Origin of the sequence: Nocardia jinanensis (assembly GCF_014645735.1) — a bacterium.
Taxonomy (GTDB): domain Bacteria; phylum Actinomycetota; class Actinomycetes; order Mycobacteriales; family Mycobacteriaceae; genus Nocardia; species Nocardia jinanensis.
Map to the genome: position 1 here is coordinate 114,743 of NZ_BMMH01000012.1, position 43,090 is coordinate 157,832.

At 67.0% G+C, this 43,090-nt stretch carries 44 protein-coding genes and 1 pseudogene (1 of these 45 only partly in view); 22 read left to right on the top strand and 23 right to left on the bottom strand.

The window, feature by feature from the left end; translation table 11 throughout:
* Positions 1-428, bottom strand: the 5' end (the start) of a protein-coding gene (locus tag IEY68_RS25095) for an AAA family ATPase (protein ID WP_058854088.1). 2,872 nt of this gene lie to the left of the window's left edge; the window shows 428 of its 3,300 coding nt (coding positions 1-428); its start codon is at positions 426-428; the stop codon falls past the left edge of the window.
* Complete coding sequence (locus IEY68_RS25100) at positions 425-1,624, bottom strand: exonuclease SbcCD subunit D (protein ID WP_058854089.1); 1,200 nt, start codon at positions 1,622-1,624, stop codon at positions 425-427. The genes IEY68_RS25095 and IEY68_RS25100 overlap by 4 nt, the downstream gene beginning before the upstream one ends.
* A 273-nt stretch (positions 1,625-1,897) precedes the next feature.
* Here IEY68_RS25100 and IEY68_RS25105 point away from each other — a divergent pair, with 273 nt between their 5' ends.
* A complete protein-coding gene (locus tag IEY68_RS25105; protein WP_189094495.1) occupies positions 1,898-2,869 on the top strand; it encodes a DUF6542 domain-containing protein in 972 nt (323 codons plus the stop codon).
* Positions 2,870-2,879: 10 nt separating this feature from the next.
* On the opposite strand, the gene IEY68_RS25110 is transcribed toward IEY68_RS25105, so the two are convergent.
* Positions 2,880-3,887: a 4-hydroxy-3-methylbut-2-enyl diphosphate reductase gene (locus tag IEY68_RS25110; RefSeq protein WP_058854657.1), complete on the bottom strand. Its 1,008-nt coding sequence runs from the start codon at positions 3,885-3,887 to the stop codon at positions 2,880-2,882.
* Positions 3,888-4,466: 579 nt separating this feature from the next.
* Between IEY68_RS25110 and IEY68_RS25120 the strand changes: the two genes are divergently transcribed.
* The 3 genes from IEY68_RS25120 (at position 4,467) to IEY68_RS25130 (ending at position 6,779) form a co-directional block, all read left to right on the top strand.
* Positions 4,467-5,198: a lipid droplet-associated protein gene (locus tag IEY68_RS25120; RefSeq protein WP_058854659.1), complete on the top strand. Its 732-nt coding sequence runs from the start codon at positions 4,467-4,469 to the stop codon at positions 5,196-5,198.
* Between the two features lie 95 nt (positions 5,199-5,293).
* Positions 5,294-6,544, top strand: a complete 1,251-nt coding sequence (gene xseA, locus IEY68_RS25125) for an exodeoxyribonuclease VII large subunit (RefSeq protein ID WP_229718980.1) — start codon at positions 5,294-5,296, stop codon at positions 6,542-6,544.
* Position 6,545: 1 nt separating this feature from the next.
* Complete coding sequence (locus IEY68_RS25130) at positions 6,546-6,779, top strand: exodeoxyribonuclease VII small subunit (protein ID WP_058854661.1); 234 nt, start codon at positions 6,546-6,548, stop codon at positions 6,777-6,779.
* A 15-nt stretch (positions 6,780-6,794) separates the two neighbouring features.
* Here IEY68_RS25130 and IEY68_RS25135 read toward each other — a convergent pair whose 3' ends face one another.
* On the bottom strand, positions 6,795-7,364 hold the full coding sequence (locus tag IEY68_RS25135; protein WP_058854735.1) for a DUF4245 domain-containing protein: 570 nt from the start codon (positions 7,362-7,364) through the stop codon (positions 6,795-6,797).
* Between the two features lie 131 nt (positions 7,365-7,495).
* Here IEY68_RS25135 and glpX point away from each other — a divergent pair, with 131 nt between their 5' ends.
* The 3 genes from glpX to IEY68_RS25150 all read left to right on the top strand — a co-directional run bounded on the left by glpX (position 7,496) and on the right by IEY68_RS25150 (position 10,564).
* Complete coding sequence (glpX, locus tag IEY68_RS25140; RefSeq protein ID WP_058854662.1) at positions 7,496-8,539, top strand: class II fructose-bisphosphatase; 1,044 nt, start codon at positions 7,496-7,498, stop codon at positions 8,537-8,539.
* A gap of 337 nt (positions 8,540-8,876) precedes the next feature.
* Positions 8,877-9,500 carry an LGFP repeat-containing protein gene (locus tag IEY68_RS25145; RefSeq protein WP_058854736.1) on the top strand — a complete coding sequence of 208 codons (624 nt, stop codon included), beginning with the start codon at positions 8,877-8,879 and terminating at the stop codon, positions 9,498-9,500.
* A 206-nt stretch (positions 9,501-9,706) separates the two neighbouring features.
* Positions 9,707-10,564: an acyl-ACP desaturase gene (locus IEY68_RS25150; protein ID WP_156426153.1), complete on the top strand. Its 858-nt coding sequence runs from the start codon at positions 9,707-9,709 to the stop codon at positions 10,562-10,564.
* Between the two features lie 117 nt (positions 10,565-10,681).
* Here the strand turns inward: IEY68_RS25150 and IEY68_RS25155 are convergent, their stop codons facing one another.
* The 5 genes from IEY68_RS25155 to IEY68_RS25175 form a co-directional block, all read right to left on the bottom strand.
* Positions 10,682-12,082, bottom strand: a complete 1,401-nt coding sequence (locus tag IEY68_RS25155; protein ID WP_062999287.1) for a class II fumarate hydratase — start codon at positions 12,080-12,082, stop codon at positions 10,682-10,684.
* 194 nt (positions 12,083-12,276) lie between these two features.
* Positions 12,277-12,996: an ESX secretion-associated protein EspG gene (locus IEY68_RS25160; protein WP_058854664.1), complete on the bottom strand. Its 720-nt coding sequence runs from the start codon at positions 12,994-12,996 to the stop codon at positions 12,277-12,279.
* Positions 12,993-14,108, bottom strand: coding sequence for a hypothetical protein (locus tag IEY68_RS25165; protein WP_058854665.1), 1,116 nt, complete (start codon positions 14,106-14,108; stop codon positions 12,993-12,995). The genes IEY68_RS25160 and IEY68_RS25165 overlap by 4 nt, the downstream gene beginning before the upstream one ends.
* A gap of 239 nt (positions 14,109-14,347) precedes the next feature.
* Positions 14,348-14,983 (bottom strand): DUF3558 domain-containing protein, encoded by a 636-nt coding sequence (locus IEY68_RS25170; protein ID WP_082681315.1) that lies wholly within the window; start codon positions 14,981-14,983, stop codon positions 14,348-14,350.
* Positions 14,980-15,348: a hypothetical protein gene (locus tag IEY68_RS25175; protein WP_058854668.1), complete on the bottom strand. Its 369-nt coding sequence runs from the start codon at positions 15,346-15,348 to the stop codon at positions 14,980-14,982. The genes IEY68_RS25170 and IEY68_RS25175 overlap by 4 nt, the downstream gene beginning before the upstream one ends.
* A gap of 345 nt (positions 15,349-15,693) precedes the next feature.
* Here IEY68_RS25175 and adh point away from each other — a divergent pair, with 345 nt between their 5' ends.
* From adh to IEY68_RS25190, 3 genes are all read left to right on the top strand, one after another.
* On the top strand, positions 15,694-17,211 hold the full coding sequence (gene adh / locus IEY68_RS25180) for an aldehyde dehydrogenase (RefSeq protein WP_058854669.1): 1,518 nt from the start codon (positions 15,694-15,696) through the stop codon (positions 17,209-17,211).
* Complete coding sequence (locus tag IEY68_RS25185; protein ID WP_058854670.1) at positions 17,211-17,612, top strand: DUF779 domain-containing protein; 402 nt, start codon at positions 17,211-17,213, stop codon at positions 17,610-17,612. Before adh ends, IEY68_RS25185 begins: the two co-directional genes overlap by 1 nt.
* 162 nt (positions 17,613-17,774) lie before the next feature.
* Positions 17,775-18,260 carry a VOC family protein gene (locus tag IEY68_RS25190; protein ID WP_058854737.1) on the top strand — a complete coding sequence of 162 codons (486 nt, stop codon included), beginning with the start codon at positions 17,775-17,777 and terminating at the stop codon, positions 18,258-18,260.
* 23 nt (positions 18,261-18,283) lie between these two features.
* Here IEY68_RS25190 and IEY68_RS25195 read toward each other — a convergent pair whose 3' ends face one another.
* Positions 18,284-18,928, bottom strand: coding sequence for a TetR/AcrR family transcriptional regulator (locus IEY68_RS25195; protein ID WP_058854671.1), 645 nt, complete (start codon positions 18,926-18,928; stop codon positions 18,284-18,286).
* Between the two features lie 88 nt (positions 18,929-19,016).
* Here IEY68_RS25195 and IEY68_RS25200 point away from each other — a divergent pair, with 88 nt between their 5' ends.
* Complete coding sequence (locus IEY68_RS25200) at positions 19,017-20,102, top strand: epoxide hydrolase family protein (protein ID WP_058854672.1); 1,086 nt, start codon at positions 19,017-19,019, stop codon at positions 20,100-20,102.
* A gap of 83 nt (positions 20,103-20,185) precedes the next feature.
* Here the strand turns inward: IEY68_RS25200 and IEY68_RS25205 are convergent, their stop codons facing one another.
* Complete coding sequence (locus IEY68_RS25205) at positions 20,186-20,458, bottom strand: hypothetical protein (protein WP_062999289.1); 273 nt, start codon at positions 20,456-20,458, stop codon at positions 20,186-20,188.
* 111 nt (positions 20,459-20,569) lie between these two features.
* Between IEY68_RS25205 and IEY68_RS25210 the strand changes: the two genes are divergently transcribed.
* Together IEY68_RS25210 and phoH2 are read left to right on the top strand one after the other, a co-directional pair.
* Positions 20,570-20,953 (top strand): DUF488 domain-containing protein, encoded by a 384-nt coding sequence (locus tag IEY68_RS25210; protein WP_062999292.1) that lies wholly within the window; start codon positions 20,570-20,572, stop codon positions 20,951-20,953.
* 396 nt (positions 20,954-21,349) lie between these two features.
* Positions 21,350-22,699, top strand: coding sequence for an RNA 5'-3' helicase PhoH2 (gene phoH2, locus IEY68_RS25215; protein ID WP_058854674.1), 1,350 nt, complete (start codon positions 21,350-21,352; stop codon positions 22,697-22,699).
* Between the two features lie 78 nt (positions 22,700-22,777).
* Here the strand turns inward: phoH2 and IEY68_RS25220 are convergent, their stop codons facing one another.
* From IEY68_RS25220 to IEY68_RS25230, 3 genes are all read right to left on the bottom strand, one after another.
* Positions 22,778-23,191 carry a limonene-1,2-epoxide hydrolase family protein gene (locus IEY68_RS25220; RefSeq protein WP_058854675.1) on the bottom strand — a complete coding sequence of 138 codons (414 nt, stop codon included), beginning with the start codon at positions 23,189-23,191 and terminating at the stop codon, positions 22,778-22,780.
* Between the two features lie 660 nt (positions 23,192-23,851).
* On the bottom strand, positions 23,852-25,144 hold the full coding sequence (gene glyA / locus IEY68_RS25225) for a serine hydroxymethyltransferase (RefSeq protein ID WP_062999294.1): 1,293 nt from the start codon (positions 25,142-25,144) through the stop codon (positions 23,852-23,854).
* 276 nt (positions 25,145-25,420) lie between these two features.
* Positions 25,421-26,620, bottom strand: coding sequence for a hypothetical protein (locus IEY68_RS25230; protein ID WP_058854676.1), 1,200 nt, complete (start codon positions 26,618-26,620; stop codon positions 25,421-25,423).
* A gap of 332 nt (positions 26,621-26,952) precedes the next feature.
* Here IEY68_RS25230 and coaA point away from each other — a divergent pair, with 332 nt between their 5' ends.
* Positions 26,953-27,885 (top strand): type I pantothenate kinase, encoded by a 933-nt coding sequence (gene coaA, locus IEY68_RS25235; RefSeq protein ID WP_058854677.1) that lies wholly within the window; start codon positions 26,953-26,955, stop codon positions 27,883-27,885.
* A 741-nt stretch (positions 27,886-28,626) separates the two neighbouring features.
* Here the strand turns inward: coaA and IEY68_RS25240 are convergent.
* Entirely contained in the window at positions 28,627-29,415 is a 789-nt protein-coding gene (locus tag IEY68_RS25240) for an isoprenyl transferase (protein ID WP_156426154.1), read from the bottom strand.
* A 385-nt stretch (positions 29,416-29,800) separates the two neighbouring features.
* Here IEY68_RS25240 and trhA point away from each other — a divergent pair, with 385 nt between their 5' ends.
* Together trhA and IEY68_RS25250 are read left to right on the top strand one after the other, a co-directional pair.
* Positions 29,801-30,448, top strand: a complete 648-nt coding sequence (trhA, locus tag IEY68_RS25245) for a PAQR family membrane homeostasis protein TrhA (RefSeq protein WP_324609267.1) — start codon at positions 29,801-29,803, stop codon at positions 30,446-30,448.
* 125 nt (positions 30,449-30,573) lie between these two features.
* Positions 30,574-32,100: an adenylate/guanylate cyclase domain-containing protein gene (locus IEY68_RS25250; protein ID WP_229718967.1), complete on the top strand. Its 1,527-nt coding sequence runs from the start codon at positions 30,574-30,576 to the stop codon at positions 32,098-32,100.
* Positions 32,101-32,221: 121 nt separating this feature from the next.
* Here the strand turns inward: IEY68_RS25250 and IEY68_RS25255 are convergent, their stop codons facing one another.
* Positions 32,222-34,276, bottom strand: a complete 2,055-nt coding sequence (locus IEY68_RS25255) for a thioredoxin domain-containing protein (RefSeq protein ID WP_058854679.1) — start codon at positions 34,274-34,276, stop codon at positions 32,222-32,224.
* 598 nt (positions 34,277-34,874) lie between these two features.
* Between IEY68_RS25255 and IEY68_RS36420 the strand changes: the two genes are divergently transcribed.
* Positions 34,875-35,273 (top strand): methyltransferase, encoded by a 399-nt coding sequence (locus IEY68_RS36420; protein WP_267886572.1) that lies wholly within the window; start codon positions 34,875-34,877, stop codon positions 35,271-35,273.
* 216 nt (positions 35,274-35,489) lie between these two features.
* Here the strand turns inward: IEY68_RS36420 and IEY68_RS25265 are convergent, their stop codons facing one another.
* From IEY68_RS25265 to rnhA, 4 genes and pseudogenes are all read right to left on the bottom strand, one after another.
* Positions 35,490-35,975 carry an SRPBCC family protein gene (locus tag IEY68_RS25265; protein ID WP_058854681.1) on the bottom strand — a complete coding sequence of 162 codons (486 nt, stop codon included), beginning with the start codon at positions 35,973-35,975 and terminating at the stop codon, positions 35,490-35,492.
* Between the two features lie 24 nt (positions 35,976-35,999).
* Positions 36,000-36,212, bottom strand: a complete 213-nt coding sequence (locus IEY68_RS25270; protein ID WP_063916366.1) for a hypothetical protein — start codon at positions 36,210-36,212, stop codon at positions 36,000-36,002.
* A gap of 1 nt (position 36,213) precedes the next feature.
* Positions 36,214-36,621, bottom strand: coding sequence for an ArsR/SmtB family transcription factor (locus tag IEY68_RS25275; protein ID WP_058854682.1), 408 nt, complete (start codon positions 36,619-36,621; stop codon positions 36,214-36,216).
* Between the two features lie 419 nt (positions 36,622-37,040).
* A pseudogene (gene rnhA, locus IEY68_RS36425) lies at positions 37,041-37,478 on the bottom strand (ribonuclease HI); the annotation flags it as partial.
* 302 nt (positions 37,479-37,780) lie between these two features.
* On the opposite strand from rnhA, the gene arfB reads away from it, so the two are divergent.
* Positions 37,781-38,209, top strand: a complete 429-nt coding sequence (gene arfB / locus IEY68_RS25285) for an alternative ribosome rescue aminoacyl-tRNA hydrolase ArfB (protein ID WP_058854740.1) — start codon at positions 37,781-37,783, stop codon at positions 38,207-38,209.
* 12 nt (positions 38,210-38,221) lie between these two features.
* Here the strand turns inward: arfB and IEY68_RS25290 are convergent, their stop codons facing one another.
* A complete protein-coding gene (locus IEY68_RS25290; RefSeq protein ID WP_058854683.1) occupies positions 38,222-38,965 on the bottom strand; it encodes an SDR family NAD(P)-dependent oxidoreductase in 744 nt (247 codons plus the stop codon).
* A 98-nt stretch (positions 38,966-39,063) separates the two neighbouring features.
* Between IEY68_RS25290 and IEY68_RS25295 the strand changes: the two genes are divergently transcribed.
* Together IEY68_RS25295 and IEY68_RS25300 are read left to right on the top strand one after the other, a co-directional pair.
* Positions 39,064-39,675 (top strand): TetR/AcrR family transcriptional regulator, encoded by a 612-nt coding sequence (locus IEY68_RS25295; RefSeq protein WP_058854684.1) that lies wholly within the window; start codon positions 39,064-39,066, stop codon positions 39,673-39,675.
* Between the two features lie 365 nt (positions 39,676-40,040).
* Complete coding sequence (locus IEY68_RS25300) at positions 40,041-40,439, top strand: NUDIX hydrolase (protein WP_058854741.1); 399 nt, start codon at positions 40,041-40,043, stop codon at positions 40,437-40,439.
* 34 nt (positions 40,440-40,473) lie between these two features.
* Here IEY68_RS25300 and IEY68_RS25305 read toward each other — a convergent pair whose 3' ends face one another.
* Positions 40,474-40,776 carry a hypothetical protein gene (locus IEY68_RS25305; RefSeq protein WP_058854685.1) on the bottom strand — a complete coding sequence of 101 codons (303 nt, stop codon included), beginning with the start codon at positions 40,774-40,776 and terminating at the stop codon, positions 40,474-40,476.
* Positions 40,776-41,642 (bottom strand): mycothiol conjugate amidase Mca, encoded by an 867-nt coding sequence (mca, locus tag IEY68_RS25310; protein WP_058854686.1) that lies wholly within the window; start codon positions 41,640-41,642, stop codon positions 40,776-40,778. Before mca ends, IEY68_RS25305 begins: the two co-directional genes overlap by 1 nt.
* A gap of 121 nt (positions 41,643-41,763) precedes the next feature.
* Here mca and IEY68_RS25315 point away from each other — a divergent pair, with 121 nt between their 5' ends.
* A complete protein-coding gene (locus IEY68_RS25315; protein WP_082681319.1) occupies positions 41,764-42,267 on the top strand; it encodes a DUF4307 domain-containing protein in 504 nt (167 codons plus the stop codon).
* A gap of 337 nt (positions 42,268-42,604) precedes the next feature.
* A partial coding sequence (gene greA / locus IEY68_RS25320; protein ID WP_189094496.1) for a transcription elongation factor GreA occupies positions 42,605-43,090 on the top strand: 486 nt, incomplete at its 3' end.

Below are 43,090 nucleotides of genomic sequence, written 5' to 3' on the forward strand. Positions count from 1 at the left end.
CTCATCCCCAGTAGCCGCACGATCTCGTCGCCGATCTCGTTGATCCGCGACAGGTTGGTGCCCTGCCCGTCCAACCATGCCAAAGTGGCCTTGGCGTGCTCCACCCGCGTCCCGCTGCCGCGCAGTTTCGGCCGTTCGAATTCCGGCTGCCGGGTGAGCCGGATCCGCCGCCCGCCCAAAGTCGCCTCGAGCACCACCTCGGGGCGGATATGCGCGGCCGCGTGATCGGAGTGCAGCCGCTTGTCACCCCGCGCTCCCGGTACCCGCCCGTAGAGCGCGTAGGCGATGGCGTCGAGCACCGTGGTCTTACCGGCACCGGTCTGCCCGTGCAGCAGGAAGAGTCCGTCCGCGCCGAGTTCGTCGAAATCGACGGCGGCCGTCTCGGCGAACGGGCCGAAGGCCGTCATCTCCAGCCGGTGCAACCTCATGCGATGAGTTCCGTATCGGCCCCCGCCGGGGGCGCTGCGAGATCCTCGCGGACGACCTCGGTTTCCCGCACGGACGCGGCCATGGCCCGGGACAGCCAGCCCATCTCGGAGGTGTTCGGTTCACCGCGAACATCGGTGAGAAAGGTGCGGGCGATATCGGTATCGTCGCGGCCGCGCACGCGCTCCCGGTAGCGCAGCGCCGGGTCGCCCTGCGGTCGATCCCATTCCACATGCACCGCGTACGGGAAGCGTTCGCGCAGCTTACGCATGGCGTCCACCGGCCGGGCGTAGTCGGTGAGCGATACCGAGACGTAGTGCTGTTCGGCCGTCGCCCATACGGGGTCGGCCAGCAGTTCCGCCAGTGTCCCGGTGAGCTGGCTCAGCCCGCGCACCAGCGGTAGTTCCCGGCCCCGGACCCGGGCGGGACCGGTGGCGTCCAGATCCACCAGCCAGGCCTGTTTACGGTGTGTGCTCTCCCCGAACGAATACGGTAGCGGCGATCCCGAATACCGCACCGCCTCGGCCAGGGTCTGCGGCGAGTGCAGATGCCCCAGCGCGACGTAGTCGAACCCGGGCTCGGTGAACATCCCCAGCGATACCGTCTCCACCCCACCCACCGAGATGGATCGCTCCGAGCCGGTGGCCGCGCCACCCACCACGAAGGCGTGGGCCAGCAACACCGTCCGGGTGCCGGGCCGCTGCTCGCTATCGGCCCGGATGCGGTCCAGGACCGCCGCGAGCACCTCGGCGTGCGAACGCGCCTGCGGAACGCCGAGCTCGGCCCGGCATATCTCCGGCTCCAGATACGGGATGCCGTAGAAGGCCACCTCGCCGTGTTCGTCGGCGAGCAGTACCGGCCGCCGCGAATCGGCCACCGTGGTCCGCAGATACAGCCCACCGGCCGCCGCGAAACTGGCGCCGGCGCCGAGCCTGGTCGGCGAATCGTGGTTACCGGAGGTCGCCACGATGCGCGCCCCCGCCGCGCGGATGGCCTCGAACCCCCTGTTGCACACCGCGATCGCATCGGCACTGGGGATGGATCGATCGTAGACATCGCCGGGGAGCACCACGGTGTCCACGGCTTCGGCGGCGACGAGCTCGGCGATCGCTTCGAGTACCCGCGACTGGTCGGCCAGCAGGTCCACGCCGTGAAAGGTGCGACCGATATGCCAGTCCGACGTATGCAGGATTCGCATGACCGCGAATTTAGGGCAACTCACCGACAGCTTCAACGCCGGTGTCGATACCCGGGACGCCACACCGGCAACACGCCGAGAGTCTCCCTGTCCCTGGCGGTACCGGACCTGCGACCGGCGTGCGATATGTCTCGAATGCGCCATCGTGTTGCGCGCCACCCATATCCCTTGACGGTATGAACAACGCGGCCGACCACCGTTTCCGCACAATCGTGCGGCCGGACCCGCCGTGCCGTAACACGGTCGACCCTTCCGGACGATAGTGTTCAATACGTGGCTGCTTCCCAACGAGTGAATTCCCGGGTGCCCGCGCCGCAACGTTCGTTATTGCCGACGGTGCCGGGTGTCCCGGCCTATGCCGCGGTTCTCATCGCTGCGGCCTGCACCTTCCTGGGTTTCCTCATCGATGCCCTCGGCGACGTCACGGACCTCACCGGCACCTTCAGCGCGTTCTACATCCTCGGATGTCTGGCGGCGGTGGCGGCGGTGCGGTTCCGCGGCCTGTTCACCACGATGGTGTTACCGCCGCTATTGCTGTTCGTCGCCGTACCGATCGCCTATCGCCAGCTCACCGGGACCAGCACCGCCTCCCTCAAGGACATCCTGCTGAACCTGGCGATCCCACTGGTGCACCGCTTCCCGCCGATGATGCTGGCCACCGCGCTGGTGCTGATCGTGGCCGGTATCCGGATCGCGCAGTTCCGTTCGGAACACGCGGCCCGCGAAACCGCCGCCGCCCGGCGGGGGACGAGCTGGGGCCGCAGCGATCGGCGCGCGACCCGCGGCGAATCGAAGGAACGGGCAGAGACCCGGTCGCACCGCGAGACCACGAAACGGCCGAGCCGCGGACAGTCGAAGCGTCCCGTGGGCGGTGAGGGCAAACCGGCCCGCGCGAACAAGCTGTCGCGCGCCGAGACCCTGGCGGCCCGTTCCAAGACGAACGGCAGAACGAAGGCGAAATCGCGGCCGAAGCGGCCCGAACCCCCCGAGCCCGACTACACCCACGAGTCGTTCGAAGAACCCCCACGCCGGGGTGGCCGGGGCCGTCCGCCCGCCGAACCGGCCGCGCGGGGCGCCGCACCGCGCACCCGCGAGATGCGTCAGCACCCGCCCGCCCGGCCGGCGGCGCCGGTTCAGGAGGAACCGGTACGCGCGAACGTCCGCCGCGGGGAGCCGGCGCGGGCACCGCAGGCCGCCCGGGTCCGGGAACCGATCCCGGAGCGGCGGCGACCCGAACGCAGGTGAGCGTGGCGCGTCAGTGCCGCGCGGCCCGCAGTTCCCGCGGCAGCGCGAATACGAGTGTCTCGTTCGCCGTGGTCACCGGCTGGACCTCGCCGAACCCGTGTTCGGCGAGCATGTCCAGCACCCCGCGCACCAGGATCTCGGGGACCGACGCGCCGGAGGTGATCCCGACCGTGCGCACGCCTTCGAGCCAGGCCGGGTCCACCTCGCGCGCGTAGTCCACCAGATACGACGCGCGGGCGCCCGCACCCAGCGCGACCTCCACCAGGCGCACCGAGTTCGACGAGTTACGCGAGCCCACGACGATCACCAGATCGCATTCCGGCGCCATCGCCTTCACCGCGACCTGCCGGTTCTGGGTGGCGTAACAGATATCGTCGCTGGGCGGATCCTGCAGCGCCGGGAACTTCTCCCGCAGCCGCGATACCGTCTCCATGGTCTCGTCCACACTGAGCGTGGTCTGCGACAGCCAGATCACCTTGGCCTCGTCGCGCACGGTCACCTTCTCGACCGAGTCGGGACCGTCGACCAGTTGCACATGATCGGGGGCCTCACCGGCGGTTCCCTCGACCTCCTCATGTCCTTCGTGGCCGATCAGCAGGATGTCGTAGTCGTCACGGGCGAAGCGCTTGGCTTCCTGGTGGACCTTGGTCACCAGTGGACAGGTCGCGTCGATGGTGCGCAGGTTGCGTTCGGCGGCGGTCGCGTGGACCGCGGGCGAGACACCGTGCGCGGAGAACACCACGAGTTCTCCCTCGGGCACCTCGTCGGTGGTGTCGACGAATATCACTCCGCGGTCGCGCAGGGTTTCCACCACATGGCGGTTGTGCACGATCTCCTTGCGGACATAAATCGGCGCGCCGTGTTTCTCGAGGGCCTTTTCCACGGTTTCGACCGCGCGGTCCACACCCGCGCAGTACCCGCGGGGTTCGGCGAGCAGTACTCGTTTTCCTTCGGGGTCGGCGGTCGCGGCGCCGGCCGAGCGAGTGATTCCGACATTCAACGGTATTGCCGAGGACATGCCCCACAGAATACGTGCGTACCGCCGCGGCCGCTCCGGGCGTACGCTCCCCCGCTCCAGACTCGATCCACACCCATGTCCGGCTACATTCGCGCCGGTCATCCACCGCCTGCGCCACCTCCGCGAGACGCGGGCGGGCCGTCGCGCCCTCGCCGCGAGGGTGGGCGGATTCACCCGCTCCAGTCCGCCGCCCGCGCCGGCACGACATCGAGGTGACCGCGCATCAGGAGTCTCCACAGCTCGAACTCGGAACACAACGACGCCCACATCACCCGCAGCCCCAGTCTCCCCAGTCTCCCCAGTCTCCCCAGTCTCCCCAGGCTCCCCAGGCTCCCCAGGCTCCCCAGGCTCCCCAGGCTCCCCGGGCTCCCCGGGCTCCCCGGGCTCCCCGAAAGGTCCACCTCCGTGGGCGGGGCCCGCCCCGGTTCTGGAGCGACGAAGCGAAGGAGCGCAGCGACTGAGCGAAGGAGTGAAGAACCGGGGTTAATAGGGCCCCGCCCCGCGGCGCCGAAGGCGCCGCAAATAAACACAGCCCGCACCCTCTTTTGCGGACCAAGCCATATCGGGCAGGCTATTACCATGTTTCGACCACCGTTCCTGGCCCGCGTCGCCGCCGGAGCCGCCGTCTACGTCCTCGAGGAGACGCGACGGTTGCCTTCGACCGCGGCGAAATTACCCCTCACCGCGGTAAGTCAATTACTGCAGACCGGGATGCACATCCAGCAGTTCGTCACCAGCCTCGCGATCAAGGGCGATTCCGTTTTCGACCGGATCGTCAACCGCCCGGAGGAGCAGCCCGAATGGGCCACCTTCGATGAGGACGACGAATTGCCGATCCGCGAGCCGGGAGCCACCACCACCCGCGTCCGCAGCAGTGGTTTCGACCGCTTCGAATCCGATCCGGTCGAGGTGGAACTGGCTCTGCAGGAAACCCTGGCGGGCCTGCGCGCGATCCAGAACAACGGCAGCACGGTGCCCGCGGCGCAGACCTTCGACGCCGAGGCCACCTTCGACCTCGGTGCCGCCGATACCCCGGGCGATGACGTGGTACCCGACGCCTTCGTGGTCGACGGGCCCGAATCCGCCGCGACGGCCGATCCCGAACCCGTCGCCGAACCCGAGCCCGAACTCCCCGAGGTGGGCGCCCGCTACGACTACCCGCACATGACCCTCGCCCAGTTGCGCGGCCGGCTGCGCACGCTCACGGTCGCCGACCTGGTCACCTTGCTCGACTACGAGCAGCGCACCCGGGACCGCGCGGCGTTCGTGACCATGCTGACCAACCGGATCGCCACCGTGCGAGCCCAGTGACCGGGGCCGATCCCGCGCCCACGGTCGGCCGAACCGGTTCCGGCCGACCCGGGCAGGCACCCGCCCCGGCCAACTCCGCCGAGCAGCCGTGGCCGGTGCGCTCGGTGTCGATGAAGGTCGCCCAGTGGATCGACCGGCTCGGCAGTATCTGGGTGGAGGGGCAGCTGACCCAGATCAATCTGCGGCCCGGCACCCGCACCGCCTTCCTCGTCCTGCGCGACCCGGCCGCCGATATGTCGCTGTCGGTGACCTGCGACCCCGCGCTACTGCGTAATTCCGCCGTCCCGCTGCAGGAGGGCAGCCGGGTGGTGGTGTACGGCAAGCTCTCCTTCTTCCCCGGCCGCGGCACCCTGTCACTGCGGATATCCGAGATCCGCCCGGTCGGTGTCGGCGAACTGCTGGCGCGGATCGAACGACTCAAGGCGCTGCTGGACGCCGAGGGCCTGTTCGACCCGCGACTCAAACGTTCGGTCCCGTTCCTGCCCGGCACGATCGGGCTGATCACCGGCCGCGGTAGTGCCGCCGAGCACGATGTGCTCAGCGTGGCCCGGGACCGCTGGCCCGCGGTGCGTTTCGAGGTCCGAAATACCGCTGTGCAGGGGCCGTCCGCGGTCCCGCAGATCCTCGACGCCCTGGCCGCGCTGGATCGCGATCCGGCGGTCGAGGTGATCGTGCTGGCCCGCGGCGGCGGCAGTGTGGAGGATCTGCTGCCGTTCTCCGACGAGACCCTGTGCCGGGCCATCGTCGCCGCGACCACCCCCATCGTCAGCGCCATCGGCCACGAACCCGATTCCCCGATATCCGACCTGGTCGCCGATCTGCGGGCGGCAACCCCGACCGACGCCGCCAAACGTATCGTCCCCGACGCCGCCGCGGAAACCGCGACCGTCCGCGAACTGCGCGCCCGATCGGCGGCGGCGCTGCGCGGCTGGGTCGAACGGGAGACCGCGGCGCTGCGGCAACTGAGATCGCGGCCCGTACTGGCCGATCCGCTGCGTGATCTCGGCCACCGGCACGACGAGATCGAACGCCTGCGTACCGCGGCCCGCCGCAGTGCCGAGAGCCTGGTCCGGGCGGAGTCGGTGACCACCGGCCATCTGCGACGACAGCTGACCGCGGTCGGCCCGGCCGCGACCCTGGCCCGCGGCTACGCTGTGGTGCAGCGGGTGACCGGGCCCGAACGGCACGTGGTGCGCGAAATCGGCGACGCCCCAGCCGGAAGCCAACTGCGTATCCGGGTCGGCGACGGCGCGATCTCCGTCGCCGTCCTCGGCACCACCCCGCTCGGCGAACGCGGCTCTCCCGCCCGCCGGACCACCGGCCCCGACCACCCCGAGAGGACCTGACGTGTCCGACACCAGCGCCGAAGACCTCGCCGATATCGCGAGCCTCGGCTACGAACGCGCCCGTGACGAGCTGGCCAACGTGGTGAAGATGCTGGAGCAGGGCGGTATGGATCTCGACGACGCCCTGGCGCTGTGGGAACGCGGCGAAGCGCTCGCCAACCGCTGCGAGGAACATCTCGCCGGAGCGCGGCAGCGGATCGAGAACGCCCTCGCCGAATCCAACGATCCGGACTGACCGGCGGCCGGCCGGTTATGTGGCCGGCAGCGGCCGGGCGGCGACCACCGCGGCGGCCAGGGTCTCGAAAGCTTCGGTATCGCCGGCACCCCGGATCAGCACCCGGCTGTCACCGAAATCCGCGACCCACGCGGGTTCGGCGCCGGGCTCTTCGTAGACCACCCATTTCCGTCCGGCGATATCCCGGGTCCCCGAGGGATATTTCCCACCCGCGATATGTCCGGCCAGCACTTGCTCGGTGGCGTCGCTCTGGTCGAGTTCCATATAGGTGCCCGCACCGGTGACGTATCCGATGGTGCTCACCGTGCCGCCGCCGCGTTCGGTGATGGTGTCGCGGCTCCCGGAATTCGGCTGCCAGTTCGCCGGGAGTGCCGGTTCACGGATCGGGAACGAGAGGTTCTGCGCGTCCGAACGCAATGCCGCGGCGACGTCGAAACTCGGGATCGTGCCCTGTGTCGGCCCACTCGCGGAGAAACTGCACTGACTGGTCAGCCCGGCGAACACCACGGCGATCAGCACCAACGGGATCAGCGACCAGACCAGATCCCGGTAGTCGTTCATGATGCGTGGCTTCTTGTTCGGCACGGCTCCAGTATCCATCGTGGTAGGGACGGGGCCCCGCACTACCCCCGGTACTGCCGTACCAGGTGATCACCGGCGGGTATTCCGGCGATGCGACAATTACGGCAAGTTACACAACCTAGGAGGCACCCGCTATGACGGCATCTTCGAACGCTTCGAGCCGCCGCGAGGCACCTGATCGCAACCTCGCGCTCGAACTCGTCCGCGTCACCGAGGCCGGTGCTATGGCGGCGGGCCGCTGGGTGGGCAAGGGCGACAAAGAAGGCGGTGACGGGGCGGCCGTGGATGCCATGCGGCAGCTGGTCAGCTCCGTATCCATGAGTGGCGTGGTGGTGATCGGCGAGGGCGAGAAGGACGAGGCGCCCATGCTGTACAACGGCGAGAGCGTCGGTGACGGCACCGGTCCCGAGGTCGATTTCGCCGTCGATCCGATCGATGGGACCACCTTGATGTCGAAGGGTTCCCCCGGCGCCATCTCGGTGCTGGCGGTCGCCGAACGCGGTGCCATGTTCGACCCGTCGGCCGTGTTCTACATGGAGAAGATCGCCGTCGGACCCGATGCCGCCGATGTCATCGATATCTCGGCGCCCATCGGTGCGAACATCCGCAAGGTCGCCAAGGCCAAGAGTGCCTCGGTGTCCGATATCACGGTGTGCATCCTGGACCGGCCCCGCCACAGCGACCTGATCCAGGAGGTCCGCGACGCCGGCGCCCGGATCCGGCTCATCTCCGACGGTGACGTGGCCGGCGCCATCGCCGCGTCCCGGCCCGATTCCGGTACCGACATCCTGGTCGGCATCGGCGGCACCCCCGAGGGCATTATCGCCGCGGCCGCTATCCGCTGTATGGGTGGCGCGCTGCAGGGCAAGCTCGCCCCCAAGGACGACGAGGAGCGGCAGAAGGCGATCGACGCCGGACACGATCTGGACCGGGTCCTGGTCACCGAGGATCTGGTGGCCGGGGACAATGTCTTCTTCTGCGCGACCGGCGTCACCGACGGCGACCTGCTGCGCGGTGTCCGCTACTACGGCGGCGGTGCGTCCACCCATTCCATCGTGATGCGGTCCAAGTCGGGCACCGTGCGCATGATCGACGCCTACCACCGCCTCACCAAACTGCGCGAGTACTCGTCGGTCGATTTCCACGGCGACGAGCACGCCAACCCGCCGCTGCCCTGATCCCGCCGCGCGGTCCGGGGTTCTCCGGTACCGGACCGCGGGCAGGCGGCATTCCTGCCGCCGCCGCGGGCCGCCGGTCGGCCCGGTACGGCACCCTGCGATACGAGGCCCTCGGGTTCCCCTCCGATCGCGACCGCGGCACATTCCGCCGCGTCTCAGCAAATTTCCGGCATCCCGCCACATCCTCGGCCGTTGCGGGTAATATCCGCGTGGCCACCGAACTGGCAGCGTCACGGATCTTGCGCTGGGTAGCCGTTTCGTTGCCGAATTCACAGCCGGCGTGATGAACCACAGGGACCAGTCCTCCATCACGCCGGCCTGTCGCGAGAGGATGGACATGCACCACTTCGCTCGACGTTCGGCCGGATTCACCATGGCACTCGCCGCCGCGGGCCTGCTCGTCGCCGGCTGCGGTGACGACGACACGTCGGTGTCGGACACGGTCGGTTCCGTGACCTCGGCGGTGATGCCGGGCAACGGCACCGCCACCAACGGACCGTCCGCGTCCCCCGGCGCCGAGGGTTCGGCCACCGAGACGACAGGCGCCGAGGGTTCGGCGACCCCCGACGAGGACCCCAATGCCGATGCCGGTGAGACCACCGTGCAGACCCCGGACGGCAACGAGGTCACCGTGAAGGGCAGCATCTACCAGAAATACACCGAGGCGGGCGGCCCGACCGGCACGCTCGGTATGCCCGAGGGCGAGGAGCAGGTCGCCGGTGACGGCGGCCGGTACCAGAACTTCGTCGGCGGCACCATCTTCTTCAGCGAGGACACCGGTGCCCATATCGTCTGGGGCGATATTCGTGAAGCCTGGGAGGCCAACGGCGGCGCCGACGGCCAACTCGGATTCCCGACCTCCGACGAGGAGACCACCCCCGAGGGCAAGGAGAGCCAGTTCGAGGGCGGCACCATCACCTGGAACTCCTCGGACCGTTCCACCACGGTCACCGAGAACTGAGCAACAACGGCACGGGGCGCCCGCCACGGCGGGGCGCCCCGTCGCTGCCCGGGGACTCCGCGCCGCGCAATCCGGAATACTCGTTCACATCCGGCGAGCCGTGCCGATTGTGCGCGACCCCCACCCCCACCAGCCCGGTCACCCATATCCCCCAACCCGCCCCCGGGGCTCACCCCACATCCGGTACGACCCGCTACCGTGTGTGCGTGCAGAAACTGTTGACCGACCGCGACCTGCTGGAATCGCTCGCGGTAGAGGTGGAACTGACCATGCGGCGCCATACCGAGATCGCCGATGAATGGCAGCCGCACGACTTCGTCCCGTGGGACGACGGCCGCAACTTCGCGTTCCTCGGCGGCGAGGACTGGGATCCCACGCAGTCCGAGCTCAGCGATACGGCCCGGCTAGCGCTCACCGTGAGCGTGCTGATCGCCGACAATCTGCCCTCGTATCACCGAGAGGTCGGCAAGTACCTGCGCACCGGTGCGTGGTGGCGCTGGGTCGGCCGCTGGACCGCGGAGGAGGCCCGGCACTCCGTCCTGATCCGCAACTACCTGATGGCCACCCGCGCCTGCGACCCGGTGGAGCTGGAACGGCTGCGGATGGGCCATATGACCGACGGTTTCCGGCGCGAGTCGCTACATCTGCTGGATGTGCTGGCCGCCAGCGCGTTCGAGGAGACCGCCGCCGCCATCCGTCACCGCAATACGGCCGCGCTCGGGGAGAACCCCCTGGTCACGGCGATCAGCGAGCGGATCGCGAAGGACGACGAGCGGCAGGCAGCTGTCTTCGCCGACCTCGTCGCCGCCGGTTTCGCCGAGACCCCGGACCAGACCATGCGGGCCGTCGCCGACCAGGTCGCCGCGTTCCGGGTCCCGTCGCTCACCCTGCCCGGCGGGCGCAGCAGCGACGAGGTGCTGGCCGAGGCCGGTATCTACGATCCCGAGAAGCAGGACGAACTGGTTCTGGCGCCACTGTTGCGGCGCTGGGATGTGTTCGGCCGCACCGATCTCGGCGAAGCCGGCGAAGCGGCGCGCGAGGAGCTCGCCCGGTTCCGGTCCTGAATCCGTTCCCGGTGTGACGCGATCGATGATCCGCGATCGCGTCGCACCGGCACCGCTCACCCTCGCGTGCGGGGTAGGCGCCGTTTCACCGGCAGGTGAGCCGGTTTCCGCCCGCATTCAGTCCTTGTCGATATTCGTCATGGACAGTACGTCCAGGCGGCGATCGAGTTCGGCTTCACTGAGACCGTCCCCGATCAGCCCACGATCGATCACCGTCTGCCGGATCGTCTTCTGCTCGCGCAGCGCCTGTTTGGCCACCGCCGCGGCCTCCTCGTAACCGATCGCCGAATTCAGCGGGGTCACGATCGAAGGGGAGGATTCGGCCAGCGTGCGCAGCCGTTCGGTATTCGCGGTCAGTCCGTGTACGCACCGGTCGGCGAACAGTCGCGAGACCGCCGCCAGCAGCCGGATGGATTCGAGCACATTGCGCGCCATCACCGGGATGTAGACGTTCAGTTCGAAATGCCCGCCCGCCCCGGCGAACGCGACCGCGGCATCGTTTCCGATCACCTGCGCCGCGACCTGGGTAACCGCCTCCGGCAGTACCGGATTCACCTTCCCGGGCATGATCGAACTACCCGGTTGCAGGTCGGGCAGTTGCAGTTCGCCCAATCCCGTCAGCGGTCCCGAACCCATCCAGCGAATATCGTTGGCGATCTTGGTCAGGCTCACCGCGACCGTCCGCAGTGCCCCGGACACCTCCACCAGCCCGTCGCGCGCGGCCTGCGCCTCGAAATGATCCTCGGCCTCGGCCAGCGCGTCGATCCCGGTGACCCGGACCAACTCGGCCACCACCTTCCCGCCGAACTCGGCGGGTGCGTTCAGGCCGGTCCCCACCGCGGTACCGCCGATCGGCAGTTCACCGAGCCGCGGCAGCGTCGCCAGCAGGCGTTCCATTCCCGCCGCGACCTGCCGGGTATAGCCACCGAACTCCTGGCCGAGCGTCACCGGAACGGCGTCCATCAGATGAGTGCGTCCGGATTTCACCACTGTGCGCCATTCGGCCGCTTTGTCCAGCAGCGCCAGTCGCAGATGTTCGAGGGCCGGTAGCAGATCCTTGATCACGGCCTCGGTGGCGGCCAGATGCGTCGCGGTCGGGAAGGTGTCGTTCGACGACTGCGACATGTTCACATGATCGTTCGGATGCACCGTGACCCCGTGACCGGCCGCGATCGAGGCGATCACCTCATTGGCGTTCATATTCGAACTGGTCCCCGACCCGGTCTGGAACACATCGATGGGGAACTGGTCGTCGTGCCGCCCTTCGGCGATCTCACCGGCGGCCGCGAGGATGGCCGCGGCCCGCTCGTCGTCCAGCAGTCCCAGATCGCGGTTGACGACCGCGCAGGCCCCCTTCAGCAGCCCGAGCGCCCGGATCTGTGCCCGCTCCAGCCCGCGCCCGCTGATCGGGAAGTTCTCCACCGCCCGCTGAGTCTGGGCACGCCACAACGCGTCCACCGGAACGCGGACCTCGCCCATGGTGTCGTGCTCGATGCGGTACTGCTTTTCCTCGCTCATGATTCCGACCCTATGCCGCCTCTGGGCGATGTTGGCGTGCCACGCGTGAGGTCTGGGTCACCGGTGTTCCCGGCGCTCCGGAGACCGATGTGGACATCGGCAGCCTCATTCCCAGGCCCTCCGTTCATGCCGTGCCGGTCCAGCGGACCCCACTGACCGCGGCGCCGCCGTTCCGCGCTGCCGCGTCCGGACACTCATATCTGAACCGGCGCGGAACCGATGAGCCGATCGATCTCATCACGCAGTTCGGCGTGTGAGATGGGATCTATGTGGAAGTCCTGATAGCGGTGCCGGTAGATGTACCGGCCGTCGTCGACGATATCGAACCAGCTCAGATAGCGCGGAGGTGGCGGATCCGGTGCACGCAGCCGGTGGCGTGCCTCGAGAAAACCCGAACCCGCTCGCGGCGCCTTCAGCAGCCGGCGCATCCGGTCGGCGGGCTGCGGTTTGCCGCCGTTCCAGACTTCGTAGGTGTCCCGGAGCCGATCGACACTCTCCACGAGCGGTGGCCGGGTCCCTTTCGGCAGTTCACCGAGAATCTGCAGGAAGATCTTGGGCACGATCGCGGGTGAGCCCATCTGGATCACGAACTTGCCGTCGAAATCAGTAGTGGTACCGGGGAACTGCACCGCGGTGACAGCGACGTTCCCGGCGAACGCGCCATAGGCGCGGATCCGATGGCGACGGGAACCGGAAAGGGTGAGCGTGTACTCCGGGTCGGCGGCGATCCGCAGCGCCCCGGTGAGATCCGGGTCGCCGCCGCGCGGGTATACGGTCGCGATCCCGGCGACCAACTGCTGGAACTCGTCCTCCCAGCGCACCGACGACCGCACTTCCAGCGGGTACGGATACCGATCCTTACCCGTCTCCTTCCAGACGTGCATGAGCTCGTCCGGGGTGAACTCCCATTTCACCGACGGTCCCCGCGATCATCGGCGGGCTGGGCGGCAGGAGCGTCCGCGCCGAGAACTCCGCCCAGAGCAACGATCCGGGGACCGAACAGCTCTTCCTCACGATCCTGGATCAGATAATCGGGAGTCTTGTGCTCGTCGTCGTCCTCACCGCGCTTGCCCGCACCGGGCGACATCATGCCCGGCATCCCGGACATGCCCCGATTGTTCCCCGCAGCGGCCGAGGCCGCGGCGAGACTCCCGGTGGACGTGTTGGGAGTGCCGGGGGCACCCGTCACCGTCTTACCCGGAGTCTGGTTCTGCGGAGTGCCACCCGGTGTTCCGGACGGCGACCCCGACGGCACCGACGGCGACCCGGTCATCGTGGTCGACGGTGCGGTGCGTTGCGGGTCACCGGACGGGGTTCCGGTGGTGGTGTTCGGCTGCTGGGTGGTCGGCGACTCGGTCGTGCCCGCCGTCGTGGTCTGCGAATCCTCTTCGTTACCGGCGGTTTCCGTATTCTCGCCCGGGTTCTCGTTCTCTCCGGGCGTTTCGGTACCCGGGGTCTCGCCGGAGGGAGTGGAGGCGGTCGTGCTGCTACCGCTGGGGCCGGAGGTCGAGGTCCCGCCCGGAACAGACGACTCTGTCCCGTCCCCGGGCGCCTGGACCGGCACGAAGGTCGGAACGCCGTCACCTGCGGGCTGGTAGGTGGGTTTGTAGGCCATATTCATGGCCTCGACCGCGACCAGCCGCTGCTCTTCCTTGAAGCGATCGAGCGCGGCGGCAGCGGCGGGGTCGGTGGCACCGACAACCGTCTGGGCGATCTGGGCGGGGTCGACCACGGAAGTGGCGATCGCAGGATTCGTTCCCGGCAACTGGGTGGGTGGTGGCGGGACGGACTTCTTCACGACCTCTGCCCCATAAGCGGCGGCCTTGACCCGAAACCCGACGGAGCGGATCACTTCCTGCACGTCGGTCGCTTGATCGTAGAACTTCCGTGCTGCCTGGTTGGCAGCGTCCGCGAACTTTCCGTCCATGCCATCGGAGAGTTCGCGCTGAATGGCCAGATGGGCTCCGAACAGACCACCGCTGAGGGCAATCGCAGCAGCCTCGTATGTATCTGCGAAAGCATGCATGAGGCCAGGGGACATTTCTCCGGCCTTTGAATGAATCTCTTCGTGCGAGAGCCCTTCGAATTGCTCCATCGCAGTGATGTAAGACGGATCTCGACCACCGTGAGACACCTGAGATCCGAAGTGCTCCGCGCCCGACTGACTCTGTTGTCCCGCAAGTCTGTCACCCACCGAGGAGGGAGCGATTCCGAGCGCTGGACCGAAGAACCCCAACGGTGAAGGTTGCTGCTCCCCACCCATGGTTAATTGTCCGCCCCGATAGAGGGTTCGAACGTTTCCGCGATGTGTAGAACGCCGTCGCACCGCTCCAACCCGGCCTCCGAACCTTCGAACGTCCTTGTGGTATTGAAGATCACAAAGCCAGCCTTTGTTCGAACGTGAATATCACAGGTCTTCACCAAATGCGGGTCGCGAACCCACATCGCTTCACGGCCGTTAATTGTCAGCGGTTCGTTGATCGCACCATTTTTATCCAGATCCTCTTGCCAGCTCGCGTTCCCCGAGTCGACCTGCAGATCCCAGTGCAAGCCATCGAAATCGCAGGTGAAGAATGTGTATTCGGTAATCAGGTCCTGACCTCGTCGTCGGCTTGCCGGATCCAGGCCAGCGCGCACAACGGCATCATCATCGATCCACGTACATGGATCGAATGCAACTTCCGGACGCCCCTGATCTGTGTACTCACTCTGCTGCGACGGCGGCTGCAGTTCCGGGGCGGTGAGAGTCGGACGAGTTGTAACACCTTCAGGACTCTTCGTGATCTCAGCTGACGCAGGTCCATGATCGGCCGGTGCGTCGGCGTCCTGCGCACATCCGCCACTCAGTCCCACCAGGATGCACGACGCCGTCGCAGTCACCAATTTGTAAAGTCTCGTCACTCTTGAACCTCCGCCGCCGCATCGATTGCACGCCTGTTCATCTCATCAGCCTCTTCGAACGCACCACCAGCCTGAAGAAAAGCCGCAGCCATCCGGAACGCGGCCTCTTTCAGGTCTGATAACGCTTGGATAGTCAGGAGGTGCTTGTCCTGGAAACCGCTTTGAAGCTGCGCCGCCGAGTCGAATCCACCGAATCCCTCCAGGCGATAAATGCGTTGTATAGCGGATGCCTGCTGGTCCACGCACGTATCGACCAACCGCGTGTACACCGCCGCGCAGCGCTCCGCGGCCCCCCGCTCCATCCGGAATGTCCCCGCCACAGCCTGCTGATACAGCGCGGTCGCGGTCCCCTGCCCCACATCCATACCGCTCGGCCCGCCCTTCCGTAAACTTCATTCACCATACTGGACGTACCCGAGCCCACCCCGGTTCCGCCGAGTCCTCCAGAACCGCCGCACCACAGGGCGACTCGCCCGCCCGACTTCCTCCGAACCGGCCGTACGATCGCCCGCACGCCACCTCGCTCGGTCTCGGCAACGCCGCATTTCCCGGCCACCACCGCCCACACCAGCAGCTACCACTCAGCCCACGAAATCGATTCCGCGATTCACCGCGAACGCCGCGTGCCGTCGCCGCATAAGCGGCATAGTGAGGTACATCACGCTCTATCCGGCGTGCGTTCAGCGCCCGAGTCGACCGAGGAGTTCGTCATGACCTACGCCAAGCCCGGTGCCGACGGCAGCATCGTCAGCTATGCCGCCCGATACGATAATTTCATCGGCGGCGAGTGGACCGCACCCGTCGAAGGTAAATACTTCGACAATCCGTCACCGGTCGACGGCAAAACATTTTGCGAGGTTGCGCGTTCCACCGCTCCCGATGTGGAACTGGCCCTCGATGCCGCGCATGCCGCCGCCGACGGCTGGGGCTCCACCTCCACCACCGATCGCGCCAATATCCTCAGCAAGATCGCGGATCGGATCGAGGAGAATCTGGAAGCCCTCGCCGTCGCCGAGACCTGGGAGAACGGGAAACCCGTCCGCGAGACGAAGGCGGCGGATCTGCCGCTGGCGGTGGACCATTTCCGCTATTTCGCCGGTGCCATCCGCGCCCAGGAGGGCGGGATCAGCGAAATCGACGCCGATACGATCGCCTATCACTTCCACGAACCGCTCGGTGTCGTGGGGCAGATCATTCCGTGGAATTTCCCCATTCTCATGGCCACCTGGAAATTGGCTCCCGCGCTGGCGGCCGGCAACACAGTGGTGCTGAAACCGGCCGAGCAGACTCCCGCGTCGATCCTGAAGGTGGTCGAACTGATCGCGGATCTGCTGCCGCCGGGGGTGCTCAATGTGGTGAACGGGTTCGGCGTGGAGGCCGGTAAACCGCTGGCTTCGAGTCCGCGGGTGGCGAAGGTGGCATTCACCGGGGAGACCACCACAGGCCGGTTGATCATGCAGTACGCGAGCGAGAACATCATCCCGGTCACCTTGGAGCTCGGCGGAAAGAGCCCCAACATCTTCTTGCCGGACATCATGGCCGCCGACGACGATTTCCTGGACAAGGCCGTCGAGGGTTTCGTGATGTTCGCACTGAATCAGGGCGAGGTCTGCACCTGTCCGTCGCGGGCGCTCATCCATTCGTCGATCTACGACGAGTTCATGGCTCGCTGTGTGGAGCGCACGAAGGCGATTGTCAGCGGTGATCCACTCGACGACGCCACCATGATCGGCGCGCAGGCCAGCAACGACCAGTACGAGAAGATCATGTCGTATATCGATATCGGCAGGAAGGAAGGCGCCGAGGTATTGACCGGCGGTGGTTCGCGGTCGGTCGAGGGCTACCCGGACGGCTTCTACGTGGAGCCGACCATTTTCAAGGGCAGCAACGATATGCGCATCTTCCAGGAGGAGATCTTCGGCCCGGTGGTCTCGGTCGCGACCTTCGATTCCACCGAGGAGGCCCTGAAGATCGCCAACGACACCCTCTACGGTCTCGGTGCGGGTGTGTGGACCCGCGACGGCAACACCGCCTATCGACTCGGTCGCGGTATCAAGGCCGGCCGGGTGTGGACGAACTGCTATCACGCCTACCCGGCGCATGCGGCGTTCGGCGGCTACAAGAAGTCGGGTATCGGCCGGGAGAACCACGCCAAGATGCTCGATCACTACCAGCAGACCAAGAACCTGCTGGTCAGCTACTCACCACAGAAGCTCGGGTTCTTCTGATGCCGGACCCGAACCGGGTGGAACTCACCGGTACCGCCGCCGAGCTGCTGCACGAGCTGATCGAGCGGCACGGTCCGGTGATGTTCCACCAGTCCGGCGGCTGCTGTGACGGCAGCGCACCGATGTGCTACCCGCGCGGGGAGTTCCGGGTGGGCGCACAGGATGTGCTGCTCGGCCGGGTGGATGTGGATACCCCGTTCTGGATGAGCGCGGACCAGTACGAGTACTGGAAGCACACCCATCTGACCGTGGACGTGGTTCCCGGACGTGGGAGCGGATTCTCACTGGAGGCACCGGAGGGTGTCCGGTTCCTGATCCGGTCGCGGTTGCTCACCGACGCGGAGTTCCTCCGCCTCGAAGCGGCCCCACCACCGCCGACGGGCGCGGAGATCACCGACTGACGAGCCCGGCCGGTTCCGGATCGCGACCGGCCGGGCCCGGCGGGTCGGGCTGTGTGTGCTGCACCGGTGCCGGAGTATCGATCGAAGCCGGCCGGGGCCGATCATTTCGCGCGCCGGGATTCGTCGTCAGTGCATACCAGCCGTTCCCCGAGGAGGCTCATCATGCAGAAGATCGTCACCAATCTCTGGTACGACACCCAGGCCGAGGAGGCCGCGGAGTTCTACTGTTCCCTGTTCCCGGACGGCAAGATCACCGCGGTCCAGCGCTATACAGAGGCGGGTATGCGCGAGGCGGGAACAGTGATGCTGGTCGATTTCGAGCTCGCCGGCCAGCAGTTCACGGCGATCAACGGCGGTGGCGACTATCACTACACCCACGCGATGTCGCTGCTGGTCAACTGCGACGACCAGGCCGAGGTGGATCGACTGTGGGAGGCGCTGCTCGCCGACGGCGGCGCGGAGGTCCAGTGCGGCTGGCTCAACGACAGATATGGTGTGCCGTGGCAGATCTGGCCGAGCCAGGCCAATGAACTGCTCTCCGGCGACGATCCGGTCGCCGTCGACCGTGCGCTCGCCGCCATGTATCAGATGAAGAAGATCGATCTGCGGGTGATGCGGGACGCCTACGCCGGAAAATCGGCCGGCTGACCCGATCGCCGGGCCGGTGCGGTTCAGGCGCGTTTCCAGCGCCAGGCGAACTCGCCCGGCCCCGGCGGCGGACCCGGCAGGTCTCCGTCCGCGGTCAAGCCGTCGATCAGGACGGCCAGGACCCGGCGCCGCAATTGCGCGGCACGCTCCTTGTCGGGCATGACGATGGCGGCGCACGATTCCAGGATCAGACCGATATCCTGCGGTGTTATCTCTTGCCGCAACCGCCCCGTCTCGTGTGCCCTGCGCACCAGCTCCATGTTGACCGCGTCGGCGTGCTCGACATCGGGCCGCATTTCCGGGTCGGGCGTGAAGGTGCCCGCCAGGTGAACCGTCAGCGAGTGCACATCGGCGTCCACGACCCGCTCCAGGAACCCCACGAACGCCTGCCAGCCGTCCGGCTCGGCCAGGGCGGCATCGGCCTCCGCGTTGTAGCGGCGCAATCCTTCATGGCAGAGCGTGCGCAGTAGCGCTTCCTTGCTGGGGTAGCGCCGGTAGAGCGCGCTGATCCCGACCCCCGCCCGTTCCGCCACGGCGGCGATCGGAGCCTTCGGTTCGGCCAGGAACACCTCCCGCGCCGCCTCCAGGACGAGGCCGTCGTTACGCGCGGCCTGCGCCTTGCGACCGGACAGCGGCTTGTGAGCAGGCGTTTCTGCTGATTTCGGCATGCGCCGAGCATATCACTTGAAACGGAATGTTCCGTTCTGTTATTGTCAATCAGAACAAAGCATTCCGTTCCAAAGAGAAGGATACGATATGACGACCATCCGCCCCTTCCGCATCGAGGTCCCGCAGGCCGATATCGACGATCTGCACAACCGGCTCCAGCACACCCGCTGGGCGGATCAGATCCCGGATTCCGGCGAGGAATACGGCGTCGGCGTCGACCGGGTGCGCGCGCTGGCCGACTACTGGTTGCAACTCGATTGGCGGAAGCTGGAGGGCCGGCTCAACACCCACCCTCAGTTCGTCACCGAGATCGACGGCCAGCGGATCCATTTCCTGCACATACGCGCCCAGCAGGGAGCCGGCTTCCCGCTCGTCCTGACACACGGCTGGCCCGGGACCTTCGTCGAATTCCTGGAGTTGATCGATCCGCTCACCGCCGCGGGCTTCGATCTCGTGATCCCCTCGGTACCCGGTTACGGCTTCTCCGGCCCTACGACCGAGAAGGGCTGGAACGACCAGCGGATCGCCCGAGCCTGGGCCGAACTGATGAGCCGGTTGGGCTATGAGCGCTACGGCGCGGTGGGCAACGACGGTGGCTCGTCGATCTCGGTGGAACTGGGCCGGACCGCACCCGATCGTGTGGTGGGTTTGCATGTGGCGCAGGTGTACTCGTTCCCATCGGGTGATCCTTCCGAGATGACGGACCTGGATGCCGACGAGCAGCGGTCGCTGGAGACTCTGAACTGGTTCGTCCAGAACAAGATGGGGTTCAATGTGCTGCAGTCGCAGCAGCCGCAGACCCTCGCGCACGCGCTGGCGGATTCGCCATCGGGCCTGCTCGGCTGGAACAGCCAGCTACTGGGCCCGGATCTGGACGACGAGTTCGTGATCACCAATATCGCCGTGCACTGGTTCACCGGCACCGCGGGCTCGGCGATCCGGCACTACTTCGAGAAGGACAAGGCGGCCGCCCCCGCCGAACCGTCGACCGTGCCACTGGCGCTCTGCGGGTCCACGGGCGATTTCCACGGAATCCGGCGATTCGCCGACCGCGACCACAACATCGTGTCGTGGCGGACACACGAAGTGCACAGCCATTACCTGCACCATGCCGCGGCGGATCTCATGGCCACCGAGATCGCCGAGTTCTTCGGCGAGTTCCTGGGCGAATGATCGTCCCGAGACCGGGTGGCGAACACGCGATGGCCGCCACCCGGCGGGGCGGACGATCCGGGATGTGCTCACTCGAGAACGGATCAGGAGTGCTCGGTCAGATACTCCAGATAGAACCCGCGCAGCGCCTCGGCGAGTTCGCCCTCGCCGGAGTGTGCGTAGTCGTCGAGCATCGGCACCACCCATTTGATATCGGCCTCGCTCTCCCCCGTCCGCCCCGCCGTCGCCTCCGCGGCCGGAATACGGGTCAGCAGGTCCCAGAGAAAGCGGATATCGCCGTGGCGCACCGCGAGCTTGACCGCACGGTCGTGCAACTCCTTCGACGAGAGCTTCTCCAACTCCTCGTTCTGGGTCATATCGCCGACTCTAATCCCGATACGGCGTCCCGGACCGTTTTCGGCGAGGGTTGCCGGGACGGCGCCGCGTGGCGCACCCACTTCCGCCGGATACCGTGCTGCGATGGCCGGATGACCGACGAAACCCTGACCCCGCCATCCGGCTTCCAGGTCAAACGTGTGTACGAGGCCCCCGGACCGGGCGACGGATACCGGGTACTCGTCGACCGCCTGTGGCCGCGCGGCTTGGCCAAGGCCGTGGCGCGGATCGACGAATGGGCCAAGGACATCACCCCCTCGACCGAACTGCGCCGCTGGTTCCACGAGGACCCCGACCACCGCCGCGCCGAGTTCACCGAGCGCTATCGCGACGAACTCGCCGACCCCGCTGCCCGCGAAATTCTGGACCGGCTGCGGCAGCGCGCCGGCACCGACCCGCCGGTCACTCTGGTCACCGCGGTCAAGGCGCCGGGCCACAGTCACGTTCCGGTGCTCGTGCAGCAGCTGCGCGACTGACGCGGCGCGCGACACGGAGGCGAACCCGGAGCGAACATTCGGTCCGGACGAGGGGACACGACGAATTGGACTCATACCCGATCCGAATCGGTCGAAGGTCGCTGATACCCATGTTGACCTGCGTGAAACCGATGAAACCGAGCCGTGTTCACAGCGAATTCATCAAAGTCTCCCGCATTTCTCCGAGCGCTCAGGGGTGTTGAGGAGGTAGCTTCGGAGTGGCGGGTCGCACGTTGCGGCTCGCTCGGGAGGTCCTGACCGTGACTGAGAAACTCAGTACGAGGGGGCCGGCACCCGGTCCTCGTGGCCGCTGACGCACTCCGCCAGCCGCCATCCGGACCTACCGGCCCAGCGAGACTGTCTGTGTGGGTGCCGCGCAGACCCTAGGAGCCTACCGTGACTGATAATCGCTCCGTATCCGCCCCATCGGCGAATTCTCGCTTCATTCAGAAAGGTTTGAAAACCTTCGTCATCGACACCTCGGTACTGCTGTCGGACCCCTGGGCAACAACCCGGTTCGGCGAACACCATGTGGTGTTACCGCTGGTAGTCATCAGTGAACTCGAAGGTAAGCGACACCACCACGAACTCGGCTGGTTCGCCCGCGAGGCTCTGCGTATGCTCGACGATCTGCGCGTGGCCCACGGACGACTCGACGAGCCGCTGCCGATAGGCACCGACGGCGGCACGTTGCAGGTGGAACTGAACCACACCGATCCCTCGGTGTTGCCGGTCGGTTTCCGCACCGAGAGCAACGATTCCCGCATCCTGGCCTGCGCGCTGAACTTCGCGGCCGAAGGGTGCCAGGTGGTGCTGGTGTCCAAGGACATCCCGATGCGGGTGAAGGCCAGCGCGGTAGGTCTACGAGCGGAGGGATACCACGCACAGGATGTGGTGACCTCCGGCTGGACGGGCATGGTCGAGATCGACACCGCCTCCGAAATCGTCGACCGGCTCTACAGCGAATCGGTCGTGGATCTCGACGAGGCCCGAGAACTGCCCTGCCACACCGGAATCCGGCTCCTGGGTAGTAGCTCCAGCGCCCTCGGCCGGGTGACCCCGGACAAACGGGTACAGCTGGTGCGGGAACGGGAGGCGTTCGGGCTGCACGGCCGGTCCGCGGAACAGCGGGTGGCGCTGGATCTGCTGCTCGACGAGAGCGTCGGGATCGTCTCACTGGGTGGCCGGGCCGGCACCGGTAAATCGGCGCTGGCGCTCACCGCGGGCCTGGAAGCGGTACTGGAGAGGCGCACTCAGCGCAAGGTCGTCGTCTTCCGGCCACTGTACGCGGTGGGCGGCCAGGAACTCGGTTATCTACCGGGCACCGAGAACGAGAAGATGGGCCCGTGGGCGCAGGCCGTCTTCGATACCCTGGACGGCCTGGCCAGTCGTGAGGTGATGGAGGAGGTTCTCAGCCGCGGCATGCTGGAAGTCCTTCCGCTGACCCATATTCGAGGCCGATCGCTACACGATTCGTTCGTGATCGTCGACGAGGCCCAGTCACTGGAACGCAATGTCCTGCTGACAGTGCTGAGCCGGCTCGGCGGCGGTTCCCGGGTGGTCCTGACCCACGATGTGGCCCAGCGCGACAATCTGCGGGTCGGCCGGCACGACGGTGTCGCCGCGGTGATCGAAAAACTCAAGGGACACCCCTTGTTCGCGCATATCACCCTGACCCGCAGCGAGCGGTCGCCGATTGCCGCACTGGTCACCGAGATGCTGGAGGAATACGGACCCAACGCCTAGGGCCCGACGCACGACCCAGCCGTTCGGGAGCACTCCGCAGCGCTCCCGAACGGCGCGGGCGGCACATGATTCGACGGGTCAGCGACCGAAGAGCGCCTTCACCACACCGACCGCGGTGCCGCGCAGGAAGTTCTCCCAGCTGAAATGGTCGTGCCACAGCACGATCCGGCCGTCACGCAGTTCGAAGGTCCCCATCACCCAGAACGAGATATTCACCGGCCCGAACCGCAGTACATCGGTGCGATCGGTGAGCACCACCGGCCCCTCCGCGGCGATATGGTGCATCTCCGCGGAAAATCCGAACTGATCCCGGTCCAGACCCCGTAGCAATTTCCCGACCCGGCGCGCCCCGCGCACATCCGGCAGCGTGGTGTTCTTCCAGACGATATCGGGATGCACCAGCTCCAGCGCCTCGTCGAGCGCGCCGATCTCCATCGCGGTGAAGAACTCGCGGACGGTGGTGACCGCGTCCTGATTCAGATCGGTATCCATCACTCGAGCCTAGAGCCGAGGTACGGCAGGGGCCAGAGTGCTCGGGAGAATGCCTCCGCGACGGTGCGGCCTGGTACGCGTAGGGCGAAGTGGGCTACTCGTGAAGGTCTGCGTGCTCGGCACGCCTACGGCGTCACGGGTCGAGGTCCCGAGGCTGCGCCCGAGACTCGGACCCGATGTGGGTGGGTTCCGTTTCGCCGAAGATACTCAACGGTCGCATTTCTCGGATGGTCGACCGCGCGTCGCAAGTCTCCGGGAGCTGAATTGCCGGACGGAGCTCTCGACCTTCGGGGCCTCGCTGACGTCGGCACACGAGGTGCGCGACGGTTCGTTCAGGCCATACATGCGAGGTCTGCCGAGAACGAGGACGAGACAGATCGGGCGGAGCGGTGATGTGGCTGTCCGTGAACGGCAAGACCGCATGCCTCGATCCTCGAGCCGCGCACCGACCGGGGCTCGACCGTCCGAAAAAACTGGTGGGGTGGTCCGGTATCGGACCACCCCACCAGAGATCTCTGCTCCCCCGAACTGCCAACCTCCGTGGTCGGGGCCCGCCCCGGTTCTGGAGCGACGTAGCGAAGGAGCGCAGCGACTGAGCGAAGGAGTGAAGAACCGGGGTTAATAGGGCCCCGACCCGCGCCGCCGGAGGCGGCGCCAGTATTACAGCAGGTTCCAGTCCTCCAGGCCCTGGTAGAGCGGGAAGTCGTTGGCCAGTTTCTTGACTCGGCCGCGCAGGGCGTCGAGGTCGGCGCCGCCGGACAGGGCGGTGGCGATGATATCGGCGACCTCGGTGAATTCGGTATCGCCGAAGCCGCGGGTGGCCAGGGCGGCGGTGCCGATACGCAGGCCGGAGGTGACCATCGGCGGGCGGGGGTCGAAGGGGACCGCGTTACGGTTCACCGTGATGCCGACCTCGTGCAGCAGATCCTCGCCCTGCTGGCCGTCGAGGTCGGAATTGCGCAGATCGACCAGGACCAGGTGGACATCGGTGCCACCGGTGAGGACGCTGATGCCCTTACCCGCTACGTCGGCGCCGGTGAGGCGTTCGGCGAGGATCTTGGCACCGGTCAGCGTGCGCTGCTGGCGTTCGGCGAACTCGGGGGTGCCGGCGATCTTGAAGGCGACCGCTTTCGCCGCGATGACGTGCATCAGCGGCCCGCCCTGCTGGCCGGGGAACACCGAGCTGTTGAGCTTCTTGGCGTAATCCTGTTTCGCCAGGATGAGACCCGAACGGGGGCCACCGAGAGTCTTGTGGACGGTGGAGGACACGACATCGGCGTGCGGTACCGGGGAGGGATGCAGTCCGGCGGCGACCAGTCCGGCGAAATGCGCCATATCCACCCACAGGTAGGCGCCCACCTCGTCGGCGATCTCCCGGAACGCCGCGAAATCCTGGTGCCGCGGATACGCCGACCAACCGGCGACGATCACCTTCGGCCGCGAATCCCGTGCGATGGCCCGCACGTTGTCCATATCCACCCGGTGGTCTTCTTCGGCGACCCCGTAGGAGTGGACTTCGTAGAGTTTGCCGGAGAAGTTCAGCCGCATCCCGTGGGTGAGGTGGCCGCCGTGGGCCAGATCGAGGCCGAGCAGACGATCGCCCGGATCGAGCAGCGACATCAGCACCGCGGCGTTGGCCTGCGCACCGGAATGCGGCTGCACATTCGCGAAGTCGGCACCGAACAGCGCCTTGGCGCGTTCCCGGGCGAGATTCTCGACCACATCGACATGTTCACAGCCGCCGTAGTAGCGGCGACCGGGATAACCCTCGGCGTACTTGTTGGTGAGCACACTGCCCTGGGCCTGCAGCACTGCGCGCGGAACGAAGTTCTCCGACGCGATCATCTCCAAGGTGTCGCGTTCGCGGGCGAGCTCACCCGCCATCGCGGTCGCGAGCTCCGGATCGAGCTCACCGAGAGATTGAGTATTGACAGAGGCGGTCGTCTGCGTCACCAGGTCAGTGTATGAGCCGCGCCCGCGCACCCAGGAACCGGGCTGTGTCTATATTTGCGGCGCCTTCGGCGCCGCGGGGCGGGGCCCTGTCAACCCGGTTCTTCACTCCGCCGCTCGGTCGCTGCGCTCCTTCGCTCTGTCGCTCCAGAACCGGGGCGAGCCCCACCTGCGAATGCCGACCATTCAGGGAGCTAGGTCACGGCGCTACAGGCGATGGACGGTCGCCGGTTCGGGGCGCTCACGACCCCGCGGAGAAGCCGCGATCCGGGCACCTGGTCAGGCAGCGGCACGGAGTGTGGACGGGATGAGGGGCTCGTCGAGCAGCCTGCGGAAGCGGTCGGCGCGTTCGTCCTCGTCCGCGGCGCGATCCAGCCAGCCGCCCAGCAGTTTGTATCCCTCCACGTAGGTGCTGACGTAGGCCCGCCACAGCGGCGAGGACAGGAAGCGCAGTGACTGCCGGGCCCGGTCGGCGGTGGTGAGCGACCAGCGCTCCAGGAAGGCGGCCACTTCGTCGGCGTCCCTGCCCTGGTCGTGCAGCATCAGCGCCGCGTCCTGCCGGACTCCGAGCAGCTGTCCGGAGGCTTCGGCGAGCCGCTCCGCGCGTTCCCCGTCGAACCGCAACCCCAGGTCGGCGTAGATCTCCTGCGCCCACCGGCCCCATCCGGGTCCGACGATCGAGCGCAACGCCAGGTCGGCGAGACCCTCGGCCATCAGGCACTGCGGGGTGTTCACCAGGAAGATGGTCTGTTCGGCCTGTCCGGCGGCCACCAGGCCGGCTTCTTTACGGCAGTGTTCGGTGTGATGGCCGGGATAGGACTCGTGCGAGATGAGCCGCGGGAGATTCGCCATGTGCTGGCGCAGATCGGAGTTGATCGCGACCTTCGACCGGTAGTTGCCGAGGTAATAGTTGAATCCGGACCAGGGCTTGTCACCGACCACCTCGTAGGTGACGTGTTCGTGATCGGGCAGCGGGTACCGGCCGCGCACCAGTTCGCGTAGCGCGCCGGAGAACGCCTCGACGCAGGCCTCGAGCCGGTCCGGCGGGATCTCGTCGACTTTGCGGTGAGCGGCCATCCGGTCGATCAGTGGCCCTGAGCCGCCCAGGACCTCGTCGATCTTCCGGTGCGCATCCTGGTAGTCGCCGGGGTCACCGGGCGCGATCTCCACATCGAAGTAGGCGCGGACCTCGTCGACGAAACCGATCTCGTCTCCGGCGAACTTGCGGCCCGAACATTCCAGCGCCCGCAGATGCACATCGATGAACTCGGTGCGCTCGGCGGTCAAACCCGCGTTCGGCAGTTCCGCGCGCAACCGCGCGGCCGTGCGAGCCAGGTCCCGGGGTTCGGGCTTCGGTGCGTTCTCGATCTCCTGCCGCAACCGGGGGTCGGCTGTGTAGGCGTCGACGAATCCCTCTTCTATCCGGTCGAATGCCAGACCGAGCCGCAGGTATTCGATTACCAGGGGATGGGCTTCCATGGCACCGACCCTAATGGGCGCAGGCGGACGAAGCGCATCGGCGATCGGGCACATCAGGAGCGCACAGGTCGATATGCCCGGCCGCGTCCCCGCTTCCCGGCCACGGCGTGGTTCGGCCATCGGCCGCATGTCCCGATCCCCGCCGGACGCTCCTGTCATAACAACCTGTAATGGACCCCCTCGCTCACCCGCTCCCCTGTGAGGGGCAGAATTCAGCCATGAGGGCACAGCCAGAGGGCCGGACCTGCCGGGGTCGCGACAGCCGCAGCGGCGGCGTCCCACGAGAACGGCACCGTGAACACGAGTGTCCGGCAGAGTGGAGCGCTGAGTAGATGGCCAAGGCGAGCGAGCCGAGTCCGTATGTGGAATTCGACCGGAAACGCTGGCGGGATCTGCGCAAATCGACTCCACTGGTGCTCACCGAAGAGGAACTGGTCGGGCTGCGGGGTCTGGGCGAACAGATCGATCTGGAAGAAGTGGCCGAGGTCTACCTACCCTTGGCACGACTCATCCATCTGCAGGTGGCAGCCAGACAGCGGCTCTTCGCGGCCACCGCCACCTTCCTCGGGGAATCGCATCCGGACAAACAGGTGCCTTTCGTGATCGGGGTCGCCGGCAGTGTGGCGGTGGGCAAATCCACCACCGCTCGCGTCCTGCAGGCGCTGCTGGCCCGCTGGGATCACCATCCCCGCGTCGATCTGGTGACCACCGACGGATTCCTGTATCCCACAGCGGAACTCATCCGGCGCGGACTCATGCATCGTAAAGGGTTCCCGGAGAGTTACGACCGCCGCAAACTGCTGCGATTCGTCACCGAAGTGAAATCGGGTGCCGAAGAAGTATGCGCACCGGTCTATTCACATATCTCCTACGATATCGTCCCGGGCGAATTCCACTGTGTACACCAGCCGGATATCCTCATTGTCGAGGGCCTGAATGTATTGCAGACCGGCCCCCGGCTCATGGTCTCGGACCTCTTCGACTTCTCGATCTATGTCGACGCCCGGATCGAGGATATCGAAACCTGGTACGTGCGAAGGTTCCTCAGCTTACGGGCGACCGGATTCGCCGACCCGAAAGCGCATTTCCACCACTACGCCAAATTCACCGACGAGGAGGCGACAGCGGCGGCCAAGGATATCTGGAACTCCACCAACCGTCCCAACCTGGTGGACAACATCCTGCCCACCCGCCCCCGCGCGACCCTGGTCCTGCGCAAGGACTCGGACCACACCATCAACCGGTTGCGATTGAGGAAGTTGTGATCACAACGGCGGAGTCGCCCCCGACCCGCGGATCTGATCGAACGCACACGACTTCCGACTTCGCCCGGCGACACAACCCATCGAATGGAGCGCCTCGCCCCACCACACCGCAATTGCCGCCATTCACTGATGGCACCCGCCCGTTCCGCCGGGTCCATCACTTCCCGGATTCGCGGCAGCCCGCGCATCCGATCGCCTGACGAACCGTCACACCGTCTCGGCGCCGACTCGTACGGCCCGCAAAGGTCGGGGCCCGCCCCGGTTCTGGAGCGACGGAGCGGAGGACCGCAGCGACCGATAGCGTGCGATGTGCGGTCGGCCATCCGTAGATCGGCGACGATCGAGTATCAACAGAGTCGTGAGCCTGCCCAGGCTGGTCGAGTACACCTCCACACGAACCTTCCGTCTACCCCGGATAGTCCACCTCAATAGGCGGGACCCGCCCCGGTTCTGCAGCGACCGAGCGGAGGACCGCAGCGACCGATAGCGTGCGATGTGCGGTCGGCCATCCGTAGATCGGCGACGATCGAGTATCAACAGAGTCGTGAGCCTGCCCAGGCTGGTCGAGTACACCTCCACACGAACCTTCCGTCTACTCCGGATGGTCCCCCTCAGTGGCGGGGCCCGCCCCGGTTCTGGAGCGACGTAGCGAAGGAGCGCAGCGACTGAGCGAAGGAGTGAAGAACCGGGGTTAATAGGGCCCCGCCCCGCGGCGCCGCAGGCGCCGCAAATAAACACAGCTCAGGTGCCGTAGCGGCGGTGGCGGGCCGCGTAGTCGCGGAGGGCGCGCAGGAAATCGACTCGGCGGAATTCCGGCCAGTAGACCTCCGTGAACCAGATCTCGGAGTAGGCGCTCTGCCAGAGCAGGAAGCCCGAGAGTCGTTGTTCGCCCGAAGTGCGGATCACCAGGTCGGGGTCGGGTTGGCCCGAGGTGTAGAGGTGCTGCCCGATGGCGCTGACCGTGATGGATTGGACCAGGTCTTCGCCTGTTTCGCCGGCCGATATCTCCTGGCGGACCAGTTGGCGGACCGCGTCGGCGATTTCTTGGCGGCCGCCGTAGCCGATGGCGACGTTGACGTGGGTGCCGGTACGTTCTCGGGTCCGTTCGGTGGCGGTGCGCATACGTTTGGCGACCAGGTCGGGGAGACCGTCGAGGGTGCCGACGATGCGAACCCGCCAGTTCTGTTCCGGGGCGGCCAGTTCTTCGACGACATCGGTGATGACTTCGAAGAGGGTTTCCAGCTCTTCCTGGCCACGGCTGAGGTTTTCGGTGGAGAGCAGGTAGACGGTGACGAGTTCGATTCCTTCGGCTTCGCACCAGCTGACCAGTTCGGCGACTTTCAAGGCACCGACGCGGTGCCCGTGCGTGATATCGGTGAACCCGTTCTCCCGGGCCCAGCGGCGGTTGCCGTCGCACACCACCGCAACATGGCGCGGATGCTGTTTATCCGCAAGCTGCTTGGCCAGACGGGCCTCGTAGATGCGATAGGGAAAGCCCCGCAGCCGACTCGGAAATTCCACGACGAACAACAGTACGCCTTTTCCGTTCCGGGTCCCTAGTTGCCGCGGAATGCGGTGGCGCCCACGGCCGGGGGCGAGACTGCCCGTGTCCGGGGCCGAGCCGGTACAGTACTACCGAGAGCAACCTACGCCGCCGTAGGTTACCCATGGGTTGCGTATCGATCGCGGGCCGGGTCGCTACTGTCCGCGGCCCCGGCCCGGCGGCCGGACCCGCCGCGCTACCGTCGAAGGCGGTCCAGCGCAGAGCCGACCAGGAGGTAACGTGCCCGACCAGTCCCCCGGCGGTCCCTCGGACCGCGGCGATCTCGATCCGCCCGGCGCCGTCCTCGACGCCGAGGTCGATGCGCGGGCCGGCCAGGACAACGACGATCCGGTCCCCAATCCGGCCGACTCCCTGGTCGCGCTGGTCAAACCCCGGATGCGCGGCTGGATCCACACCTGGGCCACCGGTATCGCCGCGCTGGCCGTGATCGCCCTGGTCGCGGCGGCGGCCACGGTATCGGCGACCGCGGTCGTGGCGACGCTGGTCTACGGGCTCACCATCATCGCCTTGTTCGGGGTCAGCGCCGTCTATCACCGCATCACCTGGGCCACGGTCCAGGCGCGGACCCGGATGAAACGCGCCGACCATTCGATGATCTTCCTTTTCATCGCGGGCACCTACACCCCGTTCGCCTTGCTCGGGCTGCCCGACCCGACCGGCCCGATCCTGCTCGCGGTGGTGTGGACGGGCGCGCTGGCCGGGGCGGCGTTGAAAGTGCTGTGGCCGCACGCCCCGCGCTGGGTGGGTGTGCCGCTGTATCTGCTGCTGGGCTGGGCGGTGGTGCCGGTCGGCGGCGAACTCTATCGGTCGGTCGGTCTGCCCGCGGTATTGCTGCTGGTCGCCGGTGGGCTGGCCTACAGCGTCGGCGCGATTCTCTACGCGACCCGCTGGCCCAATCCCTGGCCGAGCACCTTCGGTCACCACGAGTTCTTCCATGCCGCTACGGTGGTGGCCGCCCTCTGCCATTACGCGGCGGTCTGGCTGGTACTGCTCGGTTGACCGGTTCGCGCCCGCCGGGCGAGGTCGTTCACGGACATATGCCCAGCTGCGTCGATTAGGCTCCTTGTTCGTGTCCTTCGATACCGGCCGCCCGTGCTCCAGCGGCCACCGCGGGTAGCTCTCCGATGTCCTACAGTCTCGGGTCCCGGCCCCGGTCCAGGATGATCACCCGGCTGATGCAGTGGACCGTCCGCGCCCGCTGGGGGCTGGCCTCGGTTGTCATCGCCGCGCATCTGAGCGGTCTCGCGGTGATCGTCACCCAGCTGATACTCATCGGATTCCCCGGCCGTGTCGGCTCCGATCAGTTGAGCGGGCTGATCATGGTCACCGTCTACCCGACCGTCGCGTCGCTGTTCGGGATCGTGCTCGCCGTCCGGGACCGGATGAGCTATTTCTCCTGGTTGGACGGCTCCCGTAAACCGACGCCCGAGGAGGCGCGGCGGATCCTGCACCTACCGCTCGCGATCACCATCCGCTCGCTGCTGATGTGGGCGCCCGGGGTGGTGCTGTCGGCGATCCTGCTCGCCGGGCTCACCACCGAGAACGATCTCACCGTCCTGCTGGCCATGTTCTCCATCGGCGGGCTCGAATCCGCGGGTATCACCTATCTGGTCGTGGACCGGGTGATCCGGCCCGTGGTGCCGATTGTCGCCGGGGTGCTCGGCGCGACCATGCACTGGAGCTCCTCGGTATTCATCCGGGTGGCCCTGGCCTGGGCCGTCTCGGGCGCTATGCCGCTCAGCGCGCTGATCGTGGTGCTGGCCGATCCCGCCACTTCCATGGAACACCGCATCCGGACCGGTATCTATCTCGCGGCGATCAGTCTCCTCGTCGGTGTGCTGGCCACCTGGGCGCTGGCCCGCGCCGTGGCCGCGCCGCTGCGGACATTGCGGATCGCGGTGGACCGGATCACCCGGGGCGATCTCGACGTCCGGGTCTCGGTCGGCAGTGCCAGTGAGATCGGCCGGCTCGAGCATTCGGTCAACGAGATGTCGGCGAATCTGCGCGAACGGCTCCGGATGCGCGATGTGTTCGGGCGCCACGTGGGCGAGGAAGTGGCCGAACGGGCGCTGGCCGGTGGTATCGATCTCACCGGTGATGTGCGGGAGGTTTCGGCACTGTTCGTGGACGTCACCGGGTCGGTGGCGATCTCCACCGGCCTGCCGCCGCAGGAATTCGTAGCCATGCTCAACCGGCTGATGACCATCGTGGTCGCCGCGACCGAAGAGAACGACGGCCTGGTGAACAAGTTCGAGGGCGACGCGGCGCTGTGTATCTTCGGCGCCCCGATCGCGCTGGCCGACAATGCGACTCCCGCCCTGCGCGCGGCCCGCCGGATCCGTGACGAGATCCTGGCGGCCGGCGAATTCGATATCGGGATCGGCGTGGCCCGGGGCCGGGTGTTCGCCGGGGATATCGGCACCGACACCCGCCGCGAGTACACGGTGATCGGGGACGCGGTGAACGCGGCGGCCCGGCTCACCAATCGGGCCAAAGAGGTGCCCCGGCGCATCCTGGTCTCGCAGAGCGTCATCGATGCCGCCACCGCGACCGAACGCGCCGGATGGGTGAAGTACGGGGCCGTCGCGCTACGCGGTATCGATGCGCCGACCCCGTCCTGGACGGACCGCGAAGACACCGCGCCACACTGACTCTCCCCTGCGAAGGCCACAGCGCCGTCAGGCCTCCCGTGCGGCCCCGGTCGGTCCCTACGCCGCGGCCACAGCACCGGTCGGGCGCACGCGCCCGCGGCCGACCGGTACCGATCGGCCGCTACGCGGAGGCCACGGGGCCGGTCAGCGCGGCGCGCAGCGCGGCGGGAGTGGTCACCGGCAGATCACAGACCGAACCGCGGCATACGTAAGCCGCCGCGGTGCCCTCGATCGAGGGCCGATCGGTGAGCAGTGGGACGGTATCCACATCGGCCCGGACGACGACGGCGCCGCCCGGCGCGTATTCCCGGGCGACCGCCAGCAGTTCCGCATCACCCACCGGCTGGTAGCCCGTGGTGGAGATGGCGATCTGCAGCGGACCCTGTAGTGCGGCCTCGGCCACCGTCAGCCACTGTCCGGCCGATCGGGGTGCCTTCGCCAGCACCATCGCACCGCGCGCCAGAGTGTGTTCGGCCAGTTCGCGATAGCGGGCGGCGTGGTCCGGTTCGACGACGGCCGACGCGGTCAGCAGCGCCTCGGCCAGCACCGACGCCCCGGCGGGGGTGGCGCCGTCGATCGGATCCCGGGGACGCGCGATGAGTGTTTCGGCGTCGTCGGCCGTATCGAACCAGCTGCCGGGCGCGTCCGGGTCGGCGAAATGCGCGATGGCCGAATCCAGGATCCGGTGGATATCCGGTAGCCAACCGGCCGAGCCGGAGTACTGGTGCAGAGCCAGCAGCGCGGTGGCCAGCCAGGCGTAGTCCTCGAGCACACCCGGCGCGTTACCGGCGACTCCGCCGAGCGAGGCGCGCACCACTCGGTCGTCCACGACATGCCGTTCGAGAATCACTCGGGCGAGGTCGTAGGCGGCGTCGAACCAGTCGCGCCGGTCGAGTGCGCGGGCGGCCTCGCAGAGCGCGGTGATCGCCATACAGTTCCAGGCAGTGACCGCCTTGTCGTCGCGATCGGGTTGCGGGCGTCGTTCCCGCGCGGCGCGCAGCGCGGTGCGGGCCCGGTCGAACCGGTCCCCGTCCTCCGCGTCGGTGCGCAGGGTGAGCACCGAACAACCCTGTTCGAAGTTTCCCGCCGTCGTGACCCCGAAAACCTCCCCGGCCCACGCGCCCTCGATGGGACCCAACTCCCCGATCAACTCGGCGGGATTCCAGACATAGGTCGCGCCCTCCACTCCGGGCTCACCCGGCTCCACATGGGTGTCGGCGTCCAGGGCCGAGGCGAAACCGTGGGCCGTGGACAGATCGTCGAGCAGGAAACCCACCAGTTCCTCGGTGATCCGGCGCGGCAGCCGGTCACCGGGACTCCGGCGCGCGAGGTGCGCGTAGAACCGCAGCAGTTGCGCATTGTCGTAGAGCATCTTCTCGAAATGCGGCACCACCCAGGCCGCATCCACCGAATAGCGGGCGAAACCGCCGCGCAACTGGTCGTAGATACCGCCGCGGGCCATGGCTTCGGCGGTACGATCCACGACGGCCCGCACCGCGGGATCGCCGGTCCGTTCCCAGTTGCGCAACAGGCCCTCCAGCAGCGCGGCCGGCGGGAATTTCGGCGCGCCGCCGAAACCGCCGTTGGTCTCGTCGAAATCGCGCAGGACCGCGGCGACGGAGTGGTCCAGCAGTTCGGCGGTGACGGTGAGCTCGGATTTCGGGATCCCGCCCGCCTGCTCGCGCAGAGCCGCGGCCACCTGTTCGGACGCGTTGTCGACATCGGCCCGGCGGTTACGCCAGGTATCGGTGATCGCCGTGAGCAATTGGGTGAACGACGGCATTCCGCCGCGCGGCACCTTCGGGTAGTAGGTACCGCAGTAGAACGGCTCGCCCGCCGGGGTCAGGAAACAGGTCATCGGCCAGCCGCCCTGGCCGGTCATCGCGACCGTGGCGTTCATGTACACCGCGTCCAGGTCCGGACGCTCCTCGCGGTCGACCTTGATACAGACGAATTCGGCGTTCATCTGCGCGGCGGTGGCTTCGTCGGCGAACGATTCGTAGGCCATCACATGACACCAATGACAACTCGCGTACCCCACCGATAGCAGAATCGGCACGTCCCGCTCGGCTGCCTCCGCCAGCGCCTCGGCATTCCACTCCCGCCAATCCACCGGATTTCCCGCATGCTGACGCAGGTAAGGCGATGTGGCACTACCCAATTGATTCACGCCCATCAACCTCCTGAATCAAGTCGACACATCGCGTCCTCCACACAGGCGCGCCCCGACCCTGAGAGTCGGGCTTGCCGAAATAGCAACAACCAACCCACTCAGAGCACCGCCAACTAGTGCGCCATCACATCAAGAGTAGTGCGCCATCACCTCGTGCAACTGCCCCCGCCGAACAAGACCCACGCGTCGCGGAATGAGAGCCACTGGACCAAGTCGCCAGCGGCACCGCCTGCGCCCCGCGCGATAGCGGCGGCTTCCATCGGGAGACGTCTCCACAAGATTCAGCTGTTGGGGTGGTTTACCTTCACGAGTTGTGACGAAAGTGTGACGGCAGTGTCGCCGGTGAAGTGCGCCGGACCATGCCGGGCCGGGACTGATTCGCCTACTGACCCCACGTATCGACGGGTCACACCGGCGTTCGGGCACCGCCATAACGGCGTCGCCGGACTCTGCGAGCCAGAGCCGGTTTCGCTACCGTCGCGCTCGTGGCGGCACGGCCCCGCCACGGACCGGCACCGACACCGGACTCGCCTCGAAGGGCCGGCAGTTCATCGCGCAACCGGGCACCGTCCCGGCGGAAGGACACACCGACCTGCCCGAGATAGTCGAGACCGCGCGGAAGAAGCTCACGGAGCTCGGGATGACCGATCGCATCGACGCTGTTTCCGGGGACTTCTTCGAGTCCGTACCGTCCGCCGATGTCTACGTGCTGGCCGCGATCATGCACGACTGGGACGATGCCTCCTTTATCCGTATCCTGCACTCCATCAAGAGTGCCGCGGCGCCGGGCGCGCGGGTGGTGCTGATCGAGGGCCTCGTTCCACCCGGCGACGAACCGCACGCCACCAAACTGATCGACCTGACCATGCTCGGCATGAACACCGGCAAGGAACGCAGCGCCACCGAGTTCGCGGAGCTTTTCACCGCCGCCGGGCTCACCCTGGATCGGATCGTGCCCACGCCGGAGCAGTACTCGTTCATCGAGGCGCACATACCGTAACGGATCCCGACTCACGCCAGGGCCGCGACGACCTCGCGGTACGCGCCGACATCGGCGAGCCGCCCGTCCCCGACGAACCAGGCGACCTCTTCCACGGCCCGGAGAGCACGCCCCGGCGTGCACGCGCTCCCGGTCCACCTCCAGGCCGTCGGCCGTGGCCGCGAGCACCTGACGGGCGAGAGTTACGTCCGCCGGGTCCGTTACCGATCCCAGGTTTCAGTGCTCGCGGACATCCTTCCCCTGTTCGGCGAACGCCTTGAAATCCTGCATATGCTGCTGCGACTGCTTGCGGAAAGAGCCGGGCATCAGAAGCCCCACCAGCCGCATCAACAGACCGTCGAACCGGTATTCGCTCTCTTGCTCCCAGAGTGTCATCTCCGGATCGGCTTCGGTCAGTCGATCGCGTACGACGCTCCACATACCCGCGCCGACGATCTCACGGTCGAAGTGAACGACGCTCTCTTTCGGAATGCCGTGCAGGTCCGCCGGATCCCGGCGTGTGATCGTTTCGGTGCACTCGATCTCCCGCTTCCCCGACTGCATCACAACCCGCGACCTGGTGCCGAGCTGCCCGTGCATCCCCTTCACGGGCTCATGCAGCACCACGCCTCGCAGCCACTTCGGTAGGTGTGCCGGGTCGGCGAGCAGTTGGGCCACTTTCTCTCGCGGCAGCGCGATCTCGATCGAGTTGGTGTACTTCATGGCGCGCACTCCTCAGCGGGGATGTCAGGTCGGATCGGGTGCGTAGAACGTGGTGGTGGCCTCGACCGCTGCCGCGACTTGCCCCGGTTCGCCACCGGCCGCCAGGTGAGCCTCGCCCCAGGACGCAGCGCTGCGCCGGATGAACTCGCGCCCTTCGGACGACTTCTGAAGCTCCTCGTGGCCGACGCTCTCGCCGCCGGCCAACATCCGAGCCAGGGCGAGGAATATGTCTTTCATATCAGGGTCCCTTCGCTGATGGATCGGTCTTGTCCGCATCGGCGCCGGACCCGGCCGGTCGCGCGGATTCCCCACCAGCCGGAGTCCGAGCTGCACGCCGGCCCCGGGCCAGCTCGGTTTCCAGGGCGTCGAGACGTTGTTCCCAGAACCGGCGAAACCGGTCCAGCCATACGTCGACCTCACTCAACGGCCCGGGCTCGACGGCGTAGAACCGCCGAGCACCCTCGGGTCGCACCGACGCGAACCCGCTGTCACGCAGCACGCGCAGATGCTGTGAGACAGCCGGCTGGGAGAGTCCGAACTCGGAGCGGATCACGTCCGTGATCGCGCCAGAGGTCTGCTCACCGTCTGCGAGCAGCTCCAGAATGCGCCGGCGCACCGGGTCGCCGAGGATGTCGAACGCGTGCACAAGTATGGATCGTATCAGCTCTTACTTATATAAGTCAGTGCTGGCATCTTGGCCATCCCACAGCGGATCGGTACCAACGTCTACGTTGGAAGGTGTCTCGTCCCACCGGTCGAATCACCCTTCAAATCCAGCAAGCCGAGTTCCGGCTGCGCCTCGGACTCGGGCATACGCTCCGCCCCCTGATGCGTTTTGCACCGGCCGCCACCGGTCGCGATACCGCAGGGCCTGCCCTTCGTGGTCATTGCCGCGCACTGCAGAGCAGGATCGTGAATATGGCAGAGCCCGGACAGTCCGGCGTCCGTGGGGCAGGGAACACCCGCCTTGGTGGTGGCTCGGCAACGCCCACCGGTCACCATGGCCGGCTTGCGGACAGCGTGATCACGACGGACAGCCTTACCAGGCTGCTCCTCGACTCCACCGGCCTCGCACGCACCGCGAACAGCCAAGCGGTCCGCCCGTTCGTTCTCGGGGTGCCCGGCATGCCCTTTCACCCATTTCCATTCGATCTCATGCGGTGCGCACGCTTCCATCAGCCGTTTCCACAGGTCGGCATTCTTGACCGGCTCCTTCTTCGTGGTCACCCAACCATTGGCCTGCCACTTCCGTACCCATGCGGTGATGCCGTCGCGCACATAGGTGCTGTCGGTATAGACCCGAACCTCCGAGGCCCTCGTGAGCCGCTCCAGCGCTTCGATCGGCGCTGTCAACTCCATCCGATTATTGGTCGTGGGACCCGGATCCCCACCGAAGATTTCTCTCTCGTGCCGACCGAACCGAAGCACTGCGCCCCACCCACCGGGCCCCGGATTCGGACTACACGCACCATCGGTATAGATTTCGACCTCCACGCCCGTCAGGCTAGCGTCGATTCACCCGAAGTTGCTCGGATCGAGCAGCTTTCGCGCCGAGGGGCGGTCCCGCAATGACCCCGGATCGACGCCGAGTGGTCGCTCAACCTTGTTCATCAACCGGAATCCGATACCCGGCCTCGGCCGACATGAAGCGACGCACAGGTCCACACCGCCGCGATAAGCCGCATATGCGGACGGCCTGCTTGTTATCTGCCGACAAGGTCATCGCTATCGTGAACGACAAGGTTACCGTTCAGTCGCGACTGGGCCGACGTGGCCGAGTGGACTCGCGGATCGGACGTCGGATCATGGCAGAGGACCTGATCGTGACTCGGGTGCTGGTGATACCCGCGTCCGAGTTACGCGAACGATTCTCCCGGTCGTCAGGTCCAGGAGGGCAGCACGTCAACACCACCGACAGCCGGGTAGAGCTGTCGTTCGACCTCGCCAACTCGCCCTCGGTCCCGGATCGGCTGCGCACCCGGATGCTCGACCGACTGGCCACCCGCCTGGCCAACGGAGTGCTCACGATCGCCGCATCGGAGCACCGCGCACAGCTGCAGAACCGCGCGGCCGCCCGCGAACGCCTGGCCTCGTTACTGCGTGACGCCGCTGCCGCCCCGCCACCTGTTCGCCGCGCCACCAAGCCCTCACGCGGAGCAAAGGAACGCCGCATCTCCGCGAAGAAGCGGCGCGGCGTCACCAAACGCAACCGACGCGCCTCCCCCGACGACTAGCCGGCGGTTGCGCTACGCGCCGTATCCGCCGTCGATCCTCAGCACTGCGCCGGTGACGTAGGAAGCCTGCGGGCTGGCGAGGAAGACAACACCTGCGGCAATCTCCTCCGGCCTGCCGTGCCGCCCCATCGCCGTTGTCGGAAGGAACATGGGTGCGGCCGGGCCGTCGGCGGGGTTCATCTCGGTGTCGATGAACCCGGGCTGGATGACGTTGACCGTGATGCCCCGGTGGGCCAGATCGCGGGCTGCGCCGCGGCTGTAGCCCTCGAGGGCCGACTTGGTGCCCGCGTAGTCGGTCATACCGGGAAAACCCACCCGTGTTCCCACACCCGAGCTGATGTTCACGATCCGCCCGCCATCGGGCAGCAGCGGATACGCCGCCCGGATCGCGGCCACCACACTGGTGTAGTTGATGGCGAGCTGGCGATCCAGGGCCGACTCGTCGAGCTCGCTGTCGATCGGGCCGGCGACGGTGACGCCCGCGTTGTTGACCAGAATGTCCAGCGTTCCGAACTGCTGGACCACGCTGTGGACCAGGCCCGCCGCCTGCGCCGCGTCCGACTGGTCTGCCCGGAAGGCCGCCGCGCGGACCCCTTTTGCCTCCAGGTCGGCGACCACAGCCTCGGCCTGATCCGCCGAGGACGAGTAGCTTATCGCGACGTCGGCTCCTTCGTCGGCCAGCGCCAGCGCCGACGCCGCCCCCATTCCCCGCGATCCGCCGGTCACGATCGCCACTTTGTTGTCCAGCTTTCCCATGTGCTTCCCACTTCCCTAGGTGCGACGGGATTCTTGACTATACGGTCCACCATAAGCAGTTGTGGACCATGCAGTCAAGAATCCGTATCCTGGTTCGCATGGCACGTCCGCGAGCATTCGACGAGAAGCAGGTACTGAACGCCGTCCGGGAGCAGTTCTGGGGCGCCGGTTACGCCGCGACCTCGCTGGAAGACCTGATGCGGGTCAGCGGGCTGGGCAAAGGCAGCCTCTATGCAGCGTTCGGCGACAAGCGTCAGCTCTTTCTCCGGGCGCTGCACAGCTACACCGACGACAACCATGGCCGTCTCCGGAACGCCCTCGCCGAGGCTCCACGGGCCGTGGACGCACTACGCATGCTCCTCGAGGCACCGATCGATGACCCGACCGGCGCCGGAACGCGGCGTGGCTGCCTGATGGCCAACAGCACCTGCGAACTCGGCAACGCCGATCCGGAAGTCCTCGCCCACGCCCACCGCACCTACGAAATATCCACCGCGCTGATCGGTGACTGCGTCGCCCGCGCCCAACGCGAGGGCGACCTGCCGGCCGAAGTGGATCCGATCGCACTGGCGCGGGCCCTTCTGGCCGCACAACAAGGGATCGTCTTCATGGGCCGGACCGGGTTGGACACGGCCACACTCACGGCCACGGCGCGATCACTCGCGGCTCAACTCCTGCCGGACCACTCCGGCGACTCGCCCGACAGATGAACCGTCCCGGGTCGGCTTGCCGATAAAAGAGGGCCCTATGCCCCTGACAATAGCGAGACCGGACGCAATGAGGCTCATCGCCCACGCTTCGATGTCCTCCCACCCATAGCCGCTCGCAGCCCCGATAACGATGTCGTTCTTGGCGTCCGGTTTCTTGTCGCCGCTCGCCGGAATCGGCGGGCACCCCCGTGGATGTCGACCGATCGGACAATCTGCCGACAGAAAAGCGACGGCGCCGAACCGATCGCGAGCGTGCGCAGAACAACGACTTCGCGGGCCTGCGTCTATTGCCGCACACTCCCCACCCTCACGGCTGCCGCCGCCCTGCCGAGTCCCGCGCGTATCCGGGTTTCTACCGTGGACCCGTGATCAGAACCGCCGCCCTGGCCCATATCCGTGACCGCCGCCTGATCCAGACCCGCTCGACCGGAAAGACCGTCTTCTACATGGCCGGCGGGAAGATCGACTCCGGGGAGAGCGCGCTGCAGGCATTGCACCGGGAGGTCCGTGAGGAGCTCGGCGTCGGTGTCGCCGCGGTGAGCGAACTGGGTGTTTTCGAGGCCGAGGCCTATGGGCACATCGCCGGAACGCGGCTGCATATGACCTGTTTCCTGGCCGAGGTCACCGCCGAACCCAGCGCGCTCGGCGAGATCGCCGAATTCCGCTACTTCACCGGCGGTGAATACGCCGCCATGCCCGAGGTCGCGCCCGGTTCACTGCTCGTCTTCGAACATCTGCACCGGCTGGATCTCATCGACTGGTAGCCGGCGCTGTACCGGCCGGTCCCGATCGCCGGCGCTACAGCGGTCGGTCGCGGTCGTCGGCACCACCGTTCGCGGTCGGCTCGGCGCGCCGCGCCACCCCCGGTTCGGTGCCCTCGTCGGCTTCCTGGTCCGGTTCCGGATGTTCGGGCTCGAAGGTCTCCGGCAGATTCTTCAGATGCTTGTTCATCGAGCGGACCAGCAGGAAGGTACCGGCCAGCAGGATCAGCACGATCGCCAGACCGAGTGGGGATGCTTTACCGAATTCCGGACCGGTCGGCGTACCGGGCGTCTGCGCCAGCAGCGTGGTCGCGAATACCGAGAGCTGCACAGTCGCCATCAGCGGTTCTCGTCGGTGATACCGGCGAACAGGTCGGTTTCCGGGATATCAGTGCTCACCCGGGTACGTGCCAGCTCGAATTCCTCGGTCGGCCACAGCCGCTGCTGCATCTCCAGCGGAATGGCGAAGAACGCGCCGTTCGGGTCGACCTGGGTGGCGTGGGCACGCAGCGCGTCGTCGCGGCGCGGGAAGTACTTACCGCATTCGACCTGGGTGGTGACCCGGGCCATGATGTCGCCGCGTTCCACGGCGTATTTGCGGGACCGGTCCAGCCACTCCTGCAGCGGGAACGGTTCACCCAGTTTCTCGTACTCCTCGGCGAACACCTCCATCCGCCGGATCGAGAAGCCGTGGTCGTAGTACAGCTTGAGCGGTGTCCACGGCTCGCCTGCGTCCGGGAACTTCTCCGGATCGCCGGCGGCCTCGTACGCGGCCACCGACACTTCGTGGCACCGGATATGGTCCGGGTGCGGGTAGCCGCCCATCTCGTCATAGGTGGTCATGACGTGCGGTTTGAACTCCCGGACCACACGCACCAGCGCCTCGGTGGCCTCCTCGAGCGGAACCAGCGCGAAGGACCCGTCGGGTATCGGTGGCAGCGGATCGCCCTCGGGCAGCCCCGAGTCCACGAAACCCAGCCAGGTCTGCCGGACCCCCAGCGCGGCGGAGGCGGCCGCCATCTCCTCGCGCCGGATCTCGTCCATCCGTTCCAGCACCCCGGGGGTGTCCATGGCCGGATTGAGGATGCTGCCGCGTTCCCCGCCGGTCAGCGTAACGACGAGGACGTCGTGTCCCTCGTCGGCATAGCGGGCTGTGGTCGCACCGCCTTTGCTGGATTCGTCGTCGGGGTGGGCGTGCACCGCCATGAGGCGAAGGCCACTCACTTCTCGTTCACCGTCGCTCTCGGTCGCGGGTGTTCGGACTTCATTCCCTATAGTTCCATCTGGACCGATTCTGTTCCGACCTACCCCCCGGGAGCGCGAAATCATGACCGACCCCACGCCGGAACCCGGGCGCGCCGACCCCACCGGCTCTTCCGCGGCGACTTCCCCGGAAGCCACCGATTCCGCGCGGGACCGGTACGCCGACCGCTACGGCCGTCGCACGGCGCGGCCGAATCGCCGCTTGATCGGCTCGGCACTCACCGGTGTGGTGGTACTGGCCGGGATCGGTATCGCCTACCTGGGCTGGGCGCAGTTCGGTCCGAAGGACATCGAATCCGAGGAACTCGGCTACACCGTGCTCGACGATTCGTCGGTCGAGGTGCAGATCCGCCTCACCCGCGACGACCCCTCGAAGCCGGTGGTCTGCCTGGTGCGTGCCATGTCCCGTGACCTCGAGGAGGTGGGGCGGCGCGAGGTGCTGGTCCAGCCGACGGCGGGTGAGCACACGGTCCGGGTGAGCACGGTCGTCGAAGCCTCCCAACGCCCGGCCTCCGCGGCCATCTACACCTGCACCGACCACGTCCCGGGATATCTGCGCACCGAGTGAGTTGTGGTTTCGGCGCGGGCGGGCGGGGTACTGCCTCGACGCGCGGAAACAGGTCGAGAAAAGCGGACCCGCCGGTAAAAACTTCTCCGACCTGCCTTTTTGTGAATCATGCTAAAATGGCCTCACACACGGTTCCGGGGCTCGGAGCCGTGTTTGCTGCATTGGCGGCCAGCGCGGTCGATATCGGGGAGGGTCCCGGCACAGACCTGTCGGGGTTCTTCGAACTTCCCGCAGATCGCGATGGCCGTCTGCTGAAGCATGCCTGCCTGCGGGTAGGTCTGCCGCAGTGATCAGGGAATCCCGGCCTGCCGGGGACAACTACTAGGGAGTGATCGAGATGACTGAGACCCAAGTGACCTGGCTGACCCCGGAGTCGCACGACAGGCTCAAGAGCGAACTCGACGCGCTCATCGCCAATCGTCCGGTCATCGCTGCCGAGATCAACGAGCGTCGCGAAGAAGGCGACCTCAAGGAGAACGGCGGCTACCACGCGGCGCGCGAGGAACAGGGCCAGCAGGAAGCCCGGATCCGGCAGCTGCAGGAACTGCTGAACAACGCCAAGGTCGGCGTGGCTCCCACGAAGTCCGGTGTCGCCCTGCCCGGGTCCGTGGTGAAGGTCTACTACGACGGTGACGAATCCGATACCGAGACCTTCCTCATCGCGACCCGCGAAGAAGGTCTGGGCAACCCGGACCTGGAGACCTACTCCCCCAGCTCCCCGCTCGGCGGTGCGCTGATCGACGCGAAGGTCGGCGAGACCCGCGAGTACAACCTGCCCAACGGCAACCTCATGAAGGTGACGCTGGTCAGCGCCGAGCCGTAC

Bases quoted from the DNA above. Each gene is read 5' to 3' on its own strand.
- IEY68_RS25175 (WP_058854668.1), bottom strand. From the start codon at position 15,348: ATGGATGTGGGGCAGGGGACCGCGACCGCGCTGTATCAGCAGGCTGTG.
- IEY68_RS25270 (WP_063916366.1), bottom strand. From the start codon at position 36,212: ATGAAAGACATATTCCTCGCCCTGGCTCGGATGTTGGCCGGCGGCGAG.
- IEY68_RS25255 (WP_058854679.1), bottom strand. From the start codon at position 34,276: ATGGGCGTGAATCAATTGGGTAGTGCCACATCGCCTTACCTGCGTCAG.
- IEY68_RS25290 (WP_058854683.1), bottom strand. From the start codon at position 38,965: ATGGGAAAGCTGGACAACAAAGTGGCGATCGTGACCGGCGGATCGCGG.
- IEY68_RS25195 (WP_058854671.1), bottom strand. From the start codon at position 18,928: ATGCCGAAATCAGCAGAAACGCCTGCTCACAAGCCGCTGTCCGGTCGC.
- IEY68_RS25305 (WP_058854685.1), bottom strand. From the start codon at position 40,776: ATGGCGACTGTGCAGCTCTCGGTATTCGCGACCACGCTGCTGGCGCAG.
- IEY68_RS25230 (WP_058854676.1), bottom strand. From the start codon at position 26,620: ATGGAAGCCCATCCCCTGGTAATCGAATACCTGCGGCTCGGTCTGGCA.
- IEY68_RS25190 (WP_058854737.1), top strand. From the start codon at position 17,775: ATGCAGAAGATCGTCACCAATCTCTGGTACGACACCCAGGCCGAGGAG.
- arfB (WP_058854740.1), top strand. From the start codon at position 37,781: ATGGCAGAGGACCTGATCGTGACTCGGGTGCTGGTGATACCCGCGTCC.
- coaA (WP_058854677.1), top strand. From the start codon at position 26,953: ATGGCCAAGGCGAGCGAGCCGAGTCCGTATGTGGAATTCGACCGGAAA.
- IEY68_RS25205 (WP_062999289.1), bottom strand. From the start codon at position 20,458: ATGACCCAGAACGAGGAGTTGGAGAAGCTCTCGTCGAAGGAGTTGCAC.
- IEY68_RS25250 (WP_229718967.1), top strand. From the start codon at position 30,574: ATGTCCTACAGTCTCGGGTCCCGGCCCCGGTCCAGGATGATCACCCGG.
- IEY68_RS25100 (WP_058854089.1), bottom strand. From the start codon at position 1,624: ATGCGAATCCTGCATACGTCGGACTGGCATATCGGTCGCACCTTTCAC.
- IEY68_RS25315 (WP_082681319.1), top strand. From the start codon at position 41,764: ATGACCGACCCCACGCCGGAACCCGGGCGCGCCGACCCCACCGGCTCT.
- IEY68_RS25185 (WP_058854670.1), top strand. From the start codon at position 17,211: ATGCCGGACCCGAACCGGGTGGAACTCACCGGTACCGCCGCCGAGCTG.
- IEY68_RS25220 (WP_058854675.1), bottom strand. From the start codon at position 23,191: ATGGATACCGATCTGAATCAGGACGCGGTCACCACCGTCCGCGAGTTC.
- IEY68_RS25110 (WP_058854657.1), bottom strand. From the start codon at position 3,887: ATGTCCTCGGCAATACCGTTGAATGTCGGAATCACTCGCTCGGCCGGC.
- adh (WP_058854669.1), top strand. From the start codon at position 15,694: ATGACCTACGCCAAGCCCGGTGCCGACGGCAGCATCGTCAGCTATGCC.
- IEY68_RS25210 (WP_062999292.1), top strand. From the start codon at position 20,570: ATGACCGACGAAACCCTGACCCCGCCATCCGGCTTCCAGGTCAAACGT.
- mca (WP_058854686.1), bottom strand. From the start codon at position 41,642: ATGGCGGTGCACGCCCACCCCGACGACGAATCCAGCAAAGGCGGTGCG.
- IEY68_RS25200 (WP_058854672.1), top strand. From the start codon at position 19,017: ATGACGACCATCCGCCCCTTCCGCATCGAGGTCCCGCAGGCCGATATC.
- IEY68_RS25155 (WP_062999287.1), bottom strand. From the start codon at position 12,082: ATGAGCGAGGAAAAGCAGTACCGCATCGAGCACGACACCATGGGCGAG.
- IEY68_RS25265 (WP_058854681.1), bottom strand. From the start codon at position 35,975: ATGAAGTACACCAACTCGATCGAGATCGCGCTGCCGCGAGAGAAAGTG.
- IEY68_RS25145 (WP_058854736.1), top strand. From the start codon at position 8,877: ATGCACCACTTCGCTCGACGTTCGGCCGGATTCACCATGGCACTCGCC.
- IEY68_RS25120 (WP_058854659.1), top strand. From the start codon at position 4,467: ATGTTTCGACCACCGTTCCTGGCCCGCGTCGCCGCCGGAGCCGCCGTC.
- IEY68_RS25165 (WP_058854665.1), bottom strand. From the start codon at position 14,108: ATGCATGCTTTCGCAGATACATACGAGGCTGCTGCGATTGCCCTCAGC.
- IEY68_RS25295 (WP_058854684.1), top strand. From the start codon at position 39,064: ATGGCACGTCCGCGAGCATTCGACGAGAAGCAGGTACTGAACGCCGTC.
- glpX (WP_058854662.1), top strand. From the start codon at position 7,496: ATGACGGCATCTTCGAACGCTTCGAGCCGCCGCGAGGCACCTGATCGC.